At 39.1% G+C, this 57,671-nt stretch carries 49 protein-coding genes and 4 pseudogenes; 24 read left to right on the forward strand and 29 right to left on the reverse strand.

Annotation, left to right across the window (positions count from 1 at the left end):
- The 3 genes and pseudogenes from ACFIJ0_RS08335 to ACFIJ0_RS08345 form a co-directional block, all read right to left on the reverse strand.
- Positions 1 to 237 (reverse strand): annotated as a pseudogene (locus tag ACFIJ0_RS08335) (tol-pal system protein); the annotation flags it as partial.
- A 52-nt stretch (positions 238 to 289) separates the two neighbouring features.
- On the reverse strand, positions 290 to 796 hold the full coding sequence (gene pal, locus ACFIJ0_RS08340; RefSeq protein ID WP_375623257.1) for a peptidoglycan-associated lipoprotein Pal: 507 nt from the start codon (positions 794 to 796) through the stop codon (positions 290 to 292).
- A gap of 204 nt (positions 797 to 1,000) precedes the next feature.
- The gene (locus ACFIJ0_RS08345) at positions 1,001 to 1,696 is read right to left on the reverse strand and encodes a DUF1013 domain-containing protein (RefSeq protein WP_375643927.1); all 696 of its coding nucleotides are present in this window, start codon (positions 1,694 to 1,696) and stop codon (positions 1,001 to 1,003) included.
- 366 nt (positions 1,697 to 2,062) lie between these two features.
- Between ACFIJ0_RS08345 and ACFIJ0_RS08350 the strand changes: the two genes are divergently transcribed.
- Positions 2,063 to 2,809: a YebC/PmpR family DNA-binding transcriptional regulator gene (locus tag ACFIJ0_RS08350; RefSeq protein WP_005774608.1), complete on the forward strand. Its 747-nt coding sequence runs from the start codon at positions 2,063 to 2,065 to the stop codon at positions 2,807 to 2,809.
- A 1,087-nt stretch (positions 2,810 to 3,896) separates the two neighbouring features.
- Here ACFIJ0_RS08350 and tolB read toward each other — a convergent pair.
- From tolB to ruvC, 8 genes are all read right to left on the reverse strand, one after another.
- Positions 3,897 to 5,222 carry a Tol-Pal system beta propeller repeat protein TolB gene (tolB, locus tag ACFIJ0_RS08355; protein ID WP_375623261.1) on the reverse strand — a complete coding sequence of 442 codons (1,326 nt, stop codon included), beginning with the start codon at positions 5,220 to 5,222 and terminating at the stop codon, positions 3,897 to 3,899.
- Between the two features lie 43 nt (positions 5,223 to 5,265).
- Entirely contained in the window at positions 5,266 to 6,594 is a 1,329-nt protein-coding gene (locus tag ACFIJ0_RS08360) for a cell envelope biogenesis protein TolA (RefSeq protein ID WP_375643926.1), read from the reverse strand.
- 99 nt (positions 6,595 to 6,693) lie between these two features.
- Positions 6,694 to 7,146: a protein TolR gene (gene tolR, locus ACFIJ0_RS08365; RefSeq protein ID WP_375643925.1), complete on the reverse strand. Its 453-nt coding sequence runs from the start codon at positions 7,144 to 7,146 to the stop codon at positions 6,694 to 6,696.
- 15 nt (positions 7,147 to 7,161) lie between these two features.
- Positions 7,162 to 7,875, reverse strand: coding sequence for a protein TolQ (tolQ, locus tag ACFIJ0_RS08370; protein ID WP_375643924.1), 714 nt, complete (start codon positions 7,873 to 7,875; stop codon positions 7,162 to 7,164).
- Positions 7,876 to 9,506: 1,631 nt separating this feature from the next.
- Positions 9,507 to 9,947 carry a tol-pal system-associated acyl-CoA thioesterase gene (gene ybgC / locus ACFIJ0_RS08375; RefSeq protein WP_375623268.1) on the reverse strand — a complete coding sequence of 147 codons (441 nt, stop codon included), beginning with the start codon at positions 9,945 to 9,947 and terminating at the stop codon, positions 9,507 to 9,509.
- Between the two features lie 212 nt (positions 9,948 to 10,159).
- Positions 10,160 to 11,254 carry a Holliday junction branch migration DNA helicase RuvB gene (gene ruvB, locus ACFIJ0_RS08380; RefSeq protein ID WP_375623270.1) on the reverse strand — a complete coding sequence of 365 codons (1,095 nt, stop codon included), beginning with the start codon at positions 11,252 to 11,254 and terminating at the stop codon, positions 10,160 to 10,162.
- Between the two features lie 13 nt (positions 11,255 to 11,267).
- Positions 11,268 to 11,882: a Holliday junction branch migration protein RuvA gene (gene ruvA / locus ACFIJ0_RS08385; protein ID WP_375623272.1), complete on the reverse strand. Its 615-nt coding sequence runs from the start codon at positions 11,880 to 11,882 to the stop codon at positions 11,268 to 11,270.
- Positions 11,879 to 12,394 (reverse strand): crossover junction endodeoxyribonuclease RuvC, encoded by a 516-nt coding sequence (ruvC, locus tag ACFIJ0_RS08390; protein ID WP_375623274.1) that lies wholly within the window; start codon positions 12,392 to 12,394, stop codon positions 11,879 to 11,881. Before ruvC ends, ruvA begins: the two co-directional genes overlap by 4 nt.
- Positions 12,395 to 12,596: 202 nt before the next feature.
- Between ruvC and ACFIJ0_RS08395 the strand changes: the two genes are divergently transcribed.
- Positions 12,597 to 12,992 (forward strand): hypothetical protein, encoded by a 396-nt coding sequence (locus ACFIJ0_RS08395; protein WP_375643923.1) that lies wholly within the window; start codon positions 12,597 to 12,599, stop codon positions 12,990 to 12,992.
- Positions 12,993 to 13,631: 639 nt separating this feature from the next.
- On the opposite strand, the gene ACFIJ0_RS08400 is transcribed toward ACFIJ0_RS08395, so the two are convergent.
- Positions 13,632 to 14,150 carry a DUF1465 family protein gene (locus ACFIJ0_RS08400; RefSeq protein ID WP_375623276.1) on the reverse strand — a complete coding sequence of 173 codons (519 nt, stop codon included), beginning with the start codon at positions 14,148 to 14,150 and terminating at the stop codon, positions 13,632 to 13,634.
- Between the two features lie 212 nt (positions 14,151 to 14,362).
- The gene (locus tag ACFIJ0_RS08405; RefSeq protein WP_375623277.1) at positions 14,363 to 15,475 is read right to left on the reverse strand and encodes an OpgC family protein; all 1,113 of its coding nucleotides are present in this window, start codon (positions 15,473 to 15,475) and stop codon (positions 14,363 to 14,365) included.
- Between the two features lie 366 nt (positions 15,476 to 15,841).
- On the opposite strand from ACFIJ0_RS08405, the gene ACFIJ0_RS08410 reads away from it, so the two are divergent.
- The 11 genes and pseudogenes from ACFIJ0_RS08410 to ACFIJ0_RS08460 all read left to right on the forward strand — a co-directional run bounded on the left by ACFIJ0_RS08410 (position 15,842) and on the right by ACFIJ0_RS08460 (position 25,196).
- The gene (locus ACFIJ0_RS08410) at positions 15,842 to 16,504 is read left to right on the forward strand and encodes a thiamine phosphate synthase (protein WP_375643922.1); all 663 of its coding nucleotides are present in this window, start codon (positions 15,842 to 15,844) and stop codon (positions 16,502 to 16,504) included.
- A 316-nt stretch (positions 16,505 to 16,820) separates the two neighbouring features.
- On the forward strand, positions 16,821 to 17,597 hold the full coding sequence (locus tag ACFIJ0_RS08415; RefSeq protein ID WP_375643920.1) for a TIR domain-containing protein: 777 nt from the start codon (positions 16,821 to 16,823) through the stop codon (positions 17,595 to 17,597).
- Between the two features lie 527 nt (positions 17,598 to 18,124).
- The gene (locus ACFIJ0_RS08420) at positions 18,125 to 18,526 is read left to right on the forward strand and encodes a helix-turn-helix domain-containing protein (protein WP_375645274.1); all 402 of its coding nucleotides are present in this window, start codon (positions 18,125 to 18,127) and stop codon (positions 18,524 to 18,526) included.
- 342 nt (positions 18,527 to 18,868) lie between these two features.
- The gene (locus ACFIJ0_RS08425; protein WP_375661460.1) at positions 18,869 to 19,270 is read left to right on the forward strand and encodes a helix-turn-helix domain-containing protein; all 402 of its coding nucleotides are present in this window, start codon (positions 18,869 to 18,871) and stop codon (positions 19,268 to 19,270) included.
- Positions 19,271 to 19,614: 344 nt separating this feature from the next.
- Complete coding sequence (locus ACFIJ0_RS08430) at positions 19,615 to 20,658, forward strand: tetratricopeptide repeat protein (protein ID WP_375644203.1); 1,044 nt, start codon at positions 19,615 to 19,617, stop codon at positions 20,656 to 20,658.
- Positions 20,659 to 21,262: 604 nt separating this feature from the next.
- Positions 21,263 to 21,631, forward strand: coding sequence for a helix-turn-helix domain-containing protein (locus ACFIJ0_RS08435; RefSeq protein ID WP_375644205.1), 369 nt, complete (start codon positions 21,263 to 21,265; stop codon positions 21,629 to 21,631).
- 209 nt (positions 21,632 to 21,840) lie between these two features.
- Positions 21,841 to 22,083 carry a hypothetical protein gene (locus tag ACFIJ0_RS08440; RefSeq protein WP_375636909.1) on the forward strand — a complete coding sequence of 81 codons (243 nt, stop codon included), beginning with the start codon at positions 21,841 to 21,843 and terminating at the stop codon, positions 22,081 to 22,083.
- Positions 22,084 to 22,260: 177 nt separating this feature from the next.
- Entirely contained in the window at positions 22,261 to 22,659 is a 399-nt protein-coding gene (locus ACFIJ0_RS08445) for a hypothetical protein (protein WP_375624285.1), read from the forward strand.
- Positions 22,660 to 22,975: 316 nt separating this feature from the next.
- Positions 22,976 to 23,349 (forward strand): annotated as a pseudogene (locus ACFIJ0_RS08450) (helix-turn-helix domain-containing protein).
- Positions 23,350 to 23,817: 468 nt separating this feature from the next.
- A complete protein-coding gene (gene efp, locus ACFIJ0_RS08455) occupies positions 23,818 to 24,393 on the forward strand; it encodes an elongation factor P (protein ID WP_375624283.1) in 576 nt (191 codons plus the stop codon).
- Positions 24,394 to 24,404: 11 nt separating this feature from the next.
- Entirely contained in the window at positions 24,405 to 25,196 is a 792-nt protein-coding gene (locus ACFIJ0_RS08460; RefSeq protein ID WP_375624282.1) for an inositol monophosphatase family protein, read from the forward strand.
- Positions 25,197 to 25,701: 505 nt separating this feature from the next.
- On the opposite strand, the pseudogene ACFIJ0_RS08465 reads toward ACFIJ0_RS08460, so the two are convergent.
- Positions 25,702 to 26,136: pseudogene (locus ACFIJ0_RS08465) on the reverse strand (ATP-binding cassette domain-containing protein); the annotation flags it as partial.
- Positions 26,137 to 26,401: 265 nt separating this feature from the next.
- The gene (gene rpmE, locus ACFIJ0_RS08470) at positions 26,402 to 26,623 is read right to left on the reverse strand and encodes a 50S ribosomal protein L31 (RefSeq protein WP_330168255.1); all 222 of its coding nucleotides are present in this window, start codon (positions 26,621 to 26,623) and stop codon (positions 26,402 to 26,404) included.
- A 188-nt stretch (positions 26,624 to 26,811) separates the two neighbouring features.
- Here rpmE and ACFIJ0_RS08475 point away from each other — a divergent pair, with 188 nt between their 5' ends.
- Positions 26,812 to 28,602 carry an ABC transporter transmembrane domain-containing protein gene (locus ACFIJ0_RS08475; RefSeq protein WP_375636912.1) on the forward strand — a complete coding sequence of 597 codons (1,791 nt, stop codon included), beginning with the start codon at positions 26,812 to 26,814 and terminating at the stop codon, positions 28,600 to 28,602.
- Between the two features lie 1,202 nt (positions 28,603 to 29,804).
- On the opposite strand, the gene ACFIJ0_RS08480 is transcribed toward ACFIJ0_RS08475, so the two are convergent.
- Positions 29,805 to 29,936: a hypothetical protein gene (locus ACFIJ0_RS08480; protein ID WP_375624309.1), complete on the reverse strand. Its 132-nt coding sequence runs from the start codon at positions 29,934 to 29,936 to the stop codon at positions 29,805 to 29,807.
- Positions 29,937 to 30,330: 394 nt separating this feature from the next.
- Here ACFIJ0_RS08480 and ACFIJ0_RS08485 point away from each other — a divergent pair, with 394 nt between their 5' ends.
- Positions 30,331 to 30,480: a hypothetical protein gene (locus ACFIJ0_RS08485; protein WP_375624311.1), complete on the forward strand. Its 150-nt coding sequence runs from the start codon at positions 30,331 to 30,333 to the stop codon at positions 30,478 to 30,480.
- Positions 30,481 to 30,660: 180 nt separating this feature from the next.
- On the opposite strand, the gene ACFIJ0_RS08490 is transcribed toward ACFIJ0_RS08485, so the two are convergent.
- The 5 genes from ACFIJ0_RS08490 to tkt form a co-directional block, all read right to left on the reverse strand.
- A complete protein-coding gene (locus ACFIJ0_RS08490) occupies positions 30,661 to 30,966 on the reverse strand; it encodes a hypothetical protein (protein WP_375624313.1) in 306 nt (101 codons plus the stop codon).
- 671 nt (positions 30,967 to 31,637) lie between these two features.
- Complete coding sequence (locus ACFIJ0_RS08495; RefSeq protein WP_375624315.1) at positions 31,638 to 32,669, reverse strand: class I fructose-bisphosphate aldolase; 1,032 nt, start codon at positions 32,667 to 32,669, stop codon at positions 31,638 to 31,640.
- Between the two features lie 111 nt (positions 32,670 to 32,780).
- A complete protein-coding gene (locus tag ACFIJ0_RS08500; protein WP_375644043.1) occupies positions 32,781 to 33,974 on the reverse strand; it encodes a phosphoglycerate kinase in 1,194 nt (397 codons plus the stop codon).
- Between the two features lie 511 nt (positions 33,975 to 34,485).
- Entirely contained in the window at positions 34,486 to 35,493 is a 1,008-nt protein-coding gene (gene gap, locus ACFIJ0_RS08505) for a type I glyceraldehyde-3-phosphate dehydrogenase (protein ID WP_375624317.1), read from the reverse strand.
- A 203-nt stretch (positions 35,494 to 35,696) separates the two neighbouring features.
- A complete protein-coding gene (gene tkt / locus ACFIJ0_RS08510) occupies positions 35,697 to 37,703 on the reverse strand; it encodes a transketolase (protein WP_375624319.1) in 2,007 nt (668 codons plus the stop codon).
- 334 nt (positions 37,704 to 38,037) lie between these two features.
- Between tkt and ACFIJ0_RS08515 the strand changes: the two genes are divergently transcribed.
- Both ACFIJ0_RS08515 and ACFIJ0_RS08520 read left to right on the forward strand, forming a co-directional pair.
- Positions 38,038 to 38,313, forward strand: a complete 276-nt coding sequence (locus ACFIJ0_RS08515) for a DUF4164 domain-containing protein (RefSeq protein ID WP_375624320.1) — start codon at positions 38,038 to 38,040, stop codon at positions 38,311 to 38,313.
- A gap of 12 nt (positions 38,314 to 38,325) precedes the next feature.
- Positions 38,326 to 38,733, forward strand: coding sequence for a cell division protein ZapA (locus tag ACFIJ0_RS08520; RefSeq protein WP_375644034.1), 408 nt, complete (start codon positions 38,326 to 38,328; stop codon positions 38,731 to 38,733).
- Between the two features lie 1,482 nt (positions 38,734 to 40,215).
- Here the strand turns inward: ACFIJ0_RS08520 and pyk are convergent.
- Entirely contained in the window at positions 40,216 to 41,652 is a 1,437-nt protein-coding gene (pyk, locus tag ACFIJ0_RS08525; RefSeq protein ID WP_375644035.1) for a pyruvate kinase, read from the reverse strand.
- Positions 41,649 to 42,137 (reverse strand): DUF1036 domain-containing protein, encoded by a 489-nt coding sequence (locus ACFIJ0_RS08530; RefSeq protein ID WP_375624328.1) that lies wholly within the window; start codon positions 42,135 to 42,137, stop codon positions 41,649 to 41,651. Before ACFIJ0_RS08530 ends, pyk begins: the two co-directional genes overlap by 4 nt.
- 264 nt (positions 42,138 to 42,401) lie before the next feature.
- Here ACFIJ0_RS08530 and ACFIJ0_RS08535 point away from each other — a divergent pair, with 264 nt between their 5' ends.
- Complete coding sequence (locus ACFIJ0_RS08535) at positions 42,402 to 42,662, forward strand: DUF2312 domain-containing protein (protein WP_375624330.1); 261 nt, start codon at positions 42,402 to 42,404, stop codon at positions 42,660 to 42,662.
- 503 nt (positions 42,663 to 43,165) lie between these two features.
- Here ACFIJ0_RS08535 and ACFIJ0_RS08540 read toward each other — a convergent pair.
- From ACFIJ0_RS08540 to ACFIJ0_RS08555, 4 genes and pseudogenes are all read right to left on the reverse strand, one after another.
- A pseudogene (locus ACFIJ0_RS08540) lies at positions 43,166 to 43,729 on the reverse strand (GNAT family N-acetyltransferase).
- Positions 43,730 to 44,262: 533 nt separating this feature from the next.
- Positions 44,263 to 46,125, reverse strand: coding sequence for an ABC-F family ATP-binding cassette domain-containing protein (locus tag ACFIJ0_RS08545; protein ID WP_375624422.1), 1,863 nt, complete (start codon positions 46,123 to 46,125; stop codon positions 44,263 to 44,265).
- Positions 46,125 to 46,511, reverse strand: coding sequence for a hypothetical protein (locus ACFIJ0_RS08550; RefSeq protein ID WP_375624332.1), 387 nt, complete (start codon positions 46,509 to 46,511; stop codon positions 46,125 to 46,127). Before ACFIJ0_RS08550 ends, ACFIJ0_RS08545 begins: the two co-directional genes overlap by 1 nt.
- A gap of 103 nt (positions 46,512 to 46,614) precedes the next feature.
- On the reverse strand, positions 46,615 to 47,250 hold the full coding sequence (locus ACFIJ0_RS08555) for a thiamine diphosphokinase (RefSeq protein WP_375624334.1): 636 nt from the start codon (positions 47,248 to 47,250) through the stop codon (positions 46,615 to 46,617).
- 147 nt (positions 47,251 to 47,397) lie between these two features.
- Here ACFIJ0_RS08555 and ACFIJ0_RS08560 point away from each other — a divergent pair, with 147 nt between their 5' ends.
- Positions 47,398 to 48,960: a M48 family metalloprotease gene (locus tag ACFIJ0_RS08560; protein ID WP_375624335.1), complete on the forward strand. Its 1,563-nt coding sequence runs from the start codon at positions 47,398 to 47,400 to the stop codon at positions 48,958 to 48,960.
- 172 nt (positions 48,961 to 49,132) lie between these two features.
- On the opposite strand, the gene ACFIJ0_RS08565 is transcribed toward ACFIJ0_RS08560, so the two are convergent.
- Positions 49,133 to 50,044 carry an RNA polymerase factor sigma-32 gene (locus ACFIJ0_RS08565; RefSeq protein ID WP_375624337.1) on the reverse strand — a complete coding sequence of 304 codons (912 nt, stop codon included), beginning with the start codon at positions 50,042 to 50,044 and terminating at the stop codon, positions 49,133 to 49,135.
- A gap of 404 nt (positions 50,045 to 50,448) precedes the next feature.
- On the opposite strand from ACFIJ0_RS08565, the gene ACFIJ0_RS08570 reads away from it, so the two are divergent.
- The 4 genes from ACFIJ0_RS08570 (at position 50,449) to ACFIJ0_RS08585 (ending at position 53,455) form a co-directional block, all read left to right on the forward strand.
- Entirely contained in the window at positions 50,449 to 50,592 is a 144-nt protein-coding gene (locus ACFIJ0_RS08570; protein ID WP_375624339.1) for a hypothetical protein, read from the forward strand.
- A 29-nt stretch (positions 50,593 to 50,621) separates the two neighbouring features.
- Complete coding sequence (locus ACFIJ0_RS08575) at positions 50,622 to 52,202, forward strand: hypothetical protein (protein ID WP_375624341.1); 1,581 nt, start codon at positions 50,622 to 50,624, stop codon at positions 52,200 to 52,202.
- Between the two features lie 21 nt (positions 52,203 to 52,223).
- Positions 52,224 to 52,565 (forward strand): ferredoxin FdxA, encoded by a 342-nt coding sequence (gene fdxA / locus ACFIJ0_RS08580; protein WP_375624343.1) that lies wholly within the window; start codon positions 52,224 to 52,226, stop codon positions 52,563 to 52,565.
- A gap of 305 nt (positions 52,566 to 52,870) precedes the next feature.
- Complete coding sequence (locus ACFIJ0_RS08585; RefSeq protein ID WP_375644036.1) at positions 52,871 to 53,455, forward strand: CarD family transcriptional regulator; 585 nt, start codon at positions 52,871 to 52,873, stop codon at positions 53,453 to 53,455.
- Between the two features lie 1,949 nt (positions 53,456 to 55,404).
- Here the strand turns inward: ACFIJ0_RS08585 and rpmF are convergent.
- Complete coding sequence (gene rpmF / locus ACFIJ0_RS08590; RefSeq protein WP_005774555.1) at positions 55,405 to 55,584, reverse strand: 50S ribosomal protein L32; 180 nt, start codon at positions 55,582 to 55,584, stop codon at positions 55,405 to 55,407.
- A 362-nt stretch (positions 55,585 to 55,946) separates the two neighbouring features.
- On the opposite strand from rpmF, the gene ACFIJ0_RS08595 reads away from it, so the two are divergent.
- A complete protein-coding gene (locus ACFIJ0_RS08595; protein ID WP_375624345.1) occupies positions 55,947 to 56,849 on the forward strand; it encodes a polyprenyl synthetase family protein in 903 nt (300 codons plus the stop codon).
- Positions 56,850 to 57,671 lie beyond the last annotated feature (822 nt).

The raw sequence follows: 57,671 nt of genomic DNA on the forward strand, positions 1-57,671 counted from the left end.
ATCAGATGCCTTATCAATAGCGTCAGTGGCTTTTTCCACCGCTCCAGAAGCTGCTTTATCAGCTGCTTCAGGTGCTGTCTTTACAGCATCAGATGCCTTATCAACTGCATCAACTTTATCCGTATCATGTGCAGGATATTCGGAAGCCTTTCGTGCCGCACTTTGAACAAGTGAAGTAGAACAAGCTATGAAAACTGCCATATAAAAAAGTGTTTTCCAATTAATTTTACGATACATTCTTTTTTCCCCTTAAGAGCTTATTGAATAGTTGAAACAAACAATCTTCTTTTTAATGACTATTCATGTCACTCAACGTTGTCACAGCACGTCGATTTTGATTCCAACAGGAAATATCATCACATATTGCTACAGGTCTTTCTTTTCCGTAAGAAATTGTTTGAATCCGTTGTGCAGACACACCTAGAGACACTAAATAGTTTCGCACAGCAACAGCACGGCGCTGTCCAAGTGCCAAGTTATATTCACGTGTTCCCCTCTCATCAGCATGACCTTCGATCATAATAGAATAATAAGGATAATGAAGCAACCATTCTGCTTGGCGCGTTAAAATACGTTCAGCATCAGCATCAAGTGAAGAAGAATCGAGACTAAAAAACACGCGATCACCCACATTAACCGTAAATTCTTGTCCTGAGCCTGGTGACACCTGATTCAAACCAGCATCATTTATACCGTTAAGTGCACCGACATTTTTTTTGCCACACCCACCCAAGCATAGTGAGAAAAAAAAGAGGATAGCTAAGGAATGAGAGAAGTTTTTTTTGGTAGAGCGCATAGTCCGTTTCTCCTTGAGTGTCGTAAAGAAGGGTAAATTCTTAAAAAGATTTTTAAGAATAACCGTTAATTCCTAATGAAGACGAAATTTTTTCTGTTTTTTTGGGTCATCACTTTTATTTTTGAGTCTCTGCCAATTTTTCTTCTCTCCAGCTATTTCTCTAACATTTCCATAAGAAATGTTTTCCTTATACATCATGGCTTTTTATGCATCATCTTGATCTCGATGATTTTTTTTCAGCGCATTCAGCTTTGCAAAAACTTTATCAGCGTCAAAAGTCTTATGCATATTTTCTTCACTCTCATTTTCCTCTAGGGCAGCATTTTCCGTCACAGACGCGGGAAGCAATGACCTATCTTCTTCCAAAGCAACAGGGCGATTTTTCGCCGCACGCTGGAGCTCAAAATCTAAATCGATTTGTGAACACAGACCAAGTCCTACAGGATCAAGAGGAACCAAATTTGCACTATTCCAATGGGTTCTAAGGCGGATTTGCTCAATCGTTGCTTTTGTTGTCCCGATCAACCGTGCAATTTGTGCATCTTTCAACTCGGGATGGTTTGTGACCAACCATAGGATCCCATTGGGACGATCTTGGCGTCGAGAAAGAGGGATATAGCGCGCCCCTTTACGTTTTTTTTCAGGAATATGCACCCTAGATTGAGAAATTTTCAAGCGTGCGTTTTGATCAGCCTCCACCCGTGCAATTTCACTGCGCGTCAATTGCCCAGAACTAATCGGATCTAAACCTTTAATACCATAAGCCGCATCACCATCGGCAATAGCTTTTACTTCCAAAACATGCAATTTACAAAATTCTGCAATCTGATCAAAAGAAAGAGCTGTATTATCAACCAACCAAACAGCTGTTGCTTTGGGCATCAAAAGTTGCGTTGCCATTTTTATAAATCCTCTTCTGCGCCTCTTCTATGAGGCCGGTTACCGCCCACTCAAGAGCACTAGAACTTTTTATATGTTAGGTCTCTCCAACCACTCCTAAAACAAAGCGAGGCGTGGAATAAACCATTTTGCCATGAGATTACATTCTGTTATAGCGTTATTTTTGCTCAACGACAAGAGATCTCTCTTGTAATGATCCTCAACTAAGGTCTCTTTACCTTTAAGAGGAATTTTCTTATAAAGGGTTTATTCGATTATTTCACCTCATGCTGTGGCACATTTACTCTGGTGGGATGCGTGTGTTGTCGCCTTAAATTCTAAAGAGTATCCAACTGGAAAGAAAGCCCTCAAATAGGAAGGAAAACTATGGCAGGCCATTCACAATTTAAAAATATTATGCACCGTAAAGGGCGTCAAGATGCAATGCGCTCGAAAATATTTTCCAAGCTTGCACGCGAAATTACCGTAGCAGCAAAACAAGGTGCTCCTGATCCAGCCATGAATCCACGTTTAAGGCTGGCTGTTCAAAATGCCAAAGCACAATCGATGCCGAAAGATAATATTGAACGCGCGATTAAAAAAGCTTCCGGCACCGATGTCGAAAATTATGATGAAGTCCGCTATGAGGGCTATGGACCAGGCGGCGTTGCCGTCATTGTTGAAGCTTTAACCGATAACCGCAACCGCACCGCTTCAAATGTGCGCGCCGCCTTCACAAAATCAGGAGGAGCCCTAGGAGAAACAGGTTCCGTAAGTTTCATGTTTAATCGGATTGGTGAAATAATCTATAAGCCAGAAGCAGGGACAGCCGATAACATCATGGATGCAGCAATTGAAGCCGGTGCCGAAGATGTGCAATCAGAAGAAACCGGACATCATATTACCTGCGCATTTGAAGATATTGGCGAAGTTTCCAAAACACTTGAAGCAAAACTTGGTGAAGCAGAATCGATTAAAACGATTTGGAAAGCCACCACCCTTGCACCAATAGATGAAGAAAAAGCTTTGTCCGTTTTACGACTGATTTCAACATTAGAAGAAGATGATGATGTACAAAATGTTTATGCCAACTTTGATGTCAGCGATGAGATTTTGGCAAAATTGTCTGTATAATTCCCATCATTTGCATAAGCCCTCTCTTCATTCATGAGGGCTTTAAAAGCATCTGTCTCCTCTCCTCTTTATCCGCACATATAAAAGCCCCGCGTCAGTAGCGGAGACTAACCGTCGGTGCAACAAAAAAACCACAATTAATTCCAGAAAACATAACCTTAAAAAACAAAGAAAGCATAAAAAACTCTGTAGCCTCACGCCTTTCTTACATGCCCCAAAGATTATCCCTATAGCCCCTCTCTATTTGATCTTTTTGTTCTTTAAGATTAACCTCCCCACCCGCAAGTAATAAAGATAATCCAATCTGTAAACAATTCGGATTTTCTTGAACTTTTCTATGACGAATCACTCATGGAATTCACTTGAAACTTAAGGCTCAAAAGATATGCATTCCCCTAAATATTCGCCACGCACTTAAAAAACACTTAAATATATCAAAGAGGTTTATATGCCTTATATCCGCACACCTCAAATGACAGTGTTTTTACAACATCACAAAATAAAAATAAGCAAATGGAAAACCAGAGCTGATTGTTTAGCAAAGTATTGTATAAAAAGCCGGTACATCTCTCTAATCCGTTGCGGATAAATTTTTGACTTTATGGCATTAACTTTATGGCATCGTATATTTCATAAAATAACGTCATTTATCTTAAAAATCTGTCCTTTTGCTATTACCAATCAATTAATATTCAGACCTAAAACAACAGCGTACTTGAATAAAACTCATCAGAAAGAAGCAGAAAAAACACCCTTGACAAGAGTCCGGACTCTTCGCAAACCAAATCGAAGAGGAAGTCAAAAAAAAATATATAGCGACACTTTGAATAAAAAGTTGAAATCTAGAAACTTCAGAATTTCCGACTACATTTTTTCAAGGAATTGTTTTTGAATTTTTTTAAGCATTTTTCCCCAAGGAAACTCCATTATCGATAAACAACCGTAGATGATGGATGAAATCTACTTAACTCCCCATGCCCACTATAATCAATTCCTTTTTTTAAATCATTAAAGACAATTGAGATTATGTAAATTTAAGTCTGTATAGACTATATTCCTTCTATGTTCTGTTTTTAAGCATTTTGTTTTACTGTATATTGAGCAATGGCGACCATGCTGGATCTGAAGCATCATTGGGTGTAGGGAGTTGACGTTCATTGCGTCCCGTAATGTCAATCGTATAAATTTTGGGTCCCATACCGGGATTTTTGCGAAAGAACATCAGCACACGACCATTGGGTGCCCAAGTTGGTCCTTCATTATGAAAACCCGTAGTTAAAATTCGTTCTCCTTGTCCATCAGGGCGCATAACACCGATAGAAAATTGTCCGCTTAATTGTTTTGTAAAGGCGATATAATCACCCCGTGGTGACCAAATAGGTGTCGAATAACTCCCCTCGTTTGAAGAAATACGCTGAATATCACTCCCATCCGCATTCATTTTATAGATTTGCGGCTTTCCACTACGATCTGAAGAAAAGACGATTTGTTTTCCATCCGGTGAATACGAAGCAGAAGTATCGATAGCAGAAGTTGTTGTAAGTCGCGTCATCGTACGGGTTCGTAAATCCATGGTGTAAAGATTTGCACTGCCATTATTTTGTAACAAACTCATGATGACCTTTTGTCCATCAGAAGAAAAACGTGGAGCAATTGTCATGTTATTAAACGTTCCGATCAACTCTCTTTGTCCCATTTCAATTTGTTGAAGATAAACATGAGGTACTTGATTTTCCTCATAAGCCATATAAGTCATTTCTTGTCTTTTTGGGGAAAAACGCGGTGTAAGCACCAATTCACTTCCATCAGACATATAAATCAAATTTGCGCCATCTTGATCCATCATTGCTAAGCGTTTAATGCGTGCATTTTGGGGTCCTGTTTCATCGATAAAAACAATTCGTGTATCAAAATAACCACTTTCTCCTGTCATCTCACTATAGATCTCATCCGCGATCATATGTGCCACACGCCGCCAACGTTCTGTCGCAGTATAAAAACGCCGTCCTTTCAATTGTCTTTGTCCAAAAACATCCCATAAACGAAAATCAACCCTCAAACGTCCATCGATTTCTCTCATGACTTGCCCAGTAACTAAACCTTGCGCTTTTATTTTCTGCCAAGACGCAAAATGCGGTTGTTTATTAGGATTAGAAATGTTTTCAAAAAAAATTGCTTTATCAAGCGGTAAAAAAAGCCCCGACCGTTCAAGATCGGCTGTCACCACAGCAGATATTTTCAACCCAATCGAATCATTGGAAATAAAGTCTGTAATTGCAATGGGAATGGGATTAAAATCAGCGCTCGAAATAGTCCCTTTCAATTGCGCATAACCCGATGAAATATTTGAAAGCCACAACCCACAAGTGACAATAAACCAAGCAAAAACTTTATGTCTCGTTATAGTCATCATGGAATGTGTCCTTTCGTTAAGCCAATTTATTTTTTCTCATTTATCATCTTATTTCTTGGAGGGGATCAACATTAAAGTCAAAACCTTGCCCCCATAGATCATATTGATCACGTGGGAGATCTGCATAAGGTTGGCATGAAAAGACAGCGGCGTATACCTGCCTCATCATAATAGCTTGTTGACTCTCAAGACCGCTTACGGGATCAATGATAGGATCGCCCACAACCATCCCTTCACGGTCTAAGTAAAATCGCAACCGCACAACCGGACGGTTTTTTAAATCACCACCAAGCGCCACAAGTTTAAGCTTCTGTTGAATACATCCCCCCGCGATATTGACCAATGTTTGTGCCATTTTTGTGGTATAATCAATGTTTTTTCTTGCGCCCAAAGCTTCTGGTGTATGAGAACGTTTTGCTCCCCCTCCTTGTGTCCGCGCACGATTGAGCAAATTATTTTCCTCCAGTGCTAAAATATCTTCAATGGTCTGTTTCTCTTGGTTTTTCTTGTTAAGCTTTGGCATCTTTTGATTCGATACAGCCCCTTTCTTCCTTGGAAGTTCTTCGTCAAATTTTGGTTTAAACTGTGGAAAACGAAATTTTTCTGGAAGTGCAATTTTGGACGCTTGATGAACAATCTGCTCTGCTGGTACCTTCTGTACCGTTGGAGCCAATTCTTTTGGCGATATCATCTCTTCATTTTTGTGCGCAGGCTTGAGCGCAATCTTAGGCGCATCCTCCCGTGCCTCTAAAGGCATCTCAGGTGCAATCTTGGACGCATCCTCCGGTGCCTCTAAAGGCATCTCAGGTGCAATCTTGGACGCATCCTCCGGTGCCTCTAAAGGCATCTCAGGTGCAATCTTGGGCGCATCCTCCCGTGCCTCTAAAGGCATCTCAGGTGCAATCTTGGGCGCATCCTCCGGTGCCTCTAAAGGCATCTCAGGTGCAATCTTGGACGCATCCTCTGTTTTTACTTCTAATAATTCTGGTTTTGTAAGTTCTGGTGCAAATGTTTCTGACGTGTTCTCGCTTGGTGGTAGCGATGCTGTTTCAACAGGGCGCAGTTTTTCCTTTGATTGAAAAGGTGCTAGACTATCTATTTGTCCCTCTCCAATATGGCGTGCATCTTCTTTTTCTTGTGGTTGCATAGTTGGTTTAACGGCAGGGATTGCACGGATAGGAGCCTTCACAGCTCCTTGTTGAGAGGAAAACTCTTCCACTAAAGGAGCAAGAGTGATGGGAATTGCTTCCAATGATTGTGGTAAAGAGACAGAGCTTGTAAACTGAACGGCTCCCCAACTGAGGAAAATAACATGAACCAAAAGGGATAAAGCCAAGCCTCGTTTCATGCTATGATAGGAGTCTTTGTTCATTCTTTATGCCTTATTTATGCCTTACATTTTTCATTTTTAATCACTCTATGCTCTTTTAAAAACATTTTAAAAACAAACGGTTATGCGAAATTTTATTATTTATTGTGCTAGACTTGCTAACGCAACTTGAGAAAACCCCGCTTTTTGAATATCCGCCAGCAGTTTTAATACTTGCTGATATTCAACAGTTTTAGCAACCCGCACAAAAACCCGTTGATCTTTTTGTGTAGCATCTGCTTCCAGAAGAGTTTTAAGGTGTGCAATCAATTCTTGTGACGTTTCATAATAATCTTGATTAATGGCAAAGCGCCCTTGCGCGTCAAGTGAAACAGTAAGGGGCGTTTTTTGAGCTCGTACGGGCCCCGCTTGACTACGAGGCAAATCTAGAGGGACACCGTTCACTAAAAGGGGGGCAGAGACCATAAAAATAATCAACAAGACCAGCATGACATCCACAAAAGGCGTGACATTGATCTCACTCATCAGTTGGCCTCGTGAATGATAGCGCCTACGTGTATTTTTGCGAGAAGAAGAAGCAACAGAAATTCCCATGGGATAAGATCCTTTTTATAAAGAGGAAGGTGCTGTGCGTGTTTCATCAATACGCCGCGATACAATTGTTGAAAATTCATCGGCAAAATTTTCTATTTGTGCAATGATGCGCGCACTTTCATAAGTCAACTTGTTATAAGCAATAACGGCTGGAATTGCTGCAAACAAACCAATAGCGGTTGCCAAAAGCGCTTCTGCAATCCCTGGCGCGACAATGGCAAGTGATGTATTTTGAGAAGCTGAAATAGAAAGAAAAGACTCCATAATACCAATAACTGTTCCAAAAAGTCCGATAAAGGGTCCCGCGGATCCCAGTGTCGCAAGAAAACTTAATTTTGATTCTATTTTTTCACTTTCACGTCCCAGCGTCAAATCCATAGCCTTATCAATTCTGCTCTGCAAACTTTTCGATGTATGAGTCCCTTTTTCAAGAGATTTTTTCCATTCAACCATTGCCGCCATAAAAACTGCGGATATACTATTGTTGTGTTGACTTTTACATGATGCATAAAGATCTTCTAGCGCTTTGCCTGACCAAAATGTACGTTCAAACTGCTTTATTTCACGCCGTATTCTCCGATACGTAAAGATTTTATCAAAAATAATTGCCCAACTCCAGATGGAAGCAAGCAGCAACCCGGTCATAACACCTTTCACGATCCAACTCGCTTGCATAAACAAATGCAACATTCCAATTGTTTCCGGATTCGTCAGTTCTACATGCGGCATAATTTTTGTCCCTCTAAATAAAAGGTGCATTTTTTAAAATTCTATAAAATAGATTATTTTATAGTTTCTAAATTTAAGTAAAAAACTCTAGTCTCACATAAATCCATGCGCTAAAACAAGACTTGTTTTTTAAATTTCCTTAAAAAGTGATGACTAGAGTCATCCCTCAACGCACCCCCCCCTCATTTCACAACAGCATTTATGAAAAATATAACGATAAAGCCTTCCCTATAAATGCTATAAAAATAAAAGATATAAAAATGCATGATATCAAATCTATTATGCACCAGCATCTTTACGCTCATGAAAAGAAAGCTAAACCATCATACACGTTCCAGCTTAAAATGCAGCAATAAGTCTTAGCACTTGAAAAGATTCATAAGAGGCATTTTTATTCCTTTCTCAAGTGTTTTTGATTAATTCGCAGCAATAGAGCTTGAAAAGAAACGATCTTACAAGTTTCAGAATTATCTGAAAGTGACAACGCAATGAATTATCATTATAAATAAATATGGTATAATCATGAAAGATTACACTTTGCCTCAGGCTATTGTTTCTCTCATTTTCCATCGAATTTAATACGGGAACACCCTCGGGCACAAAAAAAACGACAATAAACCACTATAAAATGCCTCATAACAATGCGCCTCACCCATGCACCCCTAATTGTAAGTCCTATATAATCTAGTGTAAGTCTCATGTAATCTCATTGTGTTGTGAATTAGTCCCTTTCAATGCCTATCATCTCTCTAACACCATGGTATAACGTACAAGCTTCTGTGACGTGAAAAAAGCCTTTTCACATCTTTACTTCATGAAAACTAGCTTCTTCGTTTTCTTTGTTCACTTGTGATATTTGATCGTTATTGCATTGAGAATGATACATAAGGAACACTTTTACACTTTTTTCAATGAGTTATATTGCTCTCTTATGATGTGTAAGCAAATGATTTTTATTGTTTCAACATGAACCGATTTGAAATGAAAGTATTTTACTTTATTGGGATTTGTGCCCGTAAGAAGTAATAATTTATCTTTCTAAGTCAATCTATTATATAAAATAATATGCTTTTGAAACTTTAAATCAAGTATACATTTCTGCTTTGTATACATTGATCTCTCACTCATTCACTGCGTTTAGCAGCGCAGATAAAGTCATGCATTATAGAGGAAAATGGATAGAACACGCGCTCTTGTGATGGCAAATGACAATCCAGTAAAAAAAACAAATCAAATTGCTTAAAACACCCTTTAAGTATTTTGAGAAAACTTTCAAGCTAATGGCTTATTATCACTTTATTGCAATATTTTGCTGGGTACGTGCATTTTTATAAAAATAAACCTTAATCCATTTTTTATTTCTTTTTTTGTTTTGTACTTTTCTGCTGTTTTCTGATGCCAACGAATCTTTCTTCAAAAGAAAGAAAAATATCTTGAGCTTATAGAAGAAATGGATGATGAGACGTGTTTAATTTTGTAGGATATCATCTTCAATTTATTGTAGCAGAGGTTCTTTCTTTTGATATATCGTGTGACCTTATTGGAAAACATTTAGGCTATTATAAATGTATGGTCTTAGATTGTAGATTACTTTATATCTCCTGAAGCTGCTCGTTCAATGAATAACACTTTTAACCACGCATTTTTGCAAAAAGTTCTTTGGGTAAACGTCGCGGTTTTGCCTCCTCATTAATTAGAGCAATTTCAACTTTGGCTGTTACCAACGTAGTCGCCTCATGCAAAATAGATTGCTCCATAAAAAAGCGTGCCCCTTGGATATGAGTAACACGTGTTTTAACGACTAAAAGATTATCAATTTTAGCTGGTCTTGAAAAATTAATTTCCATATGACGAACAACAAAAAACAGTTTTTCCCCCTCAACTCCTGCTGCTAACATCTTATTATTAAAACCGGTATCCCGTAAAAACTCTGAACGTCCTCGTTCAAAAAACTCAAGATAACGCGCATGATAAACCACACCGGAAAAGTCTGTATCCGCAACATAAACACGGACCTGAAAATTATGAAAAGCATTTATATGATTGCTCTTAAAAGGAGTTATTTCTGTCATTGGCTTCATGTCTCATAAAATCATCTAATATAGCAAATTGTTTATCAATCAAAAGATTGAATACATTTTTGTGTTGAAGTTGTAAAAAGCTAAAGCTCCCCTTAATAGTGCCGGACCTTTTCGAACAGAATATGTTAAAGGAGGCACGTCTCTTATATTTTATGACCTTGCTATAAAATATTCACATAGTTTCTTTTAATAAGGAGAATGTCTTAGTCATCTTCCTTATCCCATAAAGACGTCTGAAGTAATGAATTGTCTTGAGTATCAGAAAATTGAGAACGTCTTTGTATAGACGTTGTAGAGGCAGGAGCAGAAAGCCCTAAATGGCTCCAAGCCTTTTCAGTTAGAATGCGTCCACGAGCAGTTCTTTGAATAAAACCTTGTTGGAGCAAATACGGTTCAACAATATCTTCAATGGCATCGCGTGGTTCTGATAAAGCAGCAGCAATCGTTTCAATCCCCACCGGTCCCCCTAAAAAAGTTTCCGCAATCAGGAGCAAGTAGCGACGGTCAAGCGGATCAAGCCCAAGATGATCGACCTCAAGGCGCGAAAGCGCTTCATCGGCGATTTTTTGGTCAATTTGTTTTGCCTGTTTAACCAAAGCAAAATCACAAACGCGCCGTAAAAGCCGTCCGGCAATACGAGGAGTCCCCCGTGCTCGGCGTGCAATTTCATGAGCACCATCATCACTGATCTTGACGGCAAAAAGCCGCGCATTACGCTGCACAATATATTCCAATTCTTCTATAGTATAAAAATTTAGACGAATTGGGATACCAAAACGGTCTCTCAGCGGTGTGGTCAAAAGCCCCAAACGTGTGGTTGCCGCTACCAAAGTAAATTTAGCCAGATCAATTTTCACCGAGCGTGCCGCCGGCCCCTCCCCAATGATCAAATCAAGTTGATAATCTTCCATGGCTGGATAAAGAATTTCCTCAATCGCTGGATTTAAGCGATGAATTTCATCAATAAACAAGACATCACGTTCTTCGAGATTGGTCAAGAGAGCGGCTAAATCTCCTGCTTTAGCGATGACCGGCCCTGAAGTAGAGCGAAAATTAACACCTAATTCTTTTGCCATAATCTGTGAAAGCGTTGTTTTTCCTAACCCCGGTGGTCCTACAAACAAAACGTGATCCAGCGCTTCTTGCCGCGTTTTTGCTGCCTCAATAAATATTTTTAAATTAGCCCGTGCCGCTTCTTGACCAATAAAATCATCGAGAACTTGTGGTCTTAAGGAACGATCTGGATCGTTAGGAAGGGGGGCGGGACCCAGAAGGCGTTTATCTTCATCTTTATGCATTGTTACCTTGGTTTTAAGTAGGAGAAGAAAGCAATTTGAGACTATGGCGGATCAAAAGAGCAGAAGAAACAGTTTCCCCCTCAATAGCGTTCATCGCAAGAGCAAGAGCACAAGATGCTTGCTCCCGTTCAAACCCTAGCTTCATCAACGCGGAAAGCGCATCATGCGCAGGTTGATTGGTCATCTCACGCTGAGGAACCGAAACAGTCTTGACCGCTTGTTCAAAGGGGAGAGTTTTACTTTTCAGTTCACCTACAATTCTTTCACTGACTTTTTTACCAACGCCCGGCGCTCGACTAATCATCGCAACATCGTTTAAGGCAATAGCTTGTGCGAGTTCATCTGGCGATAAAGTCCCCAAGATTGCCAAAGCAACCTTTGCCCCTACTCCAGGAACATTTTGTAGAAGACAAAACCATTCCTGTTCAGCTCTTGTAGCAAAACCAAAAAGGCGGATTGCTTCTTCACGAACATGCGTTTCAATAAAGAGGCTTAACGCCTCCCCAATAGAGGGTAAAGAAGGACGGAGCCGATTGGACACAAAAACAACATAGCCCACACCGTGAACATCAAGAAGGATATGATCATCAAAGATATGTTCAAGAGTGCCCTTTAATTTGCCAATCATATCGCCATCCTTGCCTGATAAGATCGATCAATACTCTTACGATGCATGCTATGACAAAGAGCAAGAGCAAGAGCATCAGCCGCATCACTGCTATCAAATTCAGCCCGTGGGAGGAGAACTTTTACCATCATATGGATTTGTTCTTTAGCACCATGTCCAACACCAATAACCGATTTTTTCACTTTGTTGGGCGCATATTCAAAAACAGGAAGATTTGCTTGCGCAGGAACCAGCAGTGCGATTGCACGCGCTTGCCCAAGTTTTAAAGTTGCTGTAGCATCTTTATTGACAAAGACATGTTCTACAGCGGCTTCATGGGGCATAAATTGATGCATAATCTCTGCAAGACCTTTGTGGATCTGACATAATCTGGAAGCCAGCTCACACTGTACATCAGAAGAAACCGTCCCTGCTGCAATAAACTGAAGACGATTACCTGCAACATCAATAACGCCCCACCCTGTACGCCGTAATCCGGGATCAATGCCTATAATACGAATCGTCTCTGCCATAAACTACAGTCTATACACTTTTCCCCCTTGTGAATAAAGACAAGACCACAAAGAAAACAGCAGCACAAGACAAAACCAGTCAAAAGATGGTCATGTCCCCCAATTATAACACGCAACGCACAGCATCTTTAGGAGCATACTTTATGAAGCATAACTGAAATCAATCAAAATCTTTTGTCTGCACATCACACGTGGGATTTCCGTGTGGAATGAAACTGTACAAGAAAAAACTAAAAATGCCTCTAATGAACTGTCTCAAATGCCAAGGGTATCGCAACATTGGGGACTGGCAAATATGATGATGCTGCTGGCTTGCTTCTTTGCAAGCGTAAAGATGAGGAGGCTCAATGGATGTGAACAAGAACTGAGAGGTGTTTTTGAATATGCCCATTACACCAAAATGACATTGCATAAAGGGGGACATTTCATGGAGCACAGGGAGCCCCCATGGGACATTCATTATATGGCACTTTATTCTTTTATTCTGGATGTTTTATTTTACGTGAGGAAAATAACTTCCATTCAAAACAAGAGAAGCCCAAAAACTGAAACAATGTGTATCATCCTCTTTAACAGACGCTTTACAGCAACTTTATAGGCATAAATTATAGAGCATAAATAAATTGATGTACAAGCCCCCTGCTCTATCTTAGCGCCTGATCATTATCATAGCCAAAACAAAATCACACGATATATCAACAGAAAGTGTTCTATATGCAATCAACTGAAGCCGATTTTCACAAGACCAACCATACCCCATCCCATGCCATAATTCGAAATCAATACCTCTAAGCTATAAGCTCAAGATATTTCCTACGCTCAAATAGAAATTAGACAGAAAAAAGCACTCTAGATTGGTTTTAGTTATGAAATTTTGGTTGTAAAAAATGGGTATACTGCTCTAAATATCGCAGAAAGAAACAAGGAGCTATTCTTCTCCGAACACCCAAAAACTGTTTTCAGTAATTCGATTTGTCTTCCCACCGGATTATCATCACTCAAGATACAGCCGCCCCTTATTTACCAGAACGCTTAAATTACAGCCGCATATCTAAAAGAAAAAAATGCATGCTCCTAAAAGCAATGAATGAGAAACAAATTGGCGGAAAGTTTCTGGTAATTCGTGCCAATAAAAGGGAAAAAAGTTCTAATGCTGGTGTATGAAGTGACACTTTTACAATTCCTTTTTTATTTGTTCTGATGACATTTCCCCTTCACGCAAAGCAAGGAAACACCTCTAAGAACCCCCAAAGGCTGTTTTGAGCAATTCGATTTGTTTTCCTACTGGATTATCATCTTCTAAGGCACAAGAGGCTGCAGTTTCCCACCCAGCACGCATATACTTTATGCGCGCTTCTAAACGCAATGAATGAGAAACAAATTGGCGGAAAGTTTCTGGCAATTCATGCCAATGAGGAGTTTCAAGTTCCAATGTCGGTGTATGAAGTGACACTTTTACAATTTCTTTTTTTATTTGTTCTGATGACATTTCCCCTTCGCGCTCTGCCCGAAAAAGAAGGAGTTGAGAAGCGATTTGCATAAGTCGTGTACTTAAATACATCGCTTCTTTCGCATAGATTGCAGAAACTTCTGCCGAAAGGGAACGTGCCACTAATTTCCCTTCTGAATCAATATACGCTGCGGTTTTTTCAATCAGCGCCATTGTTTCTTCATAGAGACGATTAAAAGCATTTTCAAAAGCATTATGCTCAATCATGATAATAGGTTCATCATATGGACGTTTATGTACACTCACGCTTTTATACTCCAAGTATCAGCACAAAATTACACCACTCAACGAACAGAGTATTAAAAAGTTTCTTTTGTTGCTGTATAGAACGCTTTTTTTAAAAACTGGTACCTCTTTTAATTTTTTTGCGCAACGCGCTTTTTATTCTAAGGTTAACGCATCCAACAAACACTATAGGACCGTTTTTCTTATAAACGGATCAATTTTCTTGAAAAAGATCACTGCCACGATCGCCGTTTTTCACAATAATAAGCGACTCCAAATTGCAGAGCAATACCCGTTATTATTAATAAGGTATCGGAAAAAAGCGTTCCTGTCATCACTGTTTTTATAATTTGTCCAAACATCGCCAAAATGGTTCCCGTTATAAAGACCGGTAAACTATGTTTTCCTAAGATTGCTAAAGGATGTTTCTGAGAGACATAAAACCATTTATTGATGCACGGTAAAGAAAGAATGAGAAAGGCTAATGCAAGAACATGGAGTAAACGTGGCAAGCTTAAAAAAGTTTTATTAAAGTTCATCAACGGAGAAGACCAGCCAAGCCACCCCAAAATGCCCCACCAGTTTAAGCGAACCCATAACAGCGCCAACAAGAGATACCCTATCGCACAAACAATCCAAAAAGACTGAAAAGCGATTGTTTTTCCTTGTTTAAGCGCTAAAGTACTGGTCAATCCTATGACAAACAAGAATTGCCAAGACAAAGGGTTTAAAAACCACTTTCCCTCTAAAGGATAAGAAGGAGGAGCAATTTTATAAAATCCGCAGATAAGATACAGCGTAAGCGAACCTACAAGCAGCCACTTTATCTGTTTACAACTCAAATAAAGGATAAAAGGCGCAAAAAACATCAAAACGATATAAAGTGGAAGAATATTATTATATCCCAATTGATGCCCAAAACTTAAAGTACTCAAAAATGCGGTAACAGGCTCTGTAAAAAAAAGTCTCACATTATTCATCGATAAAAGTTTTTCTGTTTTCCATAATAAAAAGGCAGCAAAAAAAAGGCTTAACGTGACAAAAGTAGTAAAAAGATATGCACCATAGAGCTGCAAAGCTCTGTACCAAAGTTTTCGGATAATAAAAGCAAAGGATTTTTGCTGTAACCGTCCATGAAAGCTTAACCCAAGAGCAATCCCTGAAAGCAAAACAAACACTTCTGCTGAATCAGAAAAACCAAAATTTCTATGAGTAACAGACTCATAGATCGTTCCGGGAATATGGTTGATGAAAATCGTCAATAAAGCTAAAGAACGAAAAACGTCAATACGTGTATCACGGCGAAAAGGTTGAGCATTATGCTCAAGAACACCTTTGTATTTCATCAGCGGACTCCCACACGTCATAAACCCCTTGAAGTCCCATAAAAATGGTGGTTACCCTTATTGCCAACAAGCATGAACAGGATGAAATTTTAATTTTAAGAGTCAAGTTTCATTTTAAGCATTTATTTTTTAAAAGGCAAAAGTTTTTTTAAAAGCAAAAGAACGAAAAGTATCCATACGTGTATCACAGTAAAAAGGCGACATATTATGCTTAAAAACACGCTCATTTCTCATAAACAGGCTCCTACACACCCATAAATCCTTTAAATTACGTGAAAATGGTAGTCACTTTCATCGCAAATAAGCATAATAGAATGAAACTTTAATTTTTAAGCATTATTTTTTTCTAAGAAACAGGGATTTGACATGACACAACAAAAAAATAAACCAATTGATTCACCTCTTTTCCCTCAGTTGATTTTAACACTTGATGTTCGGCGCAACACCCCACACACATTTTTGCAGCAAATTTTGCAAACAAAGTCTTTTGCATGCGTCATCCTCTATGATTCTGAAAAGTTGAAAGATGATGGCTCTTTTTTACAACAACAAGCGCAAACTTACGCAGAAGATATTCAAAATCATGACGCAGCCCTTCTCATCGCTGATGACAGCCGCATTGCTGGGCGCATAAAGGCTGATGGATTGCACATAGAAGATGATCTTAACGCTCTTGAAAGCTTCAAAAATCAGCAAAAGGAACAAAAAATCATAGGCTTTGGCAATCTACGCAATCGCCATAGTGCTATGCTTGCAGCGGAAACAGGTGTTGATTATCTTCTGTTTGGAAAACTCGGTGCTGATAAAAAACCCCATGCGCACCCCCGCAATCTCCAGTTAGCAACATGGTGGGCAGAGATTATGCAAACCCCCGCCATTATCCAAGCAGGAAGAGATTTTGCAACTTTTGATGAAGTCTTAAAGACTAGATGTGAATTCATTGCCATCGAAGAAGTCATTTTCACCCACGAAAACCCCTTAATACTGCTTAAAACAATGCAAGAAAAATGTGAGAACACCCCCTTGTAATATAGGAGGAGAATTTATAAATAAAGCGTTAATAAAAATCCAAACACTCACCACTATTTACTTATATAGAGCACACAATAACAGATAAAGAGGATACCTCAAAACTCAATAAAACTGCTTAATAATTCAATCAAATGAGATGAAAGATCTATCGTCTTGTTTTCATATAATATATAGAGAAAGGATCATAAAAACTTTCTAGTTCAAAATCTTATAAAAAGAAGACATTATGATTGGGGAAAATGGTCATTTTCAATATTGGTACTGAATACCAATTACCAATAGCTGACAATACAAATATGCAGGGGACATAAAAATGCAATATAGCGGGACGTTTGAAGATCTTACAAACATAATTTGCAAGTGTGGATATCAAATCATAGAAAGTAAATTACTAAAACATGATTCCCCTGAAATATATCAGATCAAAACCTCCGAAGGAGGCACTATTAATTGGTATAAAAGCACAGGAAAACTTCAAGTTCAAGGCAAAGAAAACATAAAACAAAAGTTAATAGAAGATTTAGCAAAGCATATAGAAGAAACATCAACGATTCCTTTCTCAAAAACTGCCCCTAATACCTTAAATAAAAAAATTTTTATCGTTCATGGTCATGATCGTTATGCCTTAAAGGAGCTTGAAAATGCTCTTCTCAAGCTTGGTCTCGAACCATACATCTTACAAAATACGAGTGGCAATGGTTTACCCATCATTCAAACTTTGAAAAAAGAAATTTGTGAAAGTTCTATAGGATTTGGTATTGTACTCCTCACGCATGATGATATGTGCTGTTTTAAATCTAAGGTTGAAGAAACAACACAACCTCGTGCTCGACAAAAAGTTGAAGAAAAAATTCAACCCCGTGCACGACAAAACGTTATTTTCGAAATGGGCATGTTAACTGCCGCACTTCCTCTTGAGAGGATTGCTATTCTACAAAAAGAAGGCGTTGAAATGCTTTCAGATGTTGGTGGAGTTTACTACCTTTCTTTTAAAGAACATGTAAAAGAAACATTTCCAAAACTTATTAAGCGCTTACAAGAAGCTGATTTCTCTTTTAATATAAATGAAATTACTCATGCATTAAATTAAATTTGAATAATGCTTATGTTTATTTTTTAAAGCGCACGCCCAAAACCACAAGGCACCCCGCCACATTCCACAAACACACACATCCTATAGGCTCAAAGAAACGATTTACCCCCCACCCTTCTTCAAACAGCAAGCGATTGTGCAAATTTTAATGAAGAAACCGCAATTCATTACCGTAGAAGAAATCATTTTAGTCCCTTTGATAAACACGGATCTGTTGTCATGATTTTGGTAATCGTTCCAGAGAGATTTAAGAAGCAGATAGCCTCTCATTAAAAAACAAATTTTGTAAGTAAAAAACTATTTTTATTGTAAATTTCCTAAAATTACTTTACGAATTAAAAGATGTTTTGGTCGCATACGCAACGACCAAGAGGGTCTTGAAAGCCCGAAAATCTAAACATGAATTTACCCCACTCTGTGGGTATCCCGGAATTCCGGGAGTTTTTGCTATGTCCAGGTGCTTTAAGCACTAAAAGCAAAAAAAGCTGATTAGATTTCAGTACTTTCAAGCTCCCGGAATACTCATGCGAGGGCGCTCGCGACCGGCGGGGGGCTTTGAAATGCAAACAAAAGATCTTGATAATGATATTTTCATTGGCAAAAAAATTCGTTTGAGACGAAAAATGTTGAAGATGTCTCAAAAAACATTAGGTCAACATTTAGGTGTCACCTTCCAACAAATCCAAAAATATGAAAAAGGCTTAAATCGTGTTAGCGCAGGGCGATTAAAGAAAATTTCTGATATCTTGAATGTTCCACTTTCCTTTTTTTATGCGGATATCCTAACAAAACAACAGCCCCCATACCACCATGATGAAATCGCATCAAGCACAGAGGAATATCTGCTGCTCAAAAGATTTAGAACTCTCACAACAGTAAAAAAGAAAGCCTTTTTACAGCTGATCTCTGATGAGAATGCAAGCTAACATCACGCGATAGCGTGCGCTATTCAAAGTCCCCCTTTGTGAACACTTTATTGCTTGAATGCAAAACATGCCACCCCTCCATTTTAAGAAACGACACGTTAAGAGACACTATTTTAATTTTTATTGTAAATTTCCTGAAATTACTTTATGAATTAAAAGATGTTTTGGTCGCATACGCAACGACCAAAAGGGGCCTTGAAAACCCTAAGTTCTAGCGTAAAAATAAACCCACTCTGTGGGTGTCCCGGAATTCCGGGAGTTTTTGCTATGTCCAGGTGCTCTTAGCACTAAAAGCAAAAAAGGCTGACTAGAACTCAGTATTTTCAAGCTCCCGGAATACTCATGCGAGGGCGCTCGCGACCGGCGGGGGGCTTTGAAATGCAAACAAAAGATCTTAATATTGATCTTTTCATTGGCAAAAAAATTCGTTTGAGACGAAAAATGTTGAAGATGTCTCAAAAAACATTAGGTCAACATTTAGGTGTCACCTTCCAACAAATCCAAAAATATGAAAAAGGCTTAAATCGTGTTAGCGCAGGGCGATTAAAGAAAATTTCTGATATCTTGAATGTTCCACTTTCCTTTTTTTATGCGGATATCCTAACAAAACAACAGCCCCCATACCACCATGATGAAATCGCATCAAGCACAGAGGAATATCTGCTGCTCAAAAGATTTAGAACTCTCACAACAGTAAAAAAGAAAGCCTTTTTACAGCTGATCTCTGATGAGAATGCAAGCTAACATCACACGGATAGCGTGCGCTATTCATAAACATTCATACGTATTTTAAAAAGCAACCTCCATTGCAAGCCTTTTTTCATTTTAGGGGGAGAAGCCCTTAATATAATGGAAGATAAGCATCTTTACATACGATAACCTTTCATCATTATTATTTTTAACAGAACTGTTTTAAACAGTCTGTCTCTCGTCGACATTTATGCTACTTTTTTAACTTACCCAACCCTACCTTGAACCAAGACGAAAAACTGAGAGATAAAAAGTAATATAGAAATGAAATTCTTATACGGCTTGTAATGATGAAAAAAAAATGTGAAAATTCTGATCGGTAATGAGGAGAAAACACCATGATCAAGAGAAGTGTGAAGCTGCTTATCTTAGGCGTGATTGGGCTTGCAAGTTCTGCTGTAAGTTCAGCGGGAAACACTGAAGAAATCTCAAATTCTGAAAGCTCTTTCAATACGATTCAAGAAGCTTCAAACACTCAAGAACCTTTTAAGCCCTTAAAAGCTGGAGACTATGACCAAGCCTATGACTATTACATCCAAGGTTATTATTTAAAAGCTTTTCGTGAAGCACTCCGACGTGCTGAAAAAAATGATCCTTTTGCACAAACTCTTCTTGCCCGAATTTATATGGAAGGATGTGCTGTTCCTATTGACGGTGCGCGTGCTGCTTTATGGTTTGAACGCGCTGCAAAACAGGGGGAACCCCAAGCACAACTCCGCTATGGACTTATGTTGTTTGATGGTCACTTTATAAAACAAAATCAAGAGCTTGGTGAACAGTTCATTCAAAAAGCTGTCAATGCAGGCGTCAAGGAAGCCTATTTTTATTATGGACAACTTCTTCTTTATAAATCCTCACGTGAAAAACAAGCTCTCCCCGGTGTTTTTTCCCAAAGTCGTGAAAATGAAGCAATCGAGCAAGCCTTAAAATTGTACTTAAAAGGTGCTGCTCTTGGGGATGCTGAAGCTGCTTTTTCTGCTGCAAAAATTCTTGCCTTAGGCACGTTAAAACGACCAAAGGATGATCGCAATGCCCGCAAGCTCATGGAGGTAGCGGCTCAAAACAACCACTTAAAAGCTCAACTTCATTTAGCACAATGGCTTATACAAGGGCGTGGAGGAGAAACAGATTTTCACCGTGCTTTTCATTTACTGCAAAGAAATGCCATCAACATGATTGCGCCAGCACAGATTTCCCTTGCAAGGCTTTATCGAGATGGCACAGGAACAAAAGGCGATATAATAATGGCAGCGGCATGGTATATGCTCGCAAAGGAGGCAAAAATGCAAGCCCCTGACCTTGAAATAATGCTCCAAGGCATGGACAAAACACAACTAGAAAAAGCGCGCAAAGAAGCAATAAAGCTCCTTCCTGTTTTTTAAAGTACTCCTCTCTGTTCAAAGAGATAAAATTTATAGAAATTCCGGGAGATTTTGCACTGTCCAGGTGCTTTAAGCACTAAAAGCAAAAAGGCTGATTTGAGTTCAGTATTTTCAAGCTCCCGGAATACTCATGCGAGGGCGCTCGCACCCCGTCGGGGGGAAATACAAACCAAAAATCTTTATAACGACATTTTCATTGGAAAAGAAAACGCACTGGTATCATTTGCTTAAGCAAACAATATCCAATAAGCAAAAGAACGAGGTTATCGCAAAAATTCCAAAAGCTCTATTTTTTTCATTCTTTTTGCTTGGATGAAAAACACGCCGACTCTCATTAAAAAACTATTTTTTATTGTAAATTTGCTGAAATTACTTTATGACTTTAAAAGTGTCTTGGTCGCATACGCAACGACCAATAGGGATCTAAAAACCCGAAAACTCAAACATGAATTTACCCCACTTTGTGGGTGTCCCGGAATTCCGGGAGATTTTGCTATGTCCAGGTGCTTCTCAGCACTAAAAGCAAAATGCTGATTTGAGTTCAGTGTTTTTAGACTCCCGGAATACCAACGCGAGGGCGCTCGCAACCGGCGGGGGCTTTAAAATGCAAGCCAAAAATCTTGATAACGACATTTTCATTGGCAAAAAAATTCGTTTGAGACGAAAAATGCTAAAAATGTCTCAAAAAACATTAGGTCAACATTTAGGTGTTACTTTCCAACAAATCCAGAAATATGAAAACGGCTTAAATCGTGTCAGCGCAGGGCGTTTAAAAGAAATTGCCGATATCTTAAATGTTCCGGTTTCCTTTTTCTATGCGGATATCATCACAAAACAACAGCTCCCATACCCTCATGATGAAATCGCATCAAGTACAGAGGAATACCTACTGCTCAAAAGATTTAGAGTTCTAACCTCGATAAAACAAAGAGCCATTTTACAATTACTCTCTGATCAGAATGAGAACTTTTAACATCATAATATAGAGCACTACACTCTCTGTTCTTAACTTGCCTCCCACCCCTCAAAGGACAGATGCCCCTTCCCTATCCGGTTGGTAAACAATCCATCTTCTCAGAACAGAACTCTTTTAGCTTCCCATTTCATGTGGTTCATTTCACAAGATTATCCGGACAAGCCCCCCTCATATATTCACCACACACTCTCATAAAAATATCACATGTGCAAAATTTGATGCCTTATAGCACCATACCTAAAACGATAACATTTTACAGCAAACAGGATAAGCATTCATACGTATTTAAAAAAGATAGCCCTCAAAAAGCAATGCTTGAAAATTTTTTTGATCGATCTGGAACAGCACCTAACGCCTCATTTTATAATGGTGATAGAGGATATAATCTTAACATGCAAACGCAAAAAATTGCTTTTTTATCGCAATCACCAAAAGCAGCTGTTTATTAAAATATACGCCACCAGAAGCACTTCAAGCAGCCTTTACAGCTGAAACCATTATTCATTGATTAATTAACCGATTGATTAGATACCGATATGTTGTTAATGTGCTATAGGTAAAGTTGCTCTTATTTCTGGAATAGGAGCTTCGCAAAAAAGAGCAACAATAAGTAAGGGGAATTAACGATGTTAAAATATTTATTGCTGTCACCGGTTGTGTTGGTGGCAGGTTGCGTATCTGTAGGCAATTATTCATCAAATTATGTTGATCAAAGTCTTACAAAGCGTCAGGCACAATTAGTCGCTAACAAATTTATTAGCGATATCAAGAGACCTCTACCACCAGCTACAACCACATTTCTTATAAAGAAAAATAATACAGCAGACAACTTTACTCCTTTATTTATCAATCTGTTGCGACGGAATGGATATAATGTGATCTATACAGATCAACCTCAAAAGCAACAAAACATGGGTGTGAATTTGAGGTATAGAATAAAATTAAATAGTAGCACTATAGTGTCTCTTTTTCAGTATAGTGTGAACGGAGAACTACGTGCTCATATAAGTACTCAGCCCAAATGAACCCGCTATTTAATGTAAACATTCTCTATATTTTACACGTAAAGACTTAAAAGCTCTTGCGAAAGGCAAAGAGATTTGCACCTCAATAAAAAACCTCATTTTTAGCCAGAGTAGATAAATTTTATTATAGATTGTAACAATACAAAATAGTGTAAGTTATAGCTTTAAGATTTAAAGAAAGAAGAATACTAAAAAATAATGAAAATGTCCCATACCCTAGCAAATTATTACGCGAAGATGTAAATGCAAAACTTGGACTATCTGTGATTGAAGCAGCTGAATAGCTTTCTAGATCCCGTGTAGCATTTTCTAGGGTATCGGTAAAAATCCTTATAACGATATTTTCAGTGGCAAATTCATTGGCAACAAAATTCGCTTTAAAAGAAAAATGTTGAAGATGCCTCAAAAAACATTAGCTCAACATTTGGGTGTTACTTTCCAACAAATCCAGAAATATGAAAATGGCTTAAATCGTGTCAGCGCAGGGCGTTTAAAAGAAATTTCTGATTCTTGAATGTTCCACTTTCCTTTTTCTATGCTGATATCTTAACAAAACAACAGCCCACATACCACCATGATGAAATCGCATCAAGCACAGAGGAATACCTGCTGCTCAAAAGATTTAGAACTCTAACCACTGTAAAAAAGAGAGCTATTTTACAGCTCATCGCTGATGAGAATACAAGCTAACATCATACGATAGCACACACCACGCTCTATCCCATGAGACACTATAACAAACTCCCATGCAAATATTCATCACATATTCTCATAAGAACACCTCATGGTTTTACGGAACTTATATCATTGCTATCAATGATGATATTTTACGCCACAACGGGATAAATTTCCCTAAAAATTCTAAAAAATTTTGTGCAAATTTTTAAAAAGCTTGCGTCTAAGCGCTTTTTATGGTCTTGCAAAGAACTGAAAAGTAAAAATACATAAAGGTCCTTTTTTACTCAAGCTTTTCTCTTTGCAAAAAACATGAGAAAGCCCATGAAGAGCACACAGGACCATGAGAGAGCCGCAAGGCTAATCAAAGGGGTTTTGGAGCCCAAAAATAACAAAAGAGCTTGACCGTTAAAGGCAGCAAAGAAAAGCGCCATAAAGACAACAAGAGAGTTCTTTTTGCAAGAATAGAATTGGATAGAAACGATGAAAATTAATGGCAATGAAATTCGCCCTGGTAATGTGATCGAACATCAAGGAAGCTTATGGGTTGCTGTTAAATGCAACGCTGTAAAACCAGGAAAAGGTGGTGCATTTAACCAAGTTGAAATGAAAAATTTGATTGATGGTACAAAACTTAATGAGCGATTTCGCGCTGCTGAGACCGTTGAACGCGTGCGCCTTGAACAAAAGGATTTCACATTTCTTTATCAACAAGGGGATGCTTTGGTCTTTATGGATTCACAATCCTACGAACAACTTGAACTTCAAAAGGATTTTGTTGGTGAACGTGCTGCTTTTCTCCAAGATGGGATGACTGTCACAGTTGAACTTTATCAAGAAAAACCTATTGGCATCTCACTTCCTGATCAAGTTGCTGTCACGATTGCAGAAGCCGATCCTGCTATCAAAGGACAAACGGTTACCTCCTCTTATAAACCTGCCATTCTTGAAAACGGGATTCGTATTCTTGTACCACCCTTTATGAATGCTGGTGAACGTGTCATTGTCGACACCAATGAATTGATTTATTTGCGTCGCGCAAATGAAAAAGATAAATAAAGGAATAAAAAATGGCCCATTCTGCAGTCATGAATGTCATGGTGCAAGCTGCAATGAAAGCAGGACGCTCGTTGGTGCGTGATTACGGTGAAGTGCAAAATTTGCAAGTGTCTTTGAAAGGACCAGCAGATTACGTCAGCCAAGCAGATCGCAAAGCGGAAAAAATTATTTTTAATGAATTAAGCAAAGCGCGCCCCAAATTTGGTTTTCTGATGGAAGAGTCTGAAGAAATCATTGGCGAAGATTCCCAACATCGTTTCATTGTTGACCCTTTAGATGGCACCACAAATTTTCTCCATGGCATTCCTTTTTTTGCTGTTTCCATTGCCTTAGAAAGTCAAGGGAAAATCGTTGGTGGTGTCATTTACAATCCCGTAAGTGATGAACTCTTTACTGCAGAACGCGGGTGTGGTGCTTTTTTTAATGACCGACGCTGTCGCGTTTCTGCTCGACGCAGACTAGAAGATTGTGTCATTGCCACAGGCATGCCTCATTTTGGCCGCCCAAATCATGGAACTTATCTTATTGAATTACGCAATGTGATGGCGGAAGTTGCCGGACTTCGCCGTTTTGGCGCTGCTGCTCTTGATTTAGCTTATGTTGCTTCTGGCCGAACCGATGGCTTTTGGGAAGACAACCTGCAAATTTGGGATATGGCTGCTGGAATATTGATGGTTCGCGAAGCCGGTGGTTTTGTCACCGATAAAGAAGGCGGTAACAATATATTTCGCAAAAAAAATATCATTGCCGGAAATGAACACATTCGCATCAAACTAGAAAATACCCTCAAAAAAGGCATTTAGACCTCGGGAATAGTGTCTTTTTAAAAGACAATGCTAAAAAGTTCAACTTTGCAACATCGCCATCTGGATATTCCTCATCACACAACCTTATCTTTTATTGAATTGCGCAAGTAATGATGGAAGTTGCTGAACTTCGCCATCTTGGCGCTGCAAACATGGTTATGATGGTTTGACATAAGACAATCCTATGGTATTCATGATCTCTCATGAAAAACAATGTATTATCCTTATAAATCAACGTGAGGGTGCTGTTATGAAGAGACCCCCTTGCACATCTTAATAGTCCATAGAGATTGACGGGGTATCATTTTATATTCTGTACCCAGATAAAGTATTTTTATAAAAATGCTCCATCTCACGCAGAAAAAAACAGTCCGTTAAGACTTTAAAAAGAAAAATACTTCAATTCTTGTCCCTTTTCTTCCATGAGAGCTTCAAATTGATAAGCCTATCTGAAAAGAGTGCTGTTTATGCCCTTGAAGATACTGCTCTTTATAATGATCACTTACTTAGGTGAAAATTGGAGTTTTGCCAAGTAGGCATAGACGCCATTTTTTGCCACAAGTTCTGTATGTGTTCCTTCTTCTACAAGAGAGCCTTTATCCATTACGAGAATACGATCAGCTTTTAAAATTGTTGCCAAACGATGTGCAATGACCAAGGTTGTACGATTTTGCATCAATCCTTCTAAGGCGTCTTGCACTAACTTTTCACTGTTTGCATCTAAAGCGGATGTTGCTTCATCAAGCAGTAACAGGGGTGCATTTCTTAGAAGTGCCCGTGCAATACCGATGCGTTGTTTTTGCCCCCCAGAAAGCATGGTACCACGTTCTCCTACTTGCGTATCCAAGCCATCTGGTAAAGCTTGAATAAATTCAAGTGCATTAGCCGCTTTAGCGGCAGCAAGAATGTCCTCTTCATGGGGATTTTCAGTTCCAAAAAAAGAAGGACAGTTTGCAATTATTTTATTTCAAGTCATTATACTCTACAAGAAAGGATTTATGCTCGTATTTCAAACTGATTTTTAAATTTAAAAACGCAGCCACCAAGATTTATTAGTGTCTAAGATCGCATCTATTTATGTTGGATGCGTTTTTGAATTAATATTTAAAGTGCACTCTTTAACAGCATAAAAAAAACCATCACCTACAATTAGGGCAATCATTTTTTTAAAACTTGTGCTCTTTATAATCAGTAATAGGCTTTTACATGCCAATATTACCAAAACGATTTTTGAATTTAGAAAGACGACCGCCACGGTCTACGAGTGTTTGGGAGCCACCTGTCCATGCTGGATGCGTTCTTGGATCAATATCTAGATTAAGAGTATCGCCTTCTTTTCCCCAAGTAGAGCGCGTTGTATATTGGGTTCCATCCGTCATAACAACGGTAATTGTGTGATAGTTGGGATGAATATTCGCTTTCATGCGTAAAAACCTTTTGCGTTTATAGAATGAAATAGCACTTGCTTGATTTTTTTAAGTGCGCTTCCTTTGTCTTTTTGATACATTGATTAAAGTATTTATTCCTATAACTGAGCACGCATAAAAAAACAAGTGTTCAAGATGCATCGTTGTATCAAGTGTTATAAATTCAATATAGTGAGCGAAACCTTATGAATCTCTTCAATCATTCAGAAAAATCTACAAAGTCTTCCCCTAGAAAATCTTCATTTTCTTCGCTTGCAATTTTTTTTCCTTATCTTTTGCGCTATCGTTGGTTGTTTATCTTTGCCTTTCTAGCGTTATCTGTTGCTGCTCTTGTCACATTAGCTTTGCCTCTGGCTATCCGACAAATGTTTGATCATGGGTTTTCTACTTCAAGCCACGAACATATCAATTTTTACTTCGGAGTTTTGTTTATCTTAGCCTTGCTTCTCGCCTTTGCTTCTGCTGGTCGTTATTACTGTGTTATCACATTGGGAGAACGGATTGTTGCCGATTTACGGCGTGATGTGTTTATTCATATTATGAAACTTTCTCCTGCTTTTTTTGATCGGTCGCATTCAGGAGAGATTGTTTCAAGGCTTCTAACAGATACCACACAAATAAAATTAGCTGTGGGTTCTACCGCCTCTACTGCTTTGCGTCAGTTGATTATAGTGATCGGAGCCGTTGTGATGATGGTGATTACCAATGCTAAATTGTCTTTGTTGGTTTTGGTTGCTATTCCTGTTGTGGCCATTCCCTTGGTGGTTTTTGGGCGTAAAGTTCGTGCGCGTACGCGTGCGGCGCAAGATCGTCTTGCAGATGCCAATGCTGTTGCTACAGAACAGGTAAGTGCTATTCGCACTGTGCAAGCTTTTACCGCAGAAAAACGCGTTGCAACACGTTTTTCACAATTGATAGAACGTGCTTTTCAAACAGCACGTGCTTCTGTGATCCTGCGCTCCTTTTTTACGGGTTTTGCAATTTTTTTGGTTTTTAGCAGTGTGGTTGCTGTTTTATGGATTGGGTCGCGCGATGTTTTGAATGGAACGATGACAGGCGGGACATTAGGGCAATTTGTCCTTTATGCGGTTTTTGGAGCTTCCACTTTTGCGCAATTATCGGAACTGGGGGCTGAGTTAATCCAAGCAGCAGGCGCTGCTGAGCGTCTTTCCGAATTGTTACAAGAACAACCTGCTATTGTAGCTCCTAAAAATCCTTTATCATTGGAACAACCTGTTCGAGGCGAACTTGTTTTTGATCAGGTTGATTTTACTTATCCTTCTAGACCACAAGAGAAGATTTTACGCTCGCTTTCGTTTTCTGTGAAGGCAGGCGAAACGGTTGCTTTTGTTGGGGCTTCAGGAGCAGGAAAAAGCACCATTTTTTCTTTGATCCTTCGTTTTTATGACCCGATAAGTGGAACAATTTTGTTGGATGGCATGGAAATTAATCGCCTTTCTTTGCAAGATTTGCGCAGCGCAATTTCCTATGTTCCACAGGATGTCGCCATTTTTGATGGAACATTGCGTGATAATATTATTTTTGGAACTGAAAATCCCCATGAAGAGGACATTCTTGCTGCCGCTAAAGCGGCTAATGCACTTGAATTTATTCAAGCTTTACCAGATGGCTTGGATACGCAAGTAGGAGAACGTGGTACCATGCTTTCTGGGGGGCAAAAACAACGCATCGGTATTGCACGGGCAATTCTAAGAAATGCACCCCTGTTACTGCTTGATGAAGCAACATCCGCTTTAGATGCAAACAGTGAAAAGTTAGTGCAAGACGCCTTAGAAGGATTGATGCAAAATCGTACAACCTTGGTCATTGCACATCGTTTGGCAACAATTTTAAAAGCTGATCGTATTCTCGTAATGGATAAAGGCTCTCTTGTAGAAGAAGGAACACATACAGAACTTGTGGCAAAAAATGGCGTCTATGCCTACTTGGCAAAACTCCAATTTTCACCTAAGTAAGTGATCATTATAAAGAGCAGTATCTTCAAGGGCATAAACAGCACTCTTTTCAGATAGGCTTATCAATTTGAAGCTCTCATGGAAGAAAAGGGACAAGAATTGAGATATTTTTCTTTTTAAAGTCTTAACGGACTATTTTTTTCTGCGTGAGATGGAGCATTTTTATAAAAATACTTTATCTGGGTACAGAATATAAAATGATACCCCGTCAATCTCTATGGACTATTAAGATGTGCAAGGGGATCTCTTCATAACAGCACCCTCACGTTGATTTATAAGGATAATACATTGTTTTTCATGAGAGATCATGAATACCATAGGATTGTCTTATGTCAAACCATTCATAGTGAATCAAACAAGACCTCTTTCTTGCACATCACAAGCAGAGTCAGCATGTGGAGTGAAACTAGTATAAGAAAGAAGGAAAATACCTCTCTTACCCCTTTAAGTTCTAAGGACTGCCACAACATTGGGGCGCTAGAGTATAATCGTGCTAGCTTGCTGAGTCCCTCATGCAGCTCACTTGATAGGCTCTACGGACACAAGCTCTATCCTAAAGGCTTACCACGCTCTCTAAAAAACTTAATATGAAAAATTTTTCACGCTCTCTATCACCGCCCTAAACAATAGTGTTTACCAAAAATCATGGCAAATTGTAATTCACAAATACGCTTCTTTCATCTGCAAGAGTATCCTTTTATTCTCTTTCAAAAAAACGAACACTTTTTGAACATTGTTTGCAGATCCGTATTACTGAAAAAGAGCAACGACTCTTTTAGCGCTTTTGGGCTTCTTATAACTTTTGTGTAAGCGCGTATAAGCAACAAGCTTTTATAATAAACCAGTTGTTGGAAAAATCGTAAAATTTTATCAAATTTATTGTTTGTAAATATCACCACTACGACTACTGTTCTGCTCTTGCAGACAGGCAGCCTCAAAACACTTTCTCTTTACTCAAAAATCGTCCCTCCAGCTCTCTCTTCCAGTCATAGCCTATAAAAATAAGGATAGAGTGCTTTGATTGGACACCTTCACACCACCACCAACCCCATCATTTATATTTAAAGCTCTCATACTTTATAGCACCCCCTGTCGTGCTTTAAGAAAGCATTTTAACGATGATAGGAACGTGTACAAAGAGGATATATCTTTAGGGTATTTACGTTTTAAAGCTTGCACTAAATCATATTTTTTTTGCATAGCTAGCCAAGCGTATGCAGAACTGACACCCTAACCATTTCAAACCGTTCAGCTGTTTCCGTAACAGATAAGCCAAATTCTACGATTATATCTTCAACCACGAGTTCACCTATATGCAGAGGATTTTCCATCATTTTTTAGCGCTCCCTCTTCAATAATCCTCTAGATAATCAACTAATTCAGCATCTATACCAGCAAAGCGAAATATTACGTGCTAATTTTCCTTTACAATCATTAACCAATAGTCCTCAAAATGTCCTTTTAGCGAATAGAACTAAAAGGATGAGTTATTCAAAATCATTTGGTGATATAGCTATATCAAGAGCACCTAAAATACGCCGTAGTTGCTAAGTATAGGCGATTTCTCTCCCTTTATCGTATCAGTCTTGTAGAAGACTTTAAACCCTTCATGTTTAAATCAACAAATCATAATTGAATTATATTGCATAAAGATGCTTTTTCTCATTTTTCCATTTAACACACGATAAGGTACCATTTAGGCACCATGAGAAGCTTTCCCCTTATATTATGATTTCAGAACCACATGAGAAGAACAAAATAAGCCGTTTGGGTGTCTTAGATCAAGGATGCCGTCAGGCGCAACCTTTAAAGTGTTGCATTGATCTTAAAGAGCAAGGCTTGTTAGTCCTTTCATTAAACGCGGGTCTGATGTCATGATTTTGGAGAGCGATTATTAAGAATTTAAGAGGCAGACAGCCTCTCATTTTGATTTGTACACAAACGAAGAGCGCTCTATTTATTCAAAGAGAATAGAAGTTCATACCCAGAAGGTGCTAAGCAGAATAAGAGAGCGTCGTGACCCCACATAGCATACATGCAGCAAACAGAAGAACCCCTTCACCAATTGCTAAGAGTAATGTGTGTACCGGCCTCATCTGCTGTTGCTTCGCGGCGTTCTAAGAGGTATCCGAAAAAAAGAAAAAGCACGCTATTCCACTCGCACCTACAAAGAAGTTTAGTGCGGTATGAACCAATCCACGCATGTTGAAAAGAATAATAAAAATTATGGAAATAAACAGTCGAAATATCCCAGCTAATACCCCACGCACTATATTGCACAATTTTGGCATCATAATTGCAGAAAAGCTCTATTCTGCGTATCGATTTTTTCTTTGGTGCTTGTATTCTTAGAAGATATGCCATCCACAACTCCCCCTTTTTTAAGCCAAAATGCTATGAAGTTATTCATTTGTAATTATATCATCACAAAATACAAGAAAGATTTATTCATTTTAACGAAACAATAGGTGTTTTATTGAGATGCAAATCTATTTTCTTTCACAAGAGTTATTCAATCCGTTCGTCAATAGGAAGATTACCCCCCATTGAAGAGAAAGCTAGCCTGACACACAAAAACTTCATAAGCTGTATAGTCTAATCCACTCAGAAATCGCAACTCTCCAATTTACCCGCTTATCCACCTTTGAAACTGCAATAAAATAGATTCTGCTGATGACAATCAATGATAACATGAAAAAGAAAAAAATATCATAATATTAAACTCTTCAATACAGTATGAGCTTTATGATTTGCACTCAAAAAGTAAGTGCCACCTCATAAACTACAACACACTAAGATGCTGCGCATTCACAAATTTCCTTTAAAGCACCATCCCCCCTTCCCGAAATCCCACCTCTCCCGCAATCTTATCTCTCGATAGCACCCATTAAAGACTTTTGAAATGTCCAAGGAGAAAACTCTCTGAGAAAGCTTTCAAGCCTAAAACGCCCCCGCCATTTTTATCATGATGAGGGCACCAAAAATCACGCAGAAACATACAAAATCTCCCCGCATTTAGGTATAGGACTTGTGCTTCAAGCGCACGCTTTTTCTTGTTCTTTTGCCCATTTTCCCAAAGCCGCAAGATGGTTCATCCGAGCCCGATGACTAAATGCCTTCTGTGCAACAGGAATATTCTCATCTTTTCCAGCCCATGCTTTTAAGGCAGCTGCTTGCAATGCTCGTCCATAGGAAAAGGTCAATTTCCAAGGCAATGCGCCCAAAGAATTCATGGCAGATAAATGCGCCGTTGCTTCCTGATCAGACTGCCCTCCAGAAAGAAAAGCAATCCCTGGAACAGCGGCAGGAACAGTCTGTTTAAGCACGCAAACGGTCTTTTCAGCAACTTCTTCAACACCAGCCTTGCGGGCATCCTTTCCATCAATCACCATATTGGGCTTTAAAATCATCCCCTCCAAAAGAACACGAGCTTCAAACAATTCTTTAAAGACGGACTGCAAAACAGTGCGTGTCACCTCAAAGCAACGTGTAATGGAATGCCCACACGATGGTCCATCCATCAACACTTCCGGCTCAACAATGGGCACAATATTGAACTCCTGACACAAAGCAGCATAGCGTGCAAGAGCTTGTGCATTTTGTCTGATAGCTCCTCTTGTTGGCAAAGCGTGTTCATCAATAGCAATTACCGCACGCCATTTAGAAAAACGTGCTCCCAAAGCATAATAGTCTTTTAGCCGCTCACGAAGACCATCCAACCCTTCGGTAATTGTCTCTTGAGGGAAAGCAGCCAAGGGTTTTGCACCGGTATCAACTTTAATCCCTGGCAAAGCGCCTGCATCCCGAATAAGATCCGTCAACATTTTCCCAGTTGATGCTTTTTGCCGAATGGTTTCATCAAATAAAATAACCCCTGAGATGGCATTTTCCATTGCTTCTTTTGTACTAAAAAGCATTTCACGATAAGCACAGCGCCTATTTTCATTGGATTCAATACCAATGCTTTCAAAACGCTTTCCAATGGTCGCCGTACTTTCATCTGCCGCCAAAATACCTTTACCCGCATGCACCAAAGCAAGTGCAATATCTTCAAGCCGTTCATTCATAAAAAATTCCTCTTTATTTTGTCTTAAAACTTCCAAAAGTGCGCAACACGTTAAACACAGCCTACACAACGACACACAGCTCTTTTTTAAGCTGCTCTTTCAATAAACTCTTTAAACCTGCATAAGGGCAAGAATGCCAGGCAGAACCTTACCTTCCATCCATTCTAAAAAAGCCCCTCCAGCAGTCGAGAGATAAGTAAAATCATTGGCAACACCGGCATGATTAAGAGCAAAAACTGTATCGCCTCCTCCCGCAATTGAAACCAACTTTCCCGCCAAACTACGTTCTGCTACATGGCATGCAACTGCAATGGTTCCCTTATCAAAAGGAGACATCTCAAAAACACCAAGGGGTCCATTCCACACAAGAGTAGCAGCTTTATCTATCACGGTATTGATATGCGCAATAGAGCGCGTCCCAATATCCAATATCATGCCATCTTGTGGAATATCTTCAATGTCATAAAGACGATGCGGTGCATCTTTTTCAAAGCGAAATCCAACGACAACATCCACAGGGAGAAGAAGCGTACATTGACACTCTTGGGCTTTTTTAATAATTTTTCTTACCGTTTCCATCAATGCATGTTCACACAGTGATTTCCCTACATGGATACCTTGCGCTGCTAAAAAACTGTTAGCCATCCCCCCACCAATAATCAAGGAGTCAACTTTTTCCACCAAATGATTGAGCACAAAAAGCTTACTGGAAACTTTCGCTCCTCCCACAATGGCAACCACAGGATGTGTTGGATTACCAAGTCCTTTTTCTAACGCCTGCATTTCACCTTGCAAAGAGCGCCCTGCATAAGAAGGCAATAAATGCGTTATTCCCTCCACCGAAGCATGGGCACGATGAGAAACTGAAAAAGCATCATTAACATAGAGATCCCCATTATGAGCTAAAGCTTCCGCAAAAGAACAATCATTCTTTTCTTCACCAGCATAAAAACGTACATTTTCAAGCAGTAAAACACTACCATTTTGTAATGACTCAACCGCAACCTGCACCACCGAACCAATACAGTCAGGAGCAAAAGAAACAGGCTGATTAATGATCTTTTCCAGCACTTGCACAACAGGACGGAGTGAAAACTCTGGCTCTACCTTTCCTTTGGGGCGACCACAATGAGAAAGCAGAATAACTTTAGCACCACGCTTTTGTAGCTCAACGAGTGTCTCTTTATGTCGCTCTAAGCGCGTCGTATCACAGACCTTGCCCTGCGCCATTGGCACATTAAAATCCACCCGCACAAGAACGCGTTTCCCAGTGACATCAACATCATCAAGTGTACGAAACCCCATCACCGCTTCCTCTTCACTTTCCATTGTTTCAAATAAAAACGCATCCAACAACCCTGCCCACTTTTCTTTCCACTTATCACCCTCTTTGCTTTTACAAGAGATCCACGACAGCCTATCTCTCACCTTCTGCTTGAAAAGCCAAATCTTTCATCGTCAAATGTACAAAAGCCCACCATTGCTCTTAATCTTCATATCCCATTGTGACAAACAAATGCATTAACTCAACTTGATCTCTATTAAAGCTTCCTTTTACTTCTAGGCAAAAGAGTTTACATCACCTGTTTTCTGACGTTTTCTCAAAGGGTATCTCGTTCAAATATTCCTTTTTCAAAATTTACTCTTTCATGCAGCTTTTAAAAGCACATATTGACCCAGTATTAAAACAAAATACATCATCAATTTTTCATAGTCTCTTCTCTCTAGCGCATGAGAACAACAGCCTCTATCTGTTTTTCTCAAAATTGTACAAAAATGAGACTTTTTCCTATAAAAAGAGGACCCTGAGGTCCTCTTATATTGTCTTAGCAAAAGCCACAGCCGTATCACTCATACGGTTAGAAAAGCCCCATTCATTATCATACCAAACCAGAACACGACAGAGCTTACCATCAATCACTTTGGTTTGATCATTGTGGAAAATAGCTGAATGAGGATTATGATTAAAATCACAACTCACGAGTTTTTCTTCTGTATAATCCAAAACGCCCTTCAAAGAACCTTGTGCAGCAGTAGCAATGGCTGTATTAATTTCTTCGATTGTTGTGGAACGCTTAGCGGTAAATGTCAAATCAACCACAGAAACATTAGGGGTCGGAACACGAATCGATACACCATCAAGCAATCCCTTTAATTCTGGCAAAACCAACCCCACAGCTTTTGCCGCCCCTGTTGAGGTAGGAATCATAGAAAGAGCTGCCGCACGTGCACGATAAAGGTCACGATGCATTGTATCCAACACAGGTTGATCACCCGTATAAGAATGGATTGTTGTCATGAAGCCCTTTTCAATGCCCACCGTGTTGTGCAAGACTTGTGCAACAGGCGCCAAACAATTGGTTGTACAAGAAGCATTTGAAACAACGCGATGCTCGCTGCTTAAAGATTGATGATTAACCCCATAGACGACCGTAAGATCTGCACCTTCAGAAGGCGCAGAAACAAGAACACGCTTTGCCCCCGCATCTAAATGAACACTTGCTTTATCACGCGCAGTAAAAATGCCCGTACATTCCAAAGCAATATCGATATCCAAATCTTTCCAAGGCAATTGAGCAGGATCTCGCTCTGCGCACACCTTTATTAACCTGCCCCCCACATCAATGGCATCCCCTACCACCTTAACGGTTCCAGGGAAACGCCCATGAACTGAATCATAGCGTAATAAATGGGCATTTGTTTCCACCGATCCCAAATCATTAATTGCGACCACTTCAATATCTTGTCGTCCACTTTCCACAAGTGCACGTAAAATATTGCGACCAATACGACCAAACCCATTAATTGCAACACGAACTGTCATTTCACATGTTTCCTCATCAATTTTTTTAAGCACAACATTTAAAACACAATAAATGGGTATTTCAGCAATCCCAAATCATTAATTCCCACAATGTCAATATCTTGATCACTCACTCACTTATCCACAATAATGCACAAAATCATCTACAACACTGCACAGAATATGATGCACTACAGCCACCTCATTCATGACAACAGAAGCTGTCATTTTGTCTTTTCCTCTTTGATCTTTCCACGCTCTTTTTCAACGGTGGCGACCACATTCTCACAAGTAATACCGAAATGCGTATAAAGGGCATCAATTGTTCCACTTGCCCCAAAGCCCTCCATACCAATAAACACACCATCACAGCCAATAAAACGGTCCCATCCTTGCCGGATGGCAGCTTCAATGGCAATTTTAATCGGCGCATCTCCAATGAGAGCACGCTGATAGGAGCAAGACTGTTGAGAAAAGAGTTCAAAACAAGGCACAGAAACCACACGCGTTGGGATGCCTTTTTCTTCTAAGACTTGATGCGCTTTTACTGCAATTTGCAATTCTGAACCAGAAGCAAACAGCGTCACTTGTGCATCATCGCTAGCTGTTAGAAATTCATAAGCACCGAGCATACAGAGATTTTCTTCTTCATACTCTTGACGCAAAAGCGGTAGATTTTGTCGACTCAAAGCCAAAGTAGAAGGCGTCCCGCGTGCTTTCAAAGCCAATTGCCAACACTCGACTGTCTCCATAGCATCAGCAGGGCGGAACACAAGATGATTAGGCATTGCGCGCAAGGAAGACAAATGCTCCACGGGTTGATGGGTCGGACCATCCTCACCAAGACCAATGGAATCATGAGTCATGACATAAATCACCCGCAATCCCATCAAAGAAGAGAGCCGCATAGCAGGACGCATATAGTCAGAAAAGCATAAAAAGGTTCCCCCATAAGGAATAAAGCCGCCATAAAGGGCAAGACCATTCATCACAGCTCCCATTGCATGTTCGCGAATTCCATAATGCAGATAGCGCCCTGAAAAATCTTTAGGAAAGATACTTTTCATCTGACTGCTTTTTGTATTATTAGATCCGGTTAAATCAGCCGAACCACCAATGGTCTCAGTAACGACTCCATTGATAACTTCAAGAGCCATTTCCGAAGCTTTACGCGTAGCAACAACGGGACGCTCTTCAACCAATTTCTGTTTATAAGTATCAATAACGCCATCAAATCCGCCCACGAGATCGCCGCGCATCAATCTTTCAAACTCCACACGTTCTGAGACAGGAAGATCAGCAAATTTTTCTTCCCATTTTTGGCGTTTTTTAGCAGCATTGAGACTAGCCAAGCGCCAATTATCGAGAATATTGGCTGGAATAACGAAAGGCTCAGCATCCCACCCTAAAGCGATACGGGTTTCAGCGATTTCTCGTGCACCTAAAGGAGCTCCATGAACTTTATTAGTCCCCGCTTTATTTGGTGCTCCAAAACCAATTGTTGTTTTACAAGCGATCAAAGTTGGTTTATCAGAATTTTGTGCTGCCTCAATAGCCCGTGCAATTGCTGCTTGATCATGCCCATTGACTTTATGTGTATCCCAACCAGAAGCTTTAAAACGTGCAATCTGATCTGTACTGTCAGCAAGTGAAATCTCTCCATCGATAGAAATATTATTATCGTCCCACAACACAATAAGCTTATTGAGTTTCAAATGACCAGCAAGAGAAAGTGCTTCTTGAGAAATCCCTTCCATAAGGCATCCATCGCCCACCAACGCGTAAGTGTAATGGTTGATAAGATCACCAAAACGGGCATTTTGCAAACGCTCACCAAGAGCCATCCCCACGGCATTAGCCAACCCTTGTCCAAGTGGTCCAGTGGTTGTTTCGATTCCCGCCACATGCCCATATTCCGGATGCCCAGCAAGCTTTGCCCCTAATTGGCGAAAATTTTTGAGATCCTCAAGAGAGAAATCTTCATAACCAGAAAGATACAAGAGAGCATAAAGCAACATAGACCCATGTCCTGCTGATAACACAAAACGATCACGGTTAGGCCAGCGAGGATTTTTAGGATCATGAGCCAGGAATTGTGTATAAAGAACCGTAGCAATATCGGCTGCCCCCATTGGCAAGCCCGGATGACCAGAATTTGCTTTTTCAATCGCATCAATAGCAAGAAAACGGATAGCATTGGCCATCTGATTCTGTTGGTGGGTGTTTGTCATGGATAATCGACCATTTCGTTAAATACGTTATTCTGTTGTTTTTTATGTATTCTCTTAAAATTCTCAAGAAATACTATTTTTCAACCATTAGCGTGAAACTTTTTGCCACCACTTCAATAACATTAATAACATTCCCCTCACGCGTCCTGTATATCCATGTCATTTATGCCAATACGCGCAAAAAATCCAGCTTTTAATTTATATCTATCCCCTGCTTTGCTTGCTAAAATATCCTACATACTTAAAAATAAAATGCACACAATACAAGAGTGAAAGTGATTCGTTTTTGCATAACACATTGATAAAGGATACAATTACCCAAAGGATAAAAGCAATGAACCAAGAAACTACGGTTCTACAAGATGCTCTAGAACACCTAGAAAAAGCACTTAGAACTTTAGAGATCACCATAGTAAACCGCAATGCCGTTATTGATAAAAATAACGAATGGGAAGAAGAAATTCAACGAATGAATGCTGACCGCAGCCATCTTGCCCAAGCGCTTGACAAAGCTGAAGCCCAAATTGAACGCTTAGAGTCCGTAAATAAAGAAGTTTCCAAACGTCTTATTAAAGCAATGGAAACAATTCGTGTTGTCATTGATAGATAAAGGTTTGAATGTATGGAAACTGTTTCCGTTACCATTGATGGTAAAATTTATCGCATGGCTTGTGATAAAGGACAAGAACGTCGTCTTATTGCGCTTGCTGCTCAGTTGGATCAATATATCACACATTTAAAGAACAATTTTGGTGAAATTGGAGACCATCGTTTATCGGTTATGGCTGGCATAATGATTATCGATGAAATGGAAGAAATAAAACGAGAAAATAAAAAATTACAAGAAGACTACGATGCTCTTTTACGACTCCACAACGAAAGAGACCGCACCATGGGGAAAATTATGCGTGACACTACACAACGCATTGAAAATCTCACCAACCAATTGCTCAAAGATGAACAAAACCGCACAAACATTCAAGAACAAGAACAGGAACAGGAACAGGAACAGGAACAGGAAGATTTCTAAAAGTACATCAGCGCGTAATAAACCCGTGGTTTGCCTTGTCCGACACACCTCATAGGATAAAAATTCTTAAACCCACACCCGTCTGTAAATAGTCCGGTTTTTTATAGAGAAGATTCCAGCTACTCACTACTTATGGAATTAAATTAAAACTCAACAAGAAAGTCCTACCCTGAATCTTTCACCTCCGCACAAACACTTCCTATATCAAGGAGGCAACCTTATATCACCACACTTCAAATGAGATGTCTTTTAACAGCGCAACAAGATAACAAAACCAACATCATTGTAAAAATGATCATATAAATGACAACAGAAACAAACAAATAAAACATCCTCCAAGAACAAGAACTATATTGATGTTCCCTATAGCTGCATACCAAAAGTCCTTGCCCCTAGATAATATCAAGTAGATTCAATATATATTTAAAAAATAACCTTATCTATTATACCGGAAAACACCGCCATTTGATAATATAAGCACCATGGAGTCTTTGCACCTGAAATATCCATCAGATGGAACTCACCGAGGAGCACCGTATCGTTTATAAACCAGTGTTAATGAAGTATTTTCATCATTTAGAGCAGGAAAAAAGCCAAACCCGAAGATTATGTTAATCTGAGACAACTTCAAACATCATAAACTACAATAATAGCTCTTGAAAACATTCTCTACCGACATTTTTATCCTTATAACAAACAATCCATCCATATTTCTCTCCCCAGATCTCAAAGCCTTCAAGCGTAATAAAAGAGCAAACCGGCACCATCATTATAACCAGCCTCCAATATTGCAACAGCCTCCTTGGCTCTTAAAACGATTCATAAGAAGTACGCCTTTCTTATACAGTTTTTACCTACAAGCCCCCCACCTGTGACGTACAAGCAAATAGTTATGATTGACAAAATCATAAACAAATTTAAAATAAGAGAGCCTTACGGTATTCGGGGTTTTAATTCAATATAAAGAACGCTATATTATCATTATAAATCAATATGTTGCAAATGCGCTGACAAAGCATATTCTTAAAACACATTCACCCAACACTTTTTTCATGACATACCAGCATGACTTTTTAGGCACATAATTTTAATTTTATTCAATTCTGTTTGCAAAAGTTTAAAATGAGAAAAATTTCAAGGCTCTCATTAAAAAGCAAAAGAATGAACTCTCATTATCAATAAACATCTCGCTCGTATAAACATCAACAAAGCAATCCCCAATATGTCTCAATGAAATAAAAGGGGTTCTCCCATTAAATGCCCTACCATAAAAGCAGCTTCCTCAGAACTAAAACAAAATCAACAGACAATATCACCGCATCTGCTCCCATCCCCAAACCGGACGACTTAACGCAACACCTTGCTATCTTACGATGGGAGATAAAAGAATAATGGGTCTATGGAGGCATTCACAAGAAGCGCACACCTATTGTTTTTAAAAGCTGTTCAAAGGCGCATGTAAAAACACTATACGTATATGGCTCAAATCCCTTTCGTTCCATCTTGGGAGACAGAAGCAATACGCAAGAGATTTGTCGCACCAGGCGTTCCCAGGGGAACACCAGCTGTCACAAGGAAGCGATCTCCCCCTTTGCAAAAACCTTCCTGAAATGCAATGGCTGCTGCACGATCAACCATATCCTCTAAATTCCGTGCATCCTCGGTCACTACACAATGAAGCCCCCAGACTAAAGCTAAACGCCGTGCTGTTTCCACAATGGGAGATAAAGCAATAATCGGTCTATTGGGACGTTCACGAGAGGCACGCACCCCCGTTTTTCCTGAAGCCGTATAGGCAACAATAGCTGCTAATGCAAGTGTTTCAGCAATCTGACGCGCTGCAAGAGAAATCGCATCTGTTCCTGTTGATTCTGGTGCTGGATGTTGTGCCCCAACCTGAGCTGCATAAGTGTGATCTTGTTCGATTTGCCGCGCGATTCGATCCATCATAAGCACGGCTTCTTCAGGATAACGACCAGAAGCAGATTCAGCAGACAACATCACCGCATCTGTTCCTGCATAAACTGCCGTAGCAACATCCGACACTTCTGCGCGTGTCGGAACAGGAGATGTGATCATTGATTCGAGCATTTGTGTTGCTACCACCACAGGCTTTCCTGCTAAACGACAAGCTTTTATGAGCTCCATCTGAAGTGCAGGGACTCTTTCCAAAGGCATTTCCACTCCAAGATCACCCCGTGCAATCATAATACCATCGGATACATCAATAATTTTCTCTATATGCTCTAAGGCTTGAGGCTTTTCGATTTTAGCCATCAAAGACACCTTGCTTTTCGTCAACCGACGCACCGCCATAATATCTTCTGGACGTTGAATAAAAGAAAGAGCAACCCAATCAACAGGCTGCTGTAAAAGAGCCTGAAGATCCTCCTTATCTTTTGACGTCATCGAATCAAAAGGCAAAATTGTATCGGGAAAACTGACACCCTTTCGATCAGAAATACGGGTTCCAGCAACCACGCGACACTGTACAGAATGACCATCACAAACTTGCGCACGCAGTTCCAGTTTTCCATCATCAATCAACAACCGATCCCCTGGTTTAACAGCCGAAAATACATCCTCATGAGGAAAAAAAACACGCTGTGCATCACCAAGAACATCGCGATTATCTAACGTAAAGCTTTGCCCAACACGCAAATCTTCTTGACCCTTAGTAAAACGACCCACACGCAGTTTTGGCCCCTGAAGATCCACTAAAATACCAATGGGTCGCCGAACTGTTTTTTCAACTTCTCGTATAGACTTGACCCAATTACCCATCATATCACGATCAGTATGGCTCATATTAAGACGAAAAACGTCTGCTCCTGCCCTAAAAAGCTTCTCAATCATCAAACGAGAAAAAGAAGAAGGACCAAGAGTCGCAATAATTTTCACTTTACGTGCACGTTTCACGGTGGAGAATTTCCTGAAAGAGAAGGTATAACTGAATTGTTTAACAAAGACTCATCCGTCAACTGTACCATCCAACTGGTTTGATTTCCGGTATCGATTTCTTTAAATTCAGCCTTTTGATATCCTCGAGGGAAACAATCATGAACCCCTTGAATGGTAAATTGGCTATCTTGCACACACATGGTTACAGAGCCTGCCCAGTTCCCTTTTTTTTGTGCCCCTTCCGCATAAAAATAATAAAACCGTGAAGCAAGAGGCCCCTCAATTAAGGTTTTACACTCTGTCACTGGTACCGTCCACCAGCCTTCGCTCACCCACCCTGAAAATGTACGATATCCAAGAGCAACCCCTACAGACTGTTGGGTTGTATTACAAACCCTAAAATCAGCTTTTGCAAAAACAACAAGAGGAAACAAGAGCAAAATGCTCAAGAGAAAAACCTTTAACCCTTTATGAAACACCCAATATCGTTTTTTTAAAATCACAAAACTTCCTCTATAATGTCAAGCTCTCAAAACAAATGACACATTTCTTTTTTCAAAAGCTTTTCAAGTCTAAAATGTCTATTTTTATATTTTTCTTTTTATAGCCCTTTTATCAATGCATATATCTTAAAAATTTTACAAAATATTTAAAGTCAATTTGTAAAAAAACTGTGTAGCTTGATTTGCTTTTTGTTTTTCAAGCTTTTTCAACATAAATTCGTCGTCGAAAAACAACTTAAAATATATAACTTGGAGAAAAATACAATGAACGATACAGTAACCGATCAAACACACGCTATATCCGTAAATCAATTACGCTCTTTTATCGAACGTATTGAACGACTAGAAGAAGAGAAAAAAACCATTTCTGATGATATTAAAGACGTTTACACTGAACTTAAAGGCTCTGGTTTTGATAGCAAAGCTGTTCGGAGCATTATACGGTTGCGTAAAAAAGAAGAGCATGAACGAATAGAAGAAGAAGCAATCATTGAGCTTTATAAAAATGCACTTGGTATGAATTAAAACCATTGATAACATTGGAAATTTTCTTACGAAAAGAAAATACAAAAAAACAAATGAATGTATAAAAATTTCATCCAACAATAAGCAGTTTGTATAACTTGTAACAAGACTATCGGTCACAGAATACACAATATTGCAACAGCCCTCACATTTAAAAGGATTTATACAGAGCATTTTTATCCACACAAACTCTCACTTGTACGTCAATCCATTTTATGATGTGCAAGAGAGATGATTTTTATGATTAAACATCAATAGATTTGAAATGAAAAAGTCTTACGATATTTAGGACTCTCTTCCTTCAAATTGAAAAAATGAATGATGATGATAAATCAATTCATTATCTACGAAAAGAAACATATAGAGTGGGTCAGCAGTTGAAATCCGCTAAACAAGATTCTGAACTATTTACAAAAAAAGACGTGGTTAAGAATTTTCGTCTTTTAGGATAGGGAGAAATTCAGCATATTTACACATTTGATAAAAAGCCCCTTAACAGAACTTTATTCGAACCTATTGACGGACTCATACAGATCTTTGATTCGAGAGGTTAGAAAGTGATCTCTCCATTTTCCAGAAATCATCAAATAGTCTTTGGCATAGCCTTCTTTTTCAAAATGAAGGCGCTTTAATAAAAATCCGCTTTTTATGTTCACAGGTCTATAATTTGCCATCACTCTATACAGATGATAGACATGAAAGATATGCCGTATTAGAGCCGATAAACTCTCAAACATGAGATCTTTGCCTTTTTGTTTTTCCTCAAGAGAAAAACCAAGATGACAAGCTTGAAAAACACCCCGAACCACATTTGTAAAATTCACAATACCAATGACTGTGTTTTCATTTTTTAATCGTACGGCATATCGCTATGCTTGTCCTTGTGCACTCTCATAAGCAAATGCATTAGCTCGTATTTCCCAAGCTGTTAGGCTGTGGTAACCATCAGATCTTAACAGTTCAAAAGAACGAAGATGATTCGCATTACGGAGGTAATAAGAAGACAGTTCAACTGAATCTTCTAAACTGATCAATGTGGAAATTGTGCGCTTTGTTTTAATTGCCATCATTTTCTCCTCCTAAAAACGTTACAATAACACGTTGATTTATCTAACAAATCATCATTTTTAAACTTAAATCATAACGTCGAATACAGTAAGCTTTCTTCATCACAACACCTCTCACGTTAGTATCAATCAGGATTATTTGCTTTTCCGTCATAAGCGAGGTTGGTGTATTTATGGTATAAGGTAAAGACAAGGGAATGTTTCTTATGAATGCTCTCAAGTTCCAAGGGGCTGTAGCAGCATTGGGGACTGGCGTACTTCCATATACGAAATTTTGAAAAAACTCACAGCAAAGAAACAAAACTATCTTTGCCTTGTAAGCTCAGAGCATGCTTGTTTTGCGCTATCATATCACTGCTCCCGTATACAAAACCCAATAAACCTCATCTTAAGGTGCTATATTACAATGCGATCTAAAAAGTTTCTGCCATGACTCATCAACAACATTGTTCCCGAAAATCAGCCATAAGATCTTGTAACAAATCCAAGAAAACGTGATAATGCGATACAAATCTCTTAAAATGTTTTAGATATTACTGTGAACACGCTTCCATTTCTTCGCGTAAAATTTCAAGTTCTAACCATTCTTCTTCTTTTTGTGTGCAAATATTTTTCTTTTTTTCCAACGCTGTTGATAAACGCTCAAAACGCTCTTTATCACTGCGATAAAGGGCTGGATCAGAGAGCTCTTGTTCAATTTTTTTGATTTCATTTTGCAAAATAGCAATTTCTTCAGGCAATCTTTCCAATGCATAAACCTGCTTATAAGACAATTTACCTCGTGTTTTTTTCTCCCGCACTATCAAGCTATGATCTGTTGATGAGTCCTGCTTTGAAAGCTCTCCCGTATGAGATTTTGAAGATGCTTTACGCTGTGATAATTCTGTTTTTTTGCGTTGTAAACTCAGAGCTTGCTGATTTTGCGCCATCATATCACTATAGCCGCCCGCATATAAAACCCAATGACCATCACCTTGAGGTGCCAACATATGCGTTACAGTACGATCTAAAAAGTCTCTGTCATGGCTGACCAACAATACTGTTCCCGCAAAATCAGCAATAAATTCTTGCAACAAATCCAAAGTTTCCATATCCAAATCATTGGTCGGTTCGTCAAGAATCAAAAAGTTTGCAGGACGTGAAAGAAGTCGTGCAAGCATGAGGCGCGCTCTTTCTCCCCCTGAAAATTCTTTAAGGGGAGTGCGTGCTTGTTCAGGCAAAAATAAAAAGTCTTTCATATAAGAAACCACATGCCGCTCCAACCCATTGATCACAAGAGTATCACCTCTTCCTCCCGTTAAATAATGCGCTAAAGTTTCTTCTTCATTTAAAATACGTTGCTGATCAAGCAATGCCATAGAGAGGTTATAGCCATGCCTCACCGTTCCACTATCCACGGCTTCTTGCCCAATTAATGCAGAAAGGAGCGTTGTCTTTCCGATACCATTGGGTCCTACCAAACCGATTCGATCACCACGCTGAATGCGCAAAGAGAAATCTTTCACGATAATGCGATCACCATAGGATTTTGAAATTTTCTTTGCTTCAAGCACCAATTGCCCAGAATCATGACTTTTCGCTGCTGTCAAAAGTGCATTTCCCGGCTGCCCTTTATAGGTTTGATGACGCTGTCTTAAGTTTTTTAATTCCCCCAAGCGCCGTACATTACGCTTACGCCGTGCGCTCACGCCATAACGCAACCATTGCTCTTCACGCGCAATTTGGCGCCCCAATTTATGCTGCTCGATGGCTTCTTCTTGTAACGCCTTATCACGCCAACTTTCAAATTCTGAAAAACGCTTTTCCAGTCTTTTAGTTGTGCCACGATCAAGCCACACCGTTGACCGTGTAACATTTTCTAAAAATCGCCGATCATGGGAAATCACCACAATTGCTGAACGCAAAGAAGACAAAACAGCTTCCAGCCATTCAATGGTTGGTAAATCAAGATGATTGGTTGGTTCATCTAAGAACAAAATATCGGGTTTTGCAGCAATGGCCCGTAACAATGAAACACGCCGCTTTTCGCCTCCCGAAAGCGTTTCCAATTTTTCCGCCCCCGAAAACCCTAAATTTGTGCGAAGCGTATTGATCCACTGGACATCAGATGTATCGTCCAGCTCCGCTTCCACATAAGCGTTAATATCTTCAAATCCTGAACAATCCGGATTTTGTGAGACATAACGGAGCGTCACTCGCGGGTGACGAAAAATTTCGCCACCATGAGGCTCTAATATCCCTGCGGCAATTTTTAACAGAGTCGATTTTCCACAACCATTACGGCCGACCAGCGCAATACGCGCCCCTTGCTCAATCGATAAACAAGCTTGATTGAGCAAAGGCGTTTTTCCAAAATTTAAGAAAATGCGGTCAAGCCGCAGGAGCGGCACCGCCATTAACGAACGTAGTGCGGACAAGGTGCTTTATACATCACCCCTCTTCCATCACGGTAAGAACACAATTGTCGTACAGGGGCTCTTTGTGCGCAAGGTGCTTGGTAAACATGCCCTCTATGACCACGATACGTGCACAATTGTGATGCCTGTCTTTGTTGTTTTCTTTGATTTGCAGCCGCGCCTGTTACTGTTCCAGCCAAAGCACCAAATGCTGCACCGGTAAGTGCTGCTCCAGGAGTACTTCCAGCAATGGCAGTTCCAGCCAAAGCACCGATTGCTGCTCCTCCTACGCCGTAACGTGCAACGCGTTCATCGTTTGTGGTGCAAGCAACTGAACTGAAACCAATGGCTGAAACAACTGCCACTTTAAAAATTGATTTTAACATATCAAAACCTTTCCTTCTCAAGATCAATACATAATATATCGTTTATGTCGGCACTTAATCACTAGGCCCCCCCCTGCCTTATTCAAAATATATTGGAAGAGCTTTATGGAATAGGCACAGACGCTAACAATATAGCTTTTCCAGAACCTAAATGGCAAGAAAAGGTTCCACAAATACGGTTAGAAAGTGTTAAAGAAGAGCCAAACGACACATTTTTGTCACAAATTGGCCATTTTACCCCTTTAAGAGTTAAGCCTTTTAAATCAGAAAAACCGATAATACTAAATAAACATCCCTTAGGCAAATCATATGAACAAGGTTTTGACAAAACCGGCCATCCTTCTTCCAAACCACTTGTCAACAACACTGAAATGCCCCCTTCAGCCAGCACCAATGCTTGCGTCATATGAGAAAGGCTATGATCACTTCTTTCACCTCCCAAAGCACCGCACAAAATAATCTTTTTAGCACCATTTTGCAGCGCTCTTTCACAAGCCAGAGCACTATCTGTCATATCTTTATCAGAGGGAAAAACCTCACACGGAACATGACTATATTTGCGTATTAAATTCTCATCCGATGAATCAAAATCGCCTAACCACAACTCAGGCGACACATTAAGCGCTGCCGCATGACGCATACCACCATCAGCAGCAATTACCCGACTGTTTTGAATTTGATTAAGCAAGCGATCAGTGATACAAATATCTCCATTTAACAATATCGTAAATGTTGTCATGCCATACTTTGCCTTTCACAAAATTTCCTTTATAGCGCACCCTTTTATAGGTGAGAGTCATTTTTTATAAACAAAAAGCGTGATATAGCCAAACGAATCCTTATCCCTAATGACTCTCTTGAAGAAACATACGATACAAAGATACAAATGCAATTTGCCAAATTACTCCGCAGAAACAATGTGCACCATGGTCCAACGCACCCCATTTTTCAACGCAATTTTCTTTTTCGCTCGCGCCTATATAAAGCAACTTTCATAAGTTTAACGTTTCTCCTTTCGGCTTGTCATACGCCCCTCTCTCAAAATGATAGGCTTTCTTCCACTTCTTCTAAAACAATCAAACATACCAACAATCACAATATCTATGTCACATTAAGCGTTCTGCAACACCCACGTATTTTGCAAATGTATGGTGGCGCTTATTATGATGCAAAACTTGAACACCTTTTAGCAAAGATTGTCGGTAAACTGACAGTTTCATCACATAGTTCTCATCAAAGCTATTCTGTAACAATTTTAAACTCAGAGAGTGTTAACGCATTTGCGCTCCCCAATGGCGCGATCTACATCACTCGTGGTATGCTGGCATTAGCCAATGATTCTTCAGAAGTTGCAGCCATTTTAGCCCATGAGATAGCACATATCAGAGCCAATCATGGTATTTTACGCCTGCAAAAAGAAGCTCAATTAAAGATGACAAATCACATATCTTCACGTCTTCTTTCTTCTATTGGCAAAAAACTTCATAACCCTATGCAAAACAAGCAACAACTTGCGCAATTTTCCCGCAATCAAGAGCTGGAAGCTGATTCCCTAGCACTCGAAATGCTCCAACAAGCAGGATATGATCCATTTGCTTCACCGCGCTTTCTTCAAACAATGGAAGCCTATAGTGCTTTGCGTAATATCTCCGACACCAAAAATGCCTCTCTAGATTTTCTAGCCTCTCACCCAACAACCCCTCAACGCATTCAGCTTGCGATAGAAAAAGCGCGTAAAATCAGTAAAGGGAATAGTAAAACAACCGATCGCGATTCTTTTCTCAAAAGCATTGATGGCATGATTTTTGGAGGAGGCTTTTATACAGGTTTTATACGAGGCAACCAATTTATTCACCCACAATTGCGCATAGCTTTTTCTGTTCCAAACAATTTTACAATAGAACATTCAGCACACACTGTTTGGGCCAGTGGACCAGATAAAATTGCGATTCGTTTTGATGCCATTCCGCATCTTGCTGGAATATCTGCGAATGATTATTTGAAAAGCGGCTGGATTATCGGGCTAGACCAATCATCTATCCGCCCCATCACAATTCAGAGGCTCCCCAGTCAAGGATTCCAAAGCCAAAGCTTACTCGGAGCACGAGCCCATGCTACCAATGAGCAATGGCAATTTGATGTAGTTGTCATTCCATTCAACAACCACATCTTTCGTTTTCTGACAGCCGCTCCACATAATTCTCAAAATTTTGTAGAGGTTGCCCAAAAAACACTACAAAGCTTTCATTCTCTTTCATCTTCACAGTTAAAAAAACTAAAGCCCTTAAAAATCCGTGTTGTCCGCGTTAAACAAGGAGAAAACGTTGCAAACCTAGCCAATAAAATGCAACACACACCAGATAAAGAAAAACTCTTTCGCATCCTCAACGCCCTCTCGCCAACACAAACTTTACCCGCAGGTACAAAAGTAAAAATTATTACAGAATAAGCCTTTTTCTCATCTGCTACAGTTTTGATTCTTTTCTATCTGTATCACGCCCTCCCCCTTAAAGCATATTCAAAAATGAAGAAGGACACTTTAAAAACCAACTTCATCATACTCTCATATACCCCCCCCCTTATACTTTCTCTCTCTTCCTCCCACAAAGCCTTTCACTGCTTTATATATCGTAAGCATCTTCTGAATGAACCGTAAGGAGAGCAGAACGCAATTTCTGTAAAGCCCGAGCTTCAATTTGACGCACGCGCTCTTTCGAAATTCCTAACTTTTCCCCCAAAACTTCGAGAGTCGCACCCTCTTCATTTAAGCGACGAAAGCGAATAATTTCCAACTCCCGTTCATTGAGAATTTGCAACGCATCGTAAAGCCATTGTGTACGCCGTTGACCATCAATTACTTGCTCAATTAAAGCATCAGGAAGAGGACTATCATCCACCAAAACATCCATCTTAGCAATGGAATTATCACTGTTCTCAGAAACAGAAACACTCAAGGAATTATCAGAACTAGAAAAACGAAAATCCATCGTTTCAACATCACGCACGGAAACACCAAGCTTTTCAGCGATTGTGCGAAAAATATCCTGTTTTGACAAAGCGCTATCATCTTGTATCAGTTTTGCACGCAAACGCCGAAGATTAAAGAAAAGTGCTTTTTGCGAAGAACTAGTTCCCCCTCGAACGATTGACCAATTTCGCAAAATATAATCTTGAATAGAAGCACGTATCCACCACGTTGCATAGGTTGAAAAACGCACTTCCCGATCAGGTTCAAAACGTGCAGCTGCTTCCAATAGTCCCACATACCCTTCTTGTACCAAATCCCCCAATGGCATTTTGAAACGTTTAAAGCGGTTAGCAATAGCAATCACTAAACGCATATGAGCCGCTGCAATTTGATGCATGGCATCATCATCACGTTTGTCTTTCCACCGCAGAGCCAAATCATGCTCTTTTTGTCGTTCAAGATAAGGTGCTTGCATAGCAGAACGCATCATATTACGTCCTAAGCTTTTGTCTGCATCGCTATAATTTTTGCTGCTTTTATAAACAGCATTTGAAAGATTACCCATAATAACCCCTTGCGATTAAAATTATCAAAATTGATTTGGCAACGACATCATTGTTCTTTACTTAAAAAACTCAAAAGTTGTTCACTTCTGTACTTGCTACTTTAGCGTGTATTTTTGTAATCGCAATTGTTTTTTTTTACTGTCATGGTAAAACTTCTTGTCATAAGACACAATTTCACCTGAAAAATGCCTTTACAATATGCCTTTTAGCCTATGAAATGTTTGAAAAAACTTTCTCTTCACTTTTCATGACAAAACAGCAAAAAACAAAATGATCATGCAAAACAAATGCTGTTTTTTGATAACCGGTTCCATTTCCTTTTAAATTGAAGAATTTATTTATGCTTTCAGCTTTACAACGCAACTAATAAGTGTAATTTGCAAATATAAAGCACCCAAACTGAATGAAAACTGAATTAAAAAAGAATCATCCAAGTTTTAAAGGTGCAAAAAGAAACATCAAAAAAACGACAAGAGTGATTGAAGCAAACGCAACAAACGTGTTAAAGAAAGAGAACCATTATGAAATTGTCGCAAAAAGCTTTTGACCAATTTCGCACTGAGAAAGAAACTGATCATGGATAGCAAGATTGTTCAACAGAATGAAATTCTTCAAGATGATATTCTCATTGAAAAACACGGAAGGGGTAAATTTGAAGGTTTTCGTTTTTATGCCAACAAAAACAGTTCCGATCAAATAGCTGAGAAGCAAATTTCAACGGAGAATGAAAATTTGATTCTTGCTTTTTCCAAACGCGCAACACGCTTTTGTGCTTGTGCAAATGGAGATTTTACCCTCAGTTCTGATGGAATTGTGCGCTGGATTGGTCAACCCGTAGGGCAACTTGTGGCAACAGAAGATTTTTTCAAACCAAAGCTGATTGTTTTAGCAGATGAACAACTCACAGGAGAATCCCGCAATAACGTTGTGAAGCGATTAGAACGCTTTGTTACTTTTCATTTTGAAACGACTTTAAAACCCCTGTTTGATTTGCGCAATGCTGATAATTTAACGGATTCAACAAACAGTCTTGCTTTACAACTTTTTAATTCTTTAGGGATTTTACCACGCCGCGAAGTCTTAGACATTGTCAAAAAACTTGCGCAAGAATCACGTGCCGTACTTCGGCGTCTAGGTGTGCGTTTTGGCGCTTTTCATATCTATGTTGCCGGAATGCTTAAACCTGCCCCGGTTCAAGCCATTACTCTCCTGTGGAATCTTCAAAATGCGGGACAAGATCAAACTGGTTTGGGTGAAATTTTTTCAGCATTGTCTGCCGGTCGAACCTCTTTGATTGTTGACCCTACCTATAACCGCCAATTTTATCAATTAGCCGGCTACCGAATCCTAGGACAACGTGCTGTACGAATTGATATTTTAGAACGTCTTGCCAATCTCATCCGCCCTGCATTGCATTGGAAACAAGGGAGTGATCCCAAACCCGATGGCGCCTATGATGGCAAAAATTTTTTTGTTACACCAGCCATGATGTCCATTCTTGGGGCCAATGGAACCGATATGGAAGAAATCCTCAAAGGACTTGGTTATCAATCGTACAGCATAAGCAATACTGTTTTTGAACAAAATCTCTTTGCACACCAAGCCTCTTCCCCTGTCAATGGGACAATGCAAGATGTTCCTGCAGCAGAATGCGTTGGCAGTCAATGGAAAACAATAAGCGATTCAGCAACAACACGAGAAGAAAAAAATACCTCATACCCAAACACTTTATCCTCTGGTATTGAAAAATATCCCCATAAAACCAATCGTTTACCAGCAGCTGAGCCTGTTGGGAATTTTGCCAAATCTCCTCTCCCTACAGAAAAAGATAAAGTTATTTTATTATGGCATTATAGGCATCAATTTCATCACCACGCACAAAAAAAACGTGATAAATTAGGAAATAAATGGCAAAATAAATCGAAGAGCACTGTAAAAAAAGGGGAACACACAAATGAAAATTCCCCTCAAGAAGCACCATCACAAACAAAACGCTCTCATAAGTTCCACAAATCCCAAGGCAAACATGCAAATCATAGACCTTTTCAAAAAGAAAAGCGCCTTAATCCTGATTCACCTTTTGCGAAACTAGCTATACTACGCGATCAACTCACCAATCATAAAAACACGCACACACTTTCCTCTAAAGAGAATTAAAGTAACAAATGGAGTTTGATCTTGACCCACGTAGTAACCGACAACTGCATTCACTGCAAATATACGGATTGCGTTGAAGTCTGCCCTGTTGATTGTTTTTATGAAGGGGAAAACATGCTTGTTATTCACCCCGATGAATGCATCGATTGTGGTGTTTGTGTGCCAGAATGCCCAGCAGAAGCGATTGTCCCTGATACAGAACCAGGATTAGAAAAGTGGTTAGAACTTAATCTTCATTATGCAAACAAATGGCCTAATCTAACCACCCGAAAAGATCCTCTTACTCAAGCAAAAGAAATGGATGGCGTTCCAAATAAATTAGAAAAGTATTTTTCAGAAAATCCAGGAAGTGGCGAAGAGTAATGATACAGTGTACACCCTCCTCCTTCAACAATTGAAAGACTTCTCTTGTAAAAATAAAAAAATCCTTAAGCGAAATTATTGATTCTTTGGAAGTTTGATGTTAGTGTTATTTTAACATGATCATCTTTCTAAGTATTTTTCTTTGCTTTTTATAGTAAGACGATGTATTTTTTTTGGATTTAAAAGTACTCGGCTTTTATGCTCACTTAATTGGTACAATATACTTGGTTAAAGAAAACTCAACCCTCAGGTTTATAACCTGTTTTCCGACACATTTGTTGATCATAAAGGGAGTAAACTAAAATATGGCATCCCAACATGGAACGTCCTCCAAGACTAAAGAATTTGCAACCTCTGAATATATCGTCTACCCTACGCATGGAGTAGGACAAATTATAGCGATTGAAGATCAAGAAGTTGCAGGACATAAATTAAAACTTTTTGTCATTCATTTCGCGAAAGATAAGATGGATGTCAAAGTCCCCATTGCAAAAGCCCTTTCCGTTGGAATGCGTAAATTATCTGCTATTGATTCTGTCGAACGCGCCTTAAAAGTTTTACGCGGAAAAGCACGCGTTAAACGAACCATGTGGTCACGTCGTGCACAAGAATATGATGCTAAAATCAACTCAGGAGATCTTATTTGTATCGCCGAAGTGGTCCGTGATCTTTTCCGCTCTAATCTACAGCCTGAACAATCTTACTCTGAGCGCCAACTTTATACAGCTGCTCTTGAAAGAATGGCCCGCGAAATTGCGGTTATTAATAGTCTTTCTGAAACAGAAGCTATCAATCTCATAGAGATGCATCTCTCCAACAAGCCGGAACGCGAATTTAAAACTGAGAGAGAAGAAACAGATGAAAACAGTAAAGCTGTCTACGCTGCATAATACACTCTTTCATCATGATGAGATATTTTAATAAAACCAGCTTTTCGCTGGTTTTATTTTTTAACATCCTCTCTGCCCTTAAGAACAAAGTTTCTTAACTAGAGCCGATCTATAAACAATCTAACTTTTCAAAAAATTCCTCCTCCTCCTTTACTTGCTTCATAGATAACTAATTGATTAATCATTATAATCTAGCGTTATTCATATTAAATTAGAATCTTGAATATCGTAAGATTTCTCATTTTAAATTTCTCTCATGTTGAATCAATCAAAATCACTTGCTTTTCGGTCACAAGCGGGGCTGATCTGTGGGTAAAAATTGTAAAAAAGAGCTAGAACCGTCTCAAGTACCAAAGGATATAGCAACACTGGAATCTGGCAAAATATGTAAGGGGCGCGAGGCGTTCTTTTTTATTAAGCGTAAATATCATAGTGCCGTTTATACACTGCACCGAGACTTTCCCATTTCCCCTTCTACAAAACCATTATAACATTCAAAAACGCTGTTATAAAATGGATACAACAAATATTCCTTTTAAAAAACGCGTGACGATACAACATAAGCATAAGCGTATTTTGTCTTGGTCGCTCTATTTTGCATGAGAAGCATTCCCCCATCACAGAACGCGATAAACAAAAGTATGAACTAAACCATCATCTCCATTCTGTAAAAGGCATTCCAAATACTTTTGAAAAGTGTAAAACTAACTTAAAAAATAACAATAAAAATGAACGTTAGCATTGCCTTTTGCAACTTCATATTTTTCCAAAATGAGGTTATATTCTCATTTCAGAGATTACAAGATATACGCAATATTCTTACTCCAATTGGATACACAAAATCCAGAACGATTTACCGAACTCTAAAAGTCTCAATCTCTATTTTAAACAGACTGCTGAAGATTGGATATTGATGAACAGATAACAAAAAAATCACATACTTGGGTAAGCAACATCATAAAACCATTCATAAACCATCTATGAACTGGAGAGTCATACCGGCTTTGATAAAATACTTTGCTCAACCCCATACAGAACATATCTGGTTTTAAGTTTACTTATTTTTACAAGCTGTTCGTAACAAATCCCTTATATTCATAAAAATAAGAAAAAATATATGGACAATTCTTAGTTCAAAATATGAAAAGAAAACGTGATATTCATAGAAAAATCTCATGTGCCTTTATCATCAAAAGCACTAAAGATTATTGAATGTGTACACCTTCTGTCTTGTAACGGTTTTCTCTTTTCTGCTCATAAGAAAGCACGCTGGCATCAGCATACACTTAACCCCCAATGTTGCAACAATCCTTACATTTGAAAGTATTCATTATAGACATTTTTTCCTTTCTTATAGAGTTTTTACCCACATGCCAGCCCCACTTGTGACCGAAAAGCAAGTGATTATCATTGATTCAACATGAGAGAAATTTGAAATGAGAAAATTCTAGGATAGACCTTTCATTCAAGGCGCAAAACAACGAATGATTTTTATAAATCAATGTGATGTAGATCTCTATTTTTTTACTGAGAATCACATGTCACAATATAAACCTACAGACAAACCATTGTCTTAAATATTCTCATAAAAAACACCGGTATGCTTAAAGCCTTACATGGGTCAACCACCTTAAACGACGATATTTTACGGTCTAATAGGATTCCCTCTAGAGTAAGTAAAATTAAGAGCGATACAAAATGATTCCATTACTAAGCTAACTTATATCAATACCCCAGCTCTTAACGCAATCATCATAAAAGACACTGACATAAGCAATCCTTTATAGCCTCCCAAGAAAACAAAAAAAACATCTCCCACAATAGAATCATTTTTCTACAGCAAAACCTTATTCCACACATGTTCTGAAGAAAAAGCAAAAATGCACGCCCAAAGCGTGCACTCACTAATGAATCAAGAGAAGCTTACCACTGGAAAAGAGATAAAACACTCAGTCTTTGACCACTAAAACGGAACGCCCGCGATACATTCCCGTTTTCAAATCAATGTGATGAGGACGACGTAATTCACCAGAATTTTTATCTTCGATATAAGTCGGCGCCTTCAGAGCATCAGCCGAACGGCGCATGCCCCTCTTCGCTGGAGAGGTTTTTCGTTTAGGTACAGCCATAAAAAGACACTCCAAAATCCATTAAAACAGAAAAAGCAATGTCAAAAATGACAATGCTTCATTTAAAAACACCATAAAATTTGAAGATGTTATACACTGATAAAAAAGAAGAGGCAATGTCAAAATGATCCTCCTCTTACCAAAAATGACCTTCTTTTATCAAAAATGGTGTCACAATAATCAAATGAATATCAAAAACACCGCAAAATTTGAAAATTTTATACACCAATATAAAGCATTTTCATAAAACCTTCATTCAATTTTTATTTGGCTTAAAAATGGATTTGCGCATACAGTAGAGATACGGATAAAAAGAGAAATTGATTTTTAATAAAAAACGACACCAATTTATGAAAATAAGAATGCACGAATTTACCACCCTTCTTGCAAAACATGGACACACTGTTGAGAAGCGGCTTGATACCCTGTTAAGTGATCAAATCCAAAATGGTGAAATTTCACGCCCTAAAAACTTAATCAAAGCCATGCGCTATGGTGTGCTGAACGGTGGAAAACGCCTGCGTCCTTTTCTTGTGATTCAAAGTGCCGCACTTTTTGATATCCCTGTAGAACATTCTCTTGATGTTGCATGTGCCTTAGAATGTATCCATTGTTATTCACTCATTCATGATGATCTTCCCGCTATGGATAACGATATACTCCGGCGTGGAAAACCCACCGTCCATATAGCATTTGATGAAGCAACCGCAATTCTAGCAGGCAATGCTCTCTTAACATTTGCCTTTGAACTCATTGCCCATAAAGCCAGTACTCTATCTACAGACATTAGAATCAAGCTGATCACGTCTCTTGCACAATCGGCAGGACTTGGCGGTATGTTAGGTGGACAAATGCTGGACCTTGAAGCTGAAAAAAGACCGCAAGAAAGTACTGACATCATCACTCTACAACACATGAAAACAGCAGCCCTGATAAGCTTTGCTTGCCAAGCAGGCGCCATCATTGGCAATGCATCTAAAGAATTAACCGAAAAGCTTACTGATTTTGGTACCTATCTTGGTTTAGCCTTTCAATTAACCGATGACCTTCTTGATGTTACCGCCAACACGCAAACCCTAGGAAAAACTGCTGGGAAAGATAAAACGGCACAAAAAGCAACTTTTGTTCATCTTTATGGCATTGAAGAAACCCAAAAAAAGCGAGATACACTCATCAGTAAAGCAGAAGCATTCTTACACCCTTTTGGCGCTAAAGCACTCCCCCTCCAACAAGCAGCACACTTTAGTGCAATACGCAAAAATTAAACTTCATCCATCCTATTGCACATAGTGTACACCATCATCTTTGTTAAATGCATAATAGACTTTTCAAAGAAATGTTACCATTAATCTCCATTATAGTCCTTATCATGAAATGGGTGCAACAAATCTTGAGAGGGATTTCATTAAACCGAGCGCGTGAATTTATAACACAAGTGCATTCTGGGTATCCTATTTTGCATGAAAAATGCCCTCCATTAAAGAATGAAAGAAACAAAATGTGAAACAATGCGTAATCACCATGCTTTAAAAGATATTACCGTAGATGCTTTAAGCCGAATAAAAACGACCGGAAAGAGGAAAACTCGTTTTCTCCTTCATTGTCTTTAATCTTCTAACGGATAGGGCAAAAAATAAACAGAATAAGTACACAACAAGGCATTTTATAAACACGCAAAAAACAATAAAAGAAGGACAATGCCTTCAGTAGAGAGTCGTAATTTTTATGCCTTTCCACGCTATCTTGTTGTAGAAGATCAAATATGGTTACATTCTGTAAATTCACTCGTGTATTGTTTGCTCTCTAAAAACACTTTTACAAAAGTGCTCATTATTTAGTTCAAGCATCATTTTTTTGAAGCCCGTATTTAAAATATCAGAAAAAAATGAACATAATTGCTATTTTGATTTTCATGCCCCCCTTAAAGAACAAAGTTTTTAACCCAATCTGCTCTGTAAACAGTCTAGATTCTTACCGAGTAGGTTCTTCTAGCTTTCTCCACGCATGCGATTCACTTAAACTAAAGACTCGATAAACAAGACTTAAGAGTATTCACCATGCACTTTTAAAATACTCAATGTGTTAAA

The sequence above is a fragment of the Bartonella sp. OC68QHHN genome (assembly GCF_042193875.1).
GTDB lineage: Bacteria > Pseudomonadota > Alphaproteobacteria > Rhizobiales > Rhizobiaceae > Bartonella > Bartonella grahamii_A.

Excerpts from the sequence above, each read along its gene's own strand:
- ACFIJ0_RS08500 (WP_375644043.1), bottom strand. The coding sequence starts at position 33,974 with ATGGGGTTTCGTACACTTGATGATGTTGATGTCACTGGGAAACGCGTT.
- ACFIJ0_RS08345 (WP_375643927.1), bottom strand. The coding sequence starts at position 1,696 with ATGGCAACGCAACTTTTGATGCCCAAAGCAACAGCTGTTTGGTTGGTT.
- ruvA (WP_375623272.1), bottom strand. The coding sequence starts at position 11,882 with ATGATTGGCAAATTAAAGGGCACTCTTGAACATATCTTTGATGATCAT.
- gap (WP_375624317.1), bottom strand. The coding sequence starts at position 35,493 with ATGACAGTTCGTGTTGCAATTAATGGGTTTGGTCGTATTGGTCGCAAT.
- ruvB (WP_375623270.1), bottom strand. The coding sequence starts at position 11,254 with ATGCATAAAGATGAAGATAAACGCCTTCTGGGTCCCGCCCCCCTTCCT.
- ACFIJ0_RS08445 (WP_375624285.1), top strand. The coding sequence starts at position 22,261 with ATGTTAAAATATTTATTGCTGTCACCGGTTGTGTTGGTGGCAGGTTGC.
- ACFIJ0_RS08575 (WP_375624341.1), top strand. The coding sequence starts at position 50,622 with ATGGATAGCAAGATTGTTCAACAGAATGAAATTCTTCAAGATGATATT.
- ruvC (WP_375623274.1), bottom strand. The coding sequence starts at position 12,394 with ATGGCAGAGACGATTCGTATTATAGGCATTGATCCCGGATTACGGCGT.
- ACFIJ0_RS08570 (WP_375624339.1), top strand. The coding sequence starts at position 50,449 with ATGAAAACTGAATTAAAAAAGAATCATCCAAGTTTTAAAGGTGCAAAA.
- ACFIJ0_RS08480 (WP_375624309.1), bottom strand. The coding sequence starts at position 29,936 with ATGATGGAAAATCCTCTGCATATAGGTGAACTCGTGGTTGAAGATATA.
- ACFIJ0_RS08460 (WP_375624282.1), top strand. The coding sequence starts at position 24,405 with ATGGCCCATTCTGCAGTCATGAATGTCATGGTGCAAGCTGCAATGAAA.
- ACFIJ0_RS08495 (WP_375624315.1), bottom strand. The coding sequence starts at position 32,669 with ATGAATGAACGGCTTGAAGATATTGCACTTGCTTTGGTGCATGCGGGT.
- ACFIJ0_RS08430 (WP_375644203.1), top strand. The coding sequence starts at position 19,615 with ATGATCAAGAGAAGTGTGAAGCTGCTTATCTTAGGCGTGATTGGGCTT.
- ACFIJ0_RS08520 (WP_375644034.1), top strand. The coding sequence starts at position 38,326 with ATGGAAACTGTTTCCGTTACCATTGATGGTAAAATTTATCGCATGGCT.
- ACFIJ0_RS08410 (WP_375643922.1), top strand. The coding sequence starts at position 15,842 with ATGACACAACAAAAAAATAAACCAATTGATTCACCTCTTTTCCCTCAG.
- ACFIJ0_RS08425 (WP_375661460.1), top strand. The coding sequence starts at position 18,869 with ATGCGAGGGCGCTCGCGACCGGCGGGGGGCTTTGAAATGCAAACAAAA.
- ACFIJ0_RS08485 (WP_375624311.1), top strand. The coding sequence starts at position 30,331 with ATGATTTCAGAACCACATGAGAAGAACAAAATAAGCCGTTTGGGTGTC.
- ACFIJ0_RS08550 (WP_375624332.1), bottom strand. The coding sequence starts at position 46,511 with ATGTTAAAATCAATTTTTAAAGTGGCAGTTGTTTCAGCCATTGGTTTC.
- ACFIJ0_RS08350 (WP_005774608.1), top strand. The coding sequence starts at position 2,063 with ATGGCAGGCCATTCACAATTTAAAAATATTATGCACCGTAAAGGGCGT.
- ACFIJ0_RS08545 (WP_375624422.1), bottom strand. The coding sequence starts at position 46,125 with ATGGCGGTGCCGCTCCTGCGGCTTGACCGCATTTTCTTAAATTTTGGA.
- ACFIJ0_RS08405 (WP_375623277.1), bottom strand. The coding sequence starts at position 15,475 with ATGAAATACAAAGGTGTTCTTGAGCATAATGCTCAACCTTTTCGCCGT.
- ACFIJ0_RS08585 (WP_375644036.1), top strand. The coding sequence starts at position 52,871 with ATGGCATCCCAACATGGAACGTCCTCCAAGACTAAAGAATTTGCAACC.
- tolR (WP_375643925.1), bottom strand. The coding sequence starts at position 7,146 with ATGGGAATTTCTGTTGCTTCTTCTTCTCGCAAAAATACACGTAGGCGC.
- pal (WP_375623257.1), bottom strand. The coding sequence starts at position 796 with ATGCGCTCTACCAAAAAAAACTTCTCTCATTCCTTAGCTATCCTCTTT.
- tolB (WP_375623261.1), bottom strand. The coding sequence starts at position 5,222 with ATGATGACTATAACGAGACATAAAGTTTTTGCTTGGTTTATTGTCACT.
- ACFIJ0_RS08490 (WP_375624313.1), bottom strand. The coding sequence starts at position 30,966 with ATGGCATATCTTCTAAGAATACAAGCACCAAAGAAAAAATCGATACGC.
- rpmE (WP_330168255.1), bottom strand. The coding sequence starts at position 26,623 with ATGAAAGCGAATATTCATCCCAACTATCACACAATTACCGTTGTTATG.
- efp (WP_375624283.1), top strand. The coding sequence starts at position 23,818 with ATGAAAATTAATGGCAATGAAATTCGCCCTGGTAATGTGATCGAACAT.
- ACFIJ0_RS08415 (WP_375643920.1), top strand. The coding sequence starts at position 16,821 with ATGCAATATAGCGGGACGTTTGAAGATCTTACAAACATAATTTGCAAG.
- ACFIJ0_RS08535 (WP_375624330.1), top strand. The coding sequence starts at position 42,402 with ATGAACGATACAGTAACCGATCAAACACACGCTATATCCGTAAATCAA.
- ACFIJ0_RS08555 (WP_375624334.1), bottom strand. The coding sequence starts at position 47,250 with ATGACAACATTTACGATATTGTTAAATGGAGATATTTGTATCACTGAT.
- tkt (WP_375624319.1), bottom strand. The coding sequence starts at position 37,703 with ATGACAAACACCCACCAACAGAATCAGATGGCCAATGCTATCCGTTTT.
- ACFIJ0_RS08420 (WP_375645274.1), top strand. The coding sequence starts at position 18,125 with ATGCGAGGGCGCTCGCGACCGGCGGGGGGCTTTGAAATGCAAACAAAA.
- ACFIJ0_RS08435 (WP_375644205.1), top strand. The coding sequence starts at position 21,263 with ATGCAAGCCAAAAATCTTGATAACGACATTTTCATTGGCAAAAAAATT.
- ACFIJ0_RS08560 (WP_375624335.1), top strand. The coding sequence starts at position 47,398 with ATGCAATTTGCCAAATTACTCCGCAGAAACAATGTGCACCATGGTCCA.
- tolQ (WP_375643924.1), bottom strand. The coding sequence starts at position 7,875 with ATGCCGCATGTAGAACTGACGAATCCGGAAACAATTGGAATGTTGCAT.
- ACFIJ0_RS08515 (WP_375624320.1), top strand. The coding sequence starts at position 38,038 with ATGAACCAAGAAACTACGGTTCTACAAGATGCTCTAGAACACCTAGAA.
- ACFIJ0_RS08595 (WP_375624345.1), top strand. The coding sequence starts at position 55,947 with ATGCACGAATTTACCACCCTTCTTGCAAAACATGGACACACTGTTGAG.
- ybgC (WP_375623268.1), bottom strand. The coding sequence starts at position 9,947 with ATGACAGAAATAACTCCTTTTAAGAGCAATCATATAAATGCTTTTCAT.
- ACFIJ0_RS08475 (WP_375636912.1), top strand. The coding sequence starts at position 26,812 with ATGAATCTCTTCAATCATTCAGAAAAATCTACAAAGTCTTCCCCTAGA.
- ACFIJ0_RS08360 (WP_375643926.1), bottom strand. The coding sequence starts at position 6,594 with ATGAACAAAGACTCCTATCATAGCATGAAACGAGGCTTGGCTTTATCC.
- rpmF (WP_005774555.1), bottom strand. The coding sequence starts at position 55,584 with ATGGCTGTACCTAAACGAAAAACCTCTCCAGCGAAGAGGGGCATGCGC.
- ACFIJ0_RS08565 (WP_375624337.1), bottom strand. The coding sequence starts at position 50,044 with ATGGGTAATCTTTCAAATGCTGTTTATAAAAGCAGCAAAAATTATAGC.